49 protein-coding genes, 1 tRNA gene and 1 pseudogene (2 of these 51 only partly in view) are annotated in these 57,671 nt (G+C 55.4%); 35 read left to right on the forward strand and 16 right to left on the reverse strand.

Going from position 1 to position 57,671, the window contains the following annotated elements; genetic code table 11:
- On the reverse strand, positions 1 to 540 hold the 5' portion of the coding sequence (locus tag EYC82_RS11630; protein ID WP_279249701.1) for a carotenoid oxygenase family protein. 921 nt of this gene lie to the left of the window's left edge; 540 of the gene's 1,461 nt are visible here — the first part of the coding sequence; its start codon is at positions 538 to 540; the stop codon falls past the left edge of the window.
- Between the two features lie 179 nt (positions 541 to 719).
- Between EYC82_RS11630 and EYC82_RS11635 the strand changes: the two genes are divergently transcribed.
- Positions 720 to 1,157, forward strand: a complete 438-nt coding sequence (locus tag EYC82_RS11635) for an arsenate reductase ArsC (RefSeq protein WP_279249702.1) — start codon at positions 720 to 722, stop codon at positions 1,155 to 1,157.
- A gap of 132 nt (positions 1,158 to 1,289) precedes the next feature.
- Here the strand turns inward: EYC82_RS11635 and EYC82_RS11640 are convergent, their stop codons facing one another.
- Entirely contained in the window at positions 1,290 to 3,188 is a 1,899-nt protein-coding gene (locus tag EYC82_RS11640) for an N-acyl-D-amino-acid deacylase family protein (RefSeq protein WP_279249703.1), read from the reverse strand.
- Between the two features lie 111 nt (positions 3,189 to 3,299).
- Between EYC82_RS11640 and EYC82_RS11645 the strand changes: the two genes are divergently transcribed.
- The 6 genes from EYC82_RS11645 (at position 3,300) to EYC82_RS11670 (ending at position 10,519) form a co-directional block, all read left to right on the forward strand.
- Positions 3,300 to 4,775: a protein adenylyltransferase SelO gene (locus tag EYC82_RS11645; protein ID WP_279249704.1), complete on the forward strand. Its 1,476-nt coding sequence runs from the start codon at positions 3,300 to 3,302 to the stop codon at positions 4,773 to 4,775.
- Positions 4,776 to 4,940: 165 nt separating this feature from the next.
- A complete protein-coding gene (locus EYC82_RS11650; protein WP_279249705.1) occupies positions 4,941 to 5,300 on the forward strand; it encodes a DUF4345 family protein in 360 nt (119 codons plus the stop codon).
- 83 nt (positions 5,301 to 5,383) lie between these two features.
- On the forward strand, positions 5,384 to 6,829 hold the full coding sequence (locus EYC82_RS11655; RefSeq protein ID WP_279249706.1) for a flavin-containing monooxygenase: 1,446 nt from the start codon (positions 5,384 to 5,386) through the stop codon (positions 6,827 to 6,829).
- A 266-nt stretch (positions 6,830 to 7,095) separates the two neighbouring features.
- A complete protein-coding gene (locus EYC82_RS11660; protein WP_279249707.1) occupies positions 7,096 to 8,709 on the forward strand; it encodes a tRNA-dihydrouridine synthase in 1,614 nt (537 codons plus the stop codon).
- Positions 8,710 to 8,744: 35 nt separating this feature from the next.
- Positions 8,745 to 10,109, forward strand: coding sequence for a Na+/H+ antiporter NhaA (nhaA, locus tag EYC82_RS11665; protein WP_279249708.1), 1,365 nt, complete (start codon positions 8,745 to 8,747; stop codon positions 10,107 to 10,109).
- Between the two features lie 35 nt (positions 10,110 to 10,144).
- A complete protein-coding gene (locus EYC82_RS11670) occupies positions 10,145 to 10,519 on the forward strand; it encodes a cupin domain-containing protein (RefSeq protein WP_279249709.1) in 375 nt (124 codons plus the stop codon).
- Positions 10,520 to 10,527: 8 nt separating this feature from the next.
- Here the strand turns inward: EYC82_RS11670 and EYC82_RS11675 are convergent, their stop codons facing one another.
- From EYC82_RS11675 to EYC82_RS11685, 3 genes are all read right to left on the reverse strand, one after another.
- Positions 10,528 to 12,432, reverse strand: a complete 1,905-nt coding sequence (locus tag EYC82_RS11675; RefSeq protein WP_279249710.1) for a PQQ-dependent sugar dehydrogenase — start codon at positions 12,430 to 12,432, stop codon at positions 10,528 to 10,530.
- Positions 12,433 to 12,439: 7 nt separating this feature from the next.
- Positions 12,440 to 13,372 carry a class I SAM-dependent methyltransferase gene (locus tag EYC82_RS11680; protein ID WP_279249711.1) on the reverse strand — a complete coding sequence of 311 codons (933 nt, stop codon included), beginning with the start codon at positions 13,370 to 13,372 and terminating at the stop codon, positions 12,440 to 12,442.
- A gap of 274 nt (positions 13,373 to 13,646) precedes the next feature.
- Positions 13,647 to 14,084, reverse strand: a complete 438-nt coding sequence (locus EYC82_RS11685) for a styrene oxide isomerase (protein WP_279249712.1) — start codon at positions 14,082 to 14,084, stop codon at positions 13,647 to 13,649.
- Positions 14,085 to 14,372: 288 nt separating this feature from the next.
- On the opposite strand from EYC82_RS11685, the gene EYC82_RS11690 reads away from it, so the two are divergent.
- Positions 14,373 to 15,701 carry a hypothetical protein gene (locus EYC82_RS11690; RefSeq protein WP_279249713.1) on the forward strand — a complete coding sequence of 443 codons (1,329 nt, stop codon included), beginning with the start codon at positions 14,373 to 14,375 and terminating at the stop codon, positions 15,699 to 15,701.
- 72 nt (positions 15,702 to 15,773) lie between these two features.
- Positions 15,774 to 18,212, forward strand: coding sequence for a TonB-dependent receptor (locus EYC82_RS11695; protein WP_279249714.1), 2,439 nt, complete (start codon positions 15,774 to 15,776; stop codon positions 18,210 to 18,212).
- Between the two features lie 142 nt (positions 18,213 to 18,354).
- Here EYC82_RS11695 and EYC82_RS11700 read toward each other — a convergent pair.
- A tRNA-Val gene (locus EYC82_RS11700) sits at positions 18,355 to 18,431 on the reverse strand.
- A gap of 100 nt (positions 18,432 to 18,531) precedes the next feature.
- Between EYC82_RS11700 and EYC82_RS11705 the strand changes: the two genes are divergently transcribed.
- From EYC82_RS11705 to EYC82_RS11720, 4 genes are all read left to right on the forward strand, one after another.
- A complete protein-coding gene (locus EYC82_RS11705; RefSeq protein WP_279249715.1) occupies positions 18,532 to 19,413 on the forward strand; it encodes a fructosamine kinase family protein in 882 nt (293 codons plus the stop codon).
- A 24-nt stretch (positions 19,414 to 19,437) separates the two neighbouring features.
- Complete coding sequence (locus tag EYC82_RS11710; RefSeq protein WP_279249716.1) at positions 19,438 to 20,448, forward strand: TIGR03617 family F420-dependent LLM class oxidoreductase; 1,011 nt, start codon at positions 19,438 to 19,440, stop codon at positions 20,446 to 20,448.
- 75 nt (positions 20,449 to 20,523) lie between these two features.
- Positions 20,524 to 21,705 (forward strand): acyl-CoA dehydrogenase family protein, encoded by a 1,182-nt coding sequence (locus EYC82_RS11715; RefSeq protein ID WP_279249717.1) that lies wholly within the window; start codon positions 20,524 to 20,526, stop codon positions 21,703 to 21,705.
- Positions 21,706 to 21,769: 64 nt separating this feature from the next.
- A complete protein-coding gene (locus EYC82_RS11720) occupies positions 21,770 to 22,903 on the forward strand; it encodes an acyl-CoA dehydrogenase family protein (protein ID WP_279249718.1) in 1,134 nt (377 codons plus the stop codon).
- 83 nt (positions 22,904 to 22,986) lie between these two features.
- On the opposite strand, the gene EYC82_RS11725 is transcribed toward EYC82_RS11720, so the two are convergent.
- Positions 22,987 to 23,982, reverse strand: coding sequence for an NAD-dependent epimerase/dehydratase family protein (locus EYC82_RS11725; protein ID WP_279249719.1), 996 nt, complete (start codon positions 23,980 to 23,982; stop codon positions 22,987 to 22,989).
- Positions 23,983 to 24,207: 225 nt separating this feature from the next.
- Here EYC82_RS11725 and EYC82_RS11730 point away from each other — a divergent pair, with 225 nt between their 5' ends.
- The 7 genes from EYC82_RS11730 (at position 24,208) to EYC82_RS11760 (ending at position 31,786) form a co-directional block, all read left to right on the forward strand.
- Complete coding sequence (locus EYC82_RS11730) at positions 24,208 to 25,068, forward strand: class I SAM-dependent methyltransferase (protein ID WP_279249720.1); 861 nt, start codon at positions 24,208 to 24,210, stop codon at positions 25,066 to 25,068.
- Positions 25,069 to 25,419: 351 nt separating this feature from the next.
- Positions 25,420 to 26,424 carry an NAD(P)H-dependent glycerol-3-phosphate dehydrogenase gene (locus tag EYC82_RS11735; protein WP_279249721.1) on the forward strand — a complete coding sequence of 335 codons (1,005 nt, stop codon included), beginning with the start codon at positions 25,420 to 25,422 and terminating at the stop codon, positions 26,422 to 26,424.
- Positions 26,425 to 26,554: 130 nt separating this feature from the next.
- Positions 26,555 to 27,388 carry a D-alanyl-D-alanine endopeptidase gene (gene pbpG / locus EYC82_RS11740; protein ID WP_279249722.1) on the forward strand — a complete coding sequence of 278 codons (834 nt, stop codon included), beginning with the start codon at positions 26,555 to 26,557 and terminating at the stop codon, positions 27,386 to 27,388.
- Entirely contained in the window at positions 27,385 to 28,113 is a 729-nt protein-coding gene (locus EYC82_RS11745; protein ID WP_279249723.1) for an outer membrane beta-barrel protein, read from the forward strand. Before pbpG ends, EYC82_RS11745 begins: the two co-directional genes overlap by 4 nt.
- Before the next feature lie 203 nt (positions 28,114 to 28,316).
- On the forward strand, positions 28,317 to 29,642 hold the full coding sequence (locus EYC82_RS11750) for an NTP/NDP exchange transporter (protein ID WP_279249724.1): 1,326 nt from the start codon (positions 28,317 to 28,319) through the stop codon (positions 29,640 to 29,642).
- 128 nt (positions 29,643 to 29,770) lie between these two features.
- Positions 29,771 to 30,859: a Rieske 2Fe-2S domain-containing protein gene (locus tag EYC82_RS11755; RefSeq protein WP_279249725.1), complete on the forward strand. Its 1,089-nt coding sequence runs from the start codon at positions 29,771 to 29,773 to the stop codon at positions 30,857 to 30,859.
- Positions 30,860 to 31,051: 192 nt separating this feature from the next.
- Positions 31,052 to 31,786, forward strand: a complete 735-nt coding sequence (locus tag EYC82_RS11760) for a M48 family metallopeptidase (RefSeq protein WP_341475061.1) — start codon at positions 31,052 to 31,054, stop codon at positions 31,784 to 31,786.
- Positions 31,787 to 32,011: 225 nt separating this feature from the next.
- Here the strand turns inward: EYC82_RS11760 and EYC82_RS11765 are convergent, their stop codons facing one another.
- Positions 32,012 to 33,196: an acyl-CoA dehydrogenase gene (locus tag EYC82_RS11765; RefSeq protein ID WP_279249727.1), complete on the reverse strand. Its 1,185-nt coding sequence runs from the start codon at positions 33,194 to 33,196 to the stop codon at positions 32,012 to 32,014.
- A 229-nt stretch (positions 33,197 to 33,425) separates the two neighbouring features.
- Here EYC82_RS11765 and EYC82_RS11770 point away from each other — a divergent pair, with 229 nt between their 5' ends.
- Together EYC82_RS11770 and EYC82_RS11775 are read left to right on the forward strand one after the other, a co-directional pair.
- Positions 33,426 to 34,007, forward strand: a complete 582-nt coding sequence (locus EYC82_RS11770) for a nuclear transport factor 2 family protein (RefSeq protein ID WP_279249728.1) — start codon at positions 33,426 to 33,428, stop codon at positions 34,005 to 34,007.
- Between the two features lie 110 nt (positions 34,008 to 34,117).
- Positions 34,118 to 34,243 (forward strand): annotated as a pseudogene (locus EYC82_RS11775) (arsenical-resistance protein); the annotation flags it as partial.
- Here the strand turns inward: EYC82_RS11775 and EYC82_RS11780 are convergent.
- Both EYC82_RS11780 and EYC82_RS11785 read right to left on the reverse strand, forming a co-directional pair.
- On the reverse strand, positions 34,236 to 35,852 hold the full coding sequence (locus EYC82_RS11780; protein ID WP_279249729.1) for a glycerol-3-phosphate dehydrogenase/oxidase: 1,617 nt from the start codon (positions 35,850 to 35,852) through the stop codon (positions 34,236 to 34,238). The pseudogene EYC82_RS11775 and the gene EYC82_RS11780 sit on opposite strands and share 8 nt — an antisense overlap.
- 35 nt (positions 35,853 to 35,887) lie before the next feature.
- The gene (locus tag EYC82_RS11785; RefSeq protein WP_279249730.1) at positions 35,888 to 36,778 is read right to left on the reverse strand and encodes a LysR family transcriptional regulator; all 891 of its coding nucleotides are present in this window, start codon (positions 36,776 to 36,778) and stop codon (positions 35,888 to 35,890) included.
- Positions 36,779 to 36,873: 95 nt separating this feature from the next.
- Here EYC82_RS11785 and EYC82_RS11790 point away from each other — a divergent pair, with 95 nt between their 5' ends.
- A complete protein-coding gene (locus tag EYC82_RS11790; protein WP_279249731.1) occupies positions 36,874 to 38,010 on the forward strand; it encodes a citrate/2-methylcitrate synthase in 1,137 nt (378 codons plus the stop codon).
- A 107-nt stretch (positions 38,011 to 38,117) separates the two neighbouring features.
- Here EYC82_RS11790 and EYC82_RS11795 read toward each other — a convergent pair whose 3' ends face one another.
- A complete protein-coding gene (locus tag EYC82_RS11795) occupies positions 38,118 to 38,849 on the reverse strand; it encodes a glutathione S-transferase family protein (protein ID WP_279249732.1) in 732 nt (243 codons plus the stop codon).
- Positions 38,850 to 39,082: 233 nt separating this feature from the next.
- Here EYC82_RS11795 and ppnP point away from each other — a divergent pair, with 233 nt between their 5' ends.
- From ppnP to EYC82_RS11820, 5 genes are all read left to right on the forward strand, one after another.
- On the forward strand, positions 39,083 to 39,400 hold the full coding sequence (ppnP, locus tag EYC82_RS11800) for a pyrimidine/purine nucleoside phosphorylase (RefSeq protein WP_279249733.1): 318 nt from the start codon (positions 39,083 to 39,085) through the stop codon (positions 39,398 to 39,400).
- Between the two features lie 64 nt (positions 39,401 to 39,464).
- Positions 39,465 to 41,078 (forward strand): peptide ABC transporter substrate-binding protein, encoded by a 1,614-nt coding sequence (locus EYC82_RS11805; protein WP_279249734.1) that lies wholly within the window; start codon positions 39,465 to 39,467, stop codon positions 41,076 to 41,078.
- Positions 41,078 to 42,013 (forward strand): ABC transporter permease, encoded by a 936-nt coding sequence (locus EYC82_RS11810; protein ID WP_279249735.1) that lies wholly within the window; start codon positions 41,078 to 41,080, stop codon positions 42,011 to 42,013. The genes EYC82_RS11805 and EYC82_RS11810 overlap by 1 nt, the downstream gene beginning before the upstream one ends.
- A complete protein-coding gene (locus EYC82_RS11815) occupies positions 42,010 to 42,897 on the forward strand; it encodes an ABC transporter permease (protein ID WP_279249736.1) in 888 nt (295 codons plus the stop codon). Before EYC82_RS11810 ends, EYC82_RS11815 begins: the two co-directional genes overlap by 4 nt.
- A gap of 4 nt (positions 42,898 to 42,901) precedes the next feature.
- Positions 42,902 to 44,476 carry an ABC transporter ATP-binding protein gene (locus EYC82_RS11820; protein ID WP_279249737.1) on the forward strand — a complete coding sequence of 525 codons (1,575 nt, stop codon included), beginning with the start codon at positions 42,902 to 42,904 and terminating at the stop codon, positions 44,474 to 44,476.
- A gap of 41 nt (positions 44,477 to 44,517) precedes the next feature.
- Here the strand turns inward: EYC82_RS11820 and EYC82_RS11825 are convergent, their stop codons facing one another.
- Both EYC82_RS11825 and EYC82_RS11830 read right to left on the reverse strand, forming a co-directional pair.
- Complete coding sequence (locus tag EYC82_RS11825) at positions 44,518 to 45,390, reverse strand: TAXI family TRAP transporter solute-binding subunit (protein WP_279249738.1); 873 nt, start codon at positions 45,388 to 45,390, stop codon at positions 44,518 to 44,520.
- Positions 45,391 to 45,504: 114 nt separating this feature from the next.
- Entirely contained in the window at positions 45,505 to 45,687 is a 183-nt protein-coding gene (locus tag EYC82_RS11830; RefSeq protein ID WP_279249739.1) for a DUF6316 family protein, read from the reverse strand.
- A gap of 461 nt (positions 45,688 to 46,148) precedes the next feature.
- Between EYC82_RS11830 and EYC82_RS11835 the strand changes: the two genes are divergently transcribed.
- The 7 genes from EYC82_RS11835 (at position 46,149) to EYC82_RS11865 (ending at position 54,857) form a co-directional block, all read left to right on the forward strand.
- Positions 46,149 to 47,108 (forward strand): alpha/beta hydrolase, encoded by a 960-nt coding sequence (locus EYC82_RS11835; RefSeq protein ID WP_279249740.1) that lies wholly within the window; start codon positions 46,149 to 46,151, stop codon positions 47,106 to 47,108.
- 40 nt (positions 47,109 to 47,148) lie between these two features.
- Positions 47,149 to 48,729, forward strand: coding sequence for an AMP-binding protein (locus EYC82_RS11840; protein ID WP_279249741.1), 1,581 nt, complete (start codon positions 47,149 to 47,151; stop codon positions 48,727 to 48,729).
- A gap of 23 nt (positions 48,730 to 48,752) precedes the next feature.
- A complete protein-coding gene (locus EYC82_RS11845) occupies positions 48,753 to 50,612 on the forward strand; it encodes a DUF3604 domain-containing protein (RefSeq protein WP_279249742.1) in 1,860 nt (619 codons plus the stop codon).
- A gap of 102 nt (positions 50,613 to 50,714) precedes the next feature.
- Positions 50,715 to 51,791 carry an MBL fold metallo-hydrolase gene (locus EYC82_RS11850; protein WP_279249743.1) on the forward strand — a complete coding sequence of 359 codons (1,077 nt, stop codon included), beginning with the start codon at positions 50,715 to 50,717 and terminating at the stop codon, positions 51,789 to 51,791.
- Positions 51,792 to 51,895: 104 nt separating this feature from the next.
- On the forward strand, positions 51,896 to 52,402 hold the full coding sequence (locus EYC82_RS11855) for a TRAP transporter small permease subunit (protein ID WP_279249744.1): 507 nt from the start codon (positions 51,896 to 51,898) through the stop codon (positions 52,400 to 52,402).
- Entirely contained in the window at positions 52,402 to 53,724 is a 1,323-nt protein-coding gene (locus tag EYC82_RS11860; RefSeq protein ID WP_279249745.1) for a TRAP transporter large permease, read from the forward strand. The genes EYC82_RS11855 and EYC82_RS11860 overlap by 1 nt, the downstream gene beginning before the upstream one ends.
- Before the next feature lie 80 nt (positions 53,725 to 53,804).
- The gene (locus EYC82_RS11865) at positions 53,805 to 54,857 is read left to right on the forward strand and encodes a TRAP transporter substrate-binding protein (protein ID WP_279249746.1); all 1,053 of its coding nucleotides are present in this window, start codon (positions 53,805 to 53,807) and stop codon (positions 54,855 to 54,857) included.
- Positions 54,858 to 54,897: 40 nt separating this feature from the next.
- Here the strand turns inward: EYC82_RS11865 and EYC82_RS11870 are convergent, their stop codons facing one another.
- From EYC82_RS11870 to EYC82_RS11880, 3 genes are all read right to left on the reverse strand, one after another.
- On the reverse strand, positions 54,898 to 55,308 hold the full coding sequence (locus EYC82_RS11870; protein WP_279249747.1) for a zf-TFIIB domain-containing protein: 411 nt from the start codon (positions 55,306 to 55,308) through the stop codon (positions 54,898 to 54,900).
- 93 nt (positions 55,309 to 55,401) lie between these two features.
- Complete coding sequence (locus EYC82_RS11875) at positions 55,402 to 56,559, reverse strand: iron-containing alcohol dehydrogenase (protein ID WP_279249748.1); 1,158 nt, start codon at positions 56,557 to 56,559, stop codon at positions 55,402 to 55,404.
- A 123-nt stretch (positions 56,560 to 56,682) separates the two neighbouring features.
- Positions 56,683 to 57,671 carry the 3' portion of an MFS transporter gene (locus EYC82_RS11880; protein WP_279249749.1) on the reverse strand. Its footprint extends 205 nt past the window's final position, so the window shows 989 of its 1,194 coding nt (coding positions 206-1,194); the start codon falls outside the window, past its right edge — the gene reads right to left on this strand; the stop codon is at positions 56,683 to 56,685.

A 57,671-nucleotide genomic window follows, 5' to 3' on the forward strand; every position in this document is an offset into this window, starting at 1 on the left:
ACTGAAGGTGTCCATTTTTTTCAGAGCCCCGTCGAAGGTCTCCGGCCCCAGCGTTGCCAAAGTGTCGAGGTCCATCCGCCAAGGTAAACCGCCCTCAAACAGGGTCAGCAGTTTGCCACCATGATGAATAATGCTGGTGTTGGCGGCATTGGCGGGCATGTGCAGATTTTTCAGAAATCCCCCCGGAGCGTTATGACCATAGCTGCGAAACTTGACAGCTTGCGCACGGGTCTCCTCAACATACTTGGGCGTTTTAACAAAGCTGGAACGATACTTTACCCCGCCATTCTCGATGCGAAAGGTATGTACGCAGCCATCGCCATCAAACCAGTGACCGAATGGTTTGCCCGCCAGCTCGTTCCGAGCCGGGCCGTTGCGTAAAAATATGCCGCACAAGTCATCCGGAATTTTCCCACGAATTTCATCGGCAGTAATTTCATAAGCCAGGTTATCTTCCGCCGTTCTAAAGCCAGACACATGGGCCAGTTGAGGATCACTCCAGGGACTCACTGCCTGCTCGTTCACATTATTTATTGTCACGCTGCCTACTCCGTGAGGTGGTTAACTACCACTTTTTTTATGTCTACCGACTATCGGGTTGCTCATACCAGTATATACGGGGTAATGCCGCCTGCCCATCCGGGCTAAAGCCCTAATAAGATGACAGCGCAGGGTCACCGCATTTAATATCGGGGCACACGATGTAAGGAGTTTTGTCGATGGCGCACCCCATCAATGTCTTGTTTGTATGCGTTGAAAATTCTAACCGCAGCCAGATGGCAGAGGCTTTCGCCCGCTTACACGGCGGCGAAGGCGTCACCGCCTTCAGCGCGGGCTCGAGGCCCTCGGGCATCGTTAACCCCAAAGCCATTGCTGCCCTGCGGGGCTTCGACTATGACCTTTCCAAACACCATTCAAAATCACTGGATGCCCTACCCTCTATCGAGTTCGATGCCGTCATTACGATGGGATGTGGCGACGCCTGCCCGCATATTCGGTCGCATTTCCATGATGACTGGCCGCTCCTTGATCCAAGCGACATGTCACCAGCGGCTTACAATGAAATCTGCCACGCTATTAATAGCAAGGTAAAGACATTGCTCAGCGACCTAGGCCTCGTCATAGACGCAGAACTGCAAAAAAGAGAGCGAACGTAAAGTGTCACGGCACGCTGTGGCCCACCACTGGCAATGTCCTCGGGGGAGGCCACAACAGTTTCGGCTGCGCAATCACCGAGAACTCGAGGCCAGAGTTTTACGCCACCCCGCGGCGGAAATGAAAACGTTGGACTAGGCTGCGCGCAGTGCGCGCCCTAACGGTTTGCTCCCCAGCGCACTGGTAAATGTCCCACCACGCCAAACGGGTTCGCCTTTTATCCAAACGGTATCAACAACACCATCGGATCGATTCAGCATCTGTTTATGCATAAACAACTCCCGGTGTTCAAAAATACGGTTGTCGTTACTGTCCCACGTTTTCAACACCGCCGGGTCCAGCATCGTAATATCTGCCTGCGCGCCAATTTCAAGCGTGCCTACATCCAGGCCGAAAAATGCAGCGGGCTCACGTGTCAAACGCTTCACCATGGTTGCCACGGTGTCCATTGACTGCGCCTGCGCGAGCTTCAGTGACATCAGGTTAGCGTCGAAGAATGCCATGTTGGTGATATGCGCGCCGGAATCATTAAAACCCGGCATGGCATGCTTGTACAAAAGCAAATCCAGCGTGGCGTGATTCCCCGCGTTACCGACGTCGACCCAAAACCGGAAGCTCTTGTCGTACTCGCGCATCATGTGCAGCATGAACTCAGCATCATCGCCGACCGGGCGAGGAAATTTCTCGAAGGCATCGCGTTCTGCATCGCTGCGAGCCTCATCCGCGGCCCCGCGCTGGAATCGCTCCAACCGATCAAAAACCACTTGCATGCTCTCACCGTCCCATTCACTGACAGGTGCGCCATCGAAAATCATCAGGTGCAGATCACGCACCACGAGATTATCCGGTAGCCCTAACTTTGTCTTTAAGTGCGCAAAATTTCGACCACGCCGACCGTAGTGCCAGTCTTCTCGAAAGCGGCGAATGAACTCGGGGTCGTTCAGCAGTGCTTTACGACCCTCCACGTCATCATACTCCTTTGAGATCAGCTCACAGGTAGAGTCCAGTTCCTCATACAGAGGGGAAACGATTCCGTCCGACCATACACGAAAGTTCGTACCCAGCGCCTGGAAGTGAATGTTTCCCTTGAATAGGCGACTATTCATCAAAGCGGCAAAACCGAGCAAGCCCTTGTGTGCGTCCGGTGTCAGCACAAATTCGATAGCGGACAGGGCGGAGGTCTTCAAGGTCTTGCCGAAAAGGCGACCACTGGTCAACAGGAAAAAGAGAAGTGCTTTACTGCGTTTTTCAATAATCGGTGTGGTCTGCCAAACCCGATCGTATTTGCGTAAAACCTTCATAAGGCGCTTCATTTCCCCAAATTTGGCGAACTGGGTGGGGATGCGCTTGTCGGTGTTTGGCTCATTCGCGAGGTAGTGGAAAGGCAGTCCATCCGTGCTCATTCCCACGTACCCCTGATTCATACCCTCTTCCAACAGCGCCTCCATCTGGGCCAATTCGCTATCGGTGGGATCGCGACTGATGCTGTCCTTGAGGCCCATCACCTCTATGCGCAGCATGGAGTGCGGTATAAAGGCGCCGACATTGGGTCCCAGAGGAACATCGTCAAAATGGTCAAGATAATCACCTGTGTTATCCCACTTAACCGTTTCCACACATTTTCGCAGCACCGACTTGGGTATATTTTCGACACGGGTAAAGCAATCCACTATAGGGTTCTGGTCGCCTGATTGCTGACGACCGAAACAGGTGCCCAGGCTGCAATTGCCCACCAGCACACTGGTGGTGCCGTGGCGCACCACCTCCGGCAGGCCGGGCTCCAGGTCAACCTCAAGATCCAGATGCGTGTGAATATCGAGCAGGCCGGGCATCACCCAGCGACCCTCACCATCGACAACATCAGTCGCCTCACTAGCGGGCAAACCAGTCCCCCGGGCGGCAATACGCCCGTTCTTGATGGCAATATCCTGGTGCGTTGGCGCTGTGCCACTCCCATCTATAACCAATGCATTTCTAATCAGGGTATCCCAGGTGGACTCGGACATACCGTTTACCTCTCTGTGGCGTTTCATGCGCCTGTCCCGTGACCACAGTTTCCACAGGACGCGCCATGTTCTATGCTGCACCCCCGGGAGCTCCGGGAGCGGACCCGCTACTATAGCCAATACCGGGATATCAGGCGAATGGGACAAATTGTTTTCGACAATCACTACGTGCGGCTGCCAGAGCGCTTTTATTCGCCCCAGGACCCTGTTCCTGTGCGGGAGCCAGGGTCCATACGCCTCAACCTTCCACTGGCAGAAGACCTCGGCATCGATACTCAGTGGCTCGCGTCGGAGGCCGGAACCGCCATGCTCGCTGGTAATTATCTGCCGGAGGGAGCCGAACCCATTGCCACCGCCTATGCCGGTCATCAGTTCGGTGGGTTCAACCCGCAACTGGGCGACGGGCGCGCGGTACTGCTGGGTGAGATTCGGGCCCGCAACGGCAGGCGTTTTGACCTGCAGCTAAAAGGTTCGGGACCCACTCCTTACTCAAGGGGCGGTGACGGTCGTTCACCCCTCGGACCCGTGCTGCGTGAGTATATCCTGTGTGAAGCCATGCATCGACTGGACGTGCCCACGACCCGCGCACTGGCTGCGGTTACCAGCGGCGAACGCGTCATGCGGGAAAGCGTTTTGCCCGGAGCGGTATTAGCACGGGTTGCCAGCAGTCATATCCGTATAGGGACCTTCCAGTACTTCGCAGCGCGCAAGGACACAGAGGCACTGCATCTACTTACCGATCACGTCATTGCGCGTCACTATCCGGAACTGGAGGACAGTGAAAATCGCATCGCCGCTCTGCTCGGCGCAGTCGTCGCCCGGCAGGCGCAACTGATCGCCAAGTGGCAGATGCTTGGCTTTATCCACGGGGTAATGAATACAGATAACGTGCTCATCAGCGGCGAGACCATCGACTACGGTCCCTGCGCGTTCATGGATGAATTCAACCCGGAACAAGTCTACAGCTCCATTGATCACGGTGGCCGCTATGCTTACCGCAACCAGCCGGGTATCGCACACTGGAACCTTTCCTGCCTTGCCAATAGCCTGATTCCAATCCTCCACAACGACCAGGAGCACGCCATCGCCCTGGCCCAGTCGGCTCTGGATCGTTTCCCCGATTTATTCCTGGAGGCCAACTCTCTGGGCGCGGCGCGCAAGCTGGGGCTGCAAGCTATCGAGGCGGGCGATGTGCCGCTGGTGGACGACCTCTGGCGCCTCATGGCAGAGCAACGGCTTGACTTCACACTGACATTTCGACGCCTCGCAGACTTAGCCGATGAGACCAACCGTACAGGCACAGTTGCAGAACTCTTAGAGTTCCCGGATGCCCTGCAGCCGTGGCTTGATCGGTGGCGGGAACGAGCTGCACGGGAACCGACCAGTGCCGCCGACAGGCAGGCCGTAATGTACGCCGCTAACCCGGTATTTATTCCTCGCAATCATCTGGTGGAAGCCGCCATTGCCGCAGCCACTGATAACAATGACTTCGCGATTTTTCACCAACTGGCGGAGCTGCTTGAGAATCCAACGTCCTACGCCCCGGAACTACGACATTTCGCCAGTCCGCCCCGGCCAGAAGAAATTGTCCAACAAACCTTCTGCGGAACATAAAGCCACACACGATGAAGGCATGTCTCACAGCCCGGACCGGACATGCACTTACATTCTGAACCAATCGAGGTTTTTTCTTCTACCCGGCGGCCACACGATGCATGGGACTGTGCGTTTCCGGGGACTGTTGCTAACCTGTAACCTTTCACTCGACAGGTACAACGGATGGACATACTTGCAGAATGGCTGCCGCGCGCAGGGGCGGTGTTGACTATCGTGCTGGGACTGGTTGGCTTCTTCAAACCCCAACTGATTACCCAGGCCCAGCAAATCACGCTGGGCAGCCCGATGGCATACTCGGAAGCGCGTGTCGTATTTGGCGGCCTCCACCTCGGTGGCGGCATCATGGCACTGTTGCTGCATGAACCACTGATTTATATGACACTGGGCGTCGCATGGGTGTTCGGACTGGTGGCACGCCTTTACTCAATGGCTGCCGACAAAACCAGCCTGAAGGATTCGACCCCCGGAATTATCGTGGATGCCACGATGGCCATACTGTTGCTCGGTGGTCTGATATTTTAGAAAACACGTAAACCGATCAGCAAAAAACAACAATTGACTATTCCATGCCTACAGGGCTATTTGATTCACCCGGAAGACACTCTATGAAAATAGCTATCATTGGCGCAGGCCCATCCGGCATCGCCGCCGGACGCGAGCTCTTGCAACAGGGTTTTCAAGACTTCACTATTTTTGACGAACTGGATGGCCCCGGCGGCACCTGGCGTCAACACTCCTACCCCGGCCTGGCCTGCGACGTATGGGCACACTCCTATACCTTTTCCTATGCCCCAAATCCGGATTGGAGTGCCAGTTTCGTTGGCTATGAGGAAATTCAACAGTACCTCGCCAACTGCTGCACCCAGTTCGGTCTCGACTCACATCTCATGCTCAAAACATCCATCAGCCGCGCCAGCTATGCCGGCGAGGGCAAGTGGCTGCTGGAGTCAAAAGACGGTCCGCTGGGCGAATTTGATATCGTCATCAATGCCATGGGCAATCAGCACACACCCCTTTATCCAAACGTAGAGGGAATATCCCACTTCAAGGGAGATAGCTGGCATTCCACCGAGTGGAATCACGATGTGAAACTGGAGGGCAAAAAAGTCGTCATTGTGGGCTCTGCGGCCGCCGCTGTACAAATCGTTCCCGAGGTCGCAAAAAAAGCGGGGCATCTGACCGTATTGCAACGCACCGCCAACTGGATAATGCCCCGTAACCGCAAAATGTACAGTGCGCGACAGCGCTGGCGTTTCAGGCATATCCCGGGGTCGATCGCCCTGACCCGCTGGGTACAACGCATGATGATGGGCCAGGTAGAGTATGCGGTCACCGTGGGTCACAACCGCATGGGGCAGTTCGAAAATGTTGCCCGAAAATATATCGACAAGGCCATTGAGGATCCGGCGCTGCGCGAGGTACTGTTGCCAGACAGTGACTACGGTTGCAAGCGCGGGCTGGTATCCGATGATTTTTACCCCGCACTCAACCGCGACAACGTCGAGCTTGTACCAGAGGGCCTCCGGCGGGTGACGGAGGGGGGCATCGTCACCGAAGGCGGGCGTGATATCGAGGCAGATATCATCATTTACTGTACGGGCTACAAAATTCTCGACTACGATCGCTTCGACGTCGTCGGGAAGGACGGTCGCAACCTCGGGGAGGAACTCGCGGGAGATCCCCGTTCCTTCAAGGGTATCGCCACCCCCGGATTCCCCAATTATTTCTTTGCCATTGGCCCCAACGGGCTGGTGCTGAATGTGTCATTTTTCATTACCGCCGAACGCAATATGAAAACCATCGTCGGCTTGCTTGCGGCTCTGCGTGACAAGGGGGGCCGTTCACTGGAGGTCAGGCAGGACTCCTTCGATCAATACAACGAGTGGATGGACGGGCGCTTTGAGCGTTTCAGCTGGGGCTCGAGCAAATGCGACAGCTACTATACCGCAGGCTCCGGACACCCACCCTTCCTGTTTCCAGGCAACTTTAAGGAATTCTCCGGACTGCACGATGCGTCCGGCTTGCATGAATTCAATACCACTCCTTCCTGAGGACAGGGCCCGACACCCACTCTATGACAATAACGTCCAGCCTACCGGCTGTTCTCGGTTACCATTGCAACACGTGCCTCAATGGGCTCCGCTTGCAGGCAAACGGGGCCCTGCGTTACACCTATTCAGATCCGAAAGAAGGCCTGAGTTTGTCCAGCACCCATACAGCTAGCGGGATGGCACAAGGTCGTTAAAGCCCGGGCAAACCAGTATACTCGCCACTCTTTTCAGATTCTTCAACAAGACAAGAGCCCGCCTGACAGACTATGGACTTTTTCGGTAAAACGCTATCAGCGCCTTTCACGATTCCGTCGGGCATCATCACTACCGCCACGCCGATCATTCAATACTTCTTTGACCAGGTGCCGGAAGTGGGCATAATCACTACCAAAAGTATCGGTCCGGAACCACGAGAAGGCTACAGGGAGCCGGTCTACAGCCAGTACGCCCCCGGGTGTTTTGTCAACGCCGTGGGGCTGACCAATCCCGGCCCGCAGCGCTCGCTGGAGCTGCTCGGCGCACTGAACGTCCCCGCCGATCGCTTCCTGCTGACGTCCATTTTCGGCGGCAGCCTTGAAGAGTATGTCGAGATTGCACGCATACTCGCGCCCGTCTCGGATGGACTGGAATTGAACCTGTCCTGCCCCCACGCAAAAGGGTACGGCATGGCCATGGGCCAGGATCCGGAGCTTGTGCGCGAGATTGTCGCCGCGGTAAAAGCCGCCGTAGACATTCCTGTAATTCCAAAACTGACTCCCAACGTGCCTGACATTGGTGTTATTGCCCAGGCCGCCATAGCAGGTGGTGCAGATGCGCTTTGCGCTATCAATACAGTGGGGCCCGGCTACACAGCGGCACACGGCCACCCCGTTCTCAGTAATGGCGAAGGAGGGCTGTCAGGCAAGGGCGTTCTGCCTATCGCACTGAAATGCATTCGACAGATTGAAGCGGCAGCAGATATTCCCGTTATCGGTTGCGGCGGCGCCAGCAGTGCCGCTGATGCTCGCGCGTTCTTCGACGCCGGGGCACATATTGTCGGCATAGGCTCTGCCCTTACCGGCCTGACTACAGACGAGATCGGCGGCTATTTTCGCGCATTGCACAATGACCTCGATTCAGACGACAACAGTGCAGAACGACATATTCGCTACGATATCGATATGGAATTCAAACCCGTCACGCTCGTCAAAAATATGCGGGTGTGTGAGGATATCGCTCTCCTCACCTTTGACCGCAAAGTGAACATCCAGGCAGGAGAATTTATTTTCCTGTGGGTTCCTGGTCTGGGTGAGAAACCGTTCTCTGTATTGGACGATGACCCCTTCACATTAGTCGCTATCGACGTGGGCATCTTTACCCACGCTCTGATGGACCTGCCCGAAGGCACAGAAGCCTACATCCGGGGTCCACACGGCATAGCCGTTGCACCGGATAACGACGCCAGAATAATGGCTGTCGCCGGCGGTACTGGCCTGGCCGCCGTCTACCAGATTGCCCGTGATTTTGGCAATGCTGAGGTATTCGCGGGCGCACGCAGCGCCGAACGCCTTTACTATCTGGAGGAATGTCGCCAGATCGCAGAGGTCCACGTGGCAACCGACGATGGCAGTGCCGGATACCATGGTGTAGTCACTGAACTGCTGCGGGAACGATTGCAGGCCATGTCGCCCGAAGAGCTCGCCAGACTGGTGTTTTACAACTGCGGTCCAGAACCGATGGTACATGCAGCCATCGCGGTGCAACGGGAATTCTGTCATCCGCACCAAATTTTCAGCGCCATAGACTATTTAACCAAGTGCGGTGTCGGTATCTGTGGCGCCTGTGCTGCTCCGGATGGCCGAAGACTCTGTGTCGACGGGCCGTTTTTGGATGCGAGCTGAAAACGTGAATAACGACTCAAGAAGGAATGCGGCACATGGCTGGTAACAAGGGCGTCAACATTGCTCGCTGGGAGCGCTCATTCGTGCGGATATTGACGCCGCTCGAAGAATTTATTCATCGGCAGACAACCAGCGGCATCCTGTTAATGATCTGTGCGGTAATTGCCTTGGTCATTGCCAACACACCTCTGTATGACGCTTACTCGCACCTGTTGCACACGCATGCCGGTATAAAAATCGGCGGTGCTGAATTCTCTTTATCCATACACCACTGGATAAACGAAGCATTAATGGCGGGCTTTTTCTTCGTCATGGGCCTCGAACTGAAACGCGAATTGCTGGTAGGGGAACTCGCGACTCCGAAGCAGGCCCTGCTACCAATAATGGCAGCCATTGGCGGTGTACTGGTACCCGCAGGGGCCTACGTGGCAGTGAACTACTCCAGTGGCAGCCTCAGTGGTTGGGGTATTCCCATGGCGACGGATATTGCCTTCGCCATCGGCGCTCTGAGCCTGCTGGGAGCGCGGATTCCAAAAAATCTGGTGACCTTCTTGATCGCGCTCGCCATTGTTGACGATCTGGTTGCCGTGGCCGTGATAGCATTGTTTTACACCGAGCAAATCGATGTCCTGACACTGTTCTACGCAGCCGGCTGCACCGCTCTGTTGATGGCGATGAATCTCTGGGGAATCCGCCGGCCCCTGCCCTATGCCTTCGTCGGCACTATTTTGTGGGGCGCCATGCTCGCAAGCGGTATTCACGCGACCATCGCAGGTATCGTGGTGGCCTTCGTCATCCCTATTCGCCCGAAATTCGAACCGCAAGCGTTTATTAACCGCATCAAGGAAAGCGCGGTCAAAATGCAAAAGGCTATTGCGGACAATGCGGATATTATCCACAACAATCGTTTGCGGGCGCTGGTAACTGCACTCGACGACGGGGCTACGCTGGCACAAGCTCCGGCACAAAGGCTTGAACATGCTCTGCATCTGCCGGTAGCCTACATTGTCATTCCCGTTTTCGCACTCGCCAATGCGGGTATCCCGGTGGATTTCGCCGGTCTGGGTGAATACCTGAATCACCCCATTACACTGGGCGTGGTGGTCGGCCTGCTAATTGGAAAGCCCATCGGTATTGTTGGCTTTACCTGGCTCACCGTGAAACTTGGCTGGGCGGACTTACCGGCGGGGCTGACCATGAAGCATATTCTTGGTGTGGGCATGCTCGGAGGAATCGGCTTTACGATGTCGATCTTTATCGCCGACCTCGGCTTTGCAAACTCGTCCAACGACCTGCTCATGGCAAAAACCGGCATCCTGCTGGCGTCCGCTATTGCCGGCGTCAGCGGCTTTATCTGGCTCATGCTGCAAACACGCGACGAAGGCGATAAGCTACACTGAGAGCTTTGCAAGATAACACTTCGGGAGACTCTCTGATGCCACTCGATCCAGGCCCCATGCGCGTGATGCACAACTTTTTTAAGAATAAGTCGGAGGTGCTGGCAGATATCGATAGGCTCGACCTGTGGCCCACGGTATACGTCTCTGACCGCATGGAAGAACTTCCTCTGCACTGGCACGATGTAGACAACTGCGGTTACGTCATGGAAGGTAAGAGTTACGTTCTGAACGAAAACGGCGCACGCGTTGAACTCTCGGCCGGCGACAAACTGGTAATCCCCGCGGGGGCCATCCACGCCGAGGGCGAGGTCACTGAGCGCATGGTGTACATCGTAGGATTAGGCGTGGACGAAAATCTGTTCGACAAGCTGACGCTGCTGGATCCGGCCGAGAGTCCGCTGGTCAGGTGACTGCGCGCCTAGGGCTTCTTGCCATAGGTTTTAAGAAACTGCACCAGCGCCGCGCGTTCAGCCGCGTCCGAAACACCGTTAGCGCCCATTGAAGTGCCTGGAGCAAACTGCTGCGGGTTCTGCAGAAACTCCAGTAAGCGCGCCTCGGTCCAGCGGCCTTTAACCGCCCTCAGTGCCGGCGAATAGTTGAAATTACGCTTGGCCGCTATTTTGCGCCCAACGATACCGGAGAGGTTTGGCGCCGGCGCCTCGTCCCGACCCATACGTTCGTGACACACTCGACACTGATCGAAAATATCTTCCCCGGTGTTCGCGTCTGGACGCCGCGATAATACGGTTACCGTCTCGTCATCAGACCAGAGCAAAACCCGGCCGTCTTCGGCTTCCACAAGATCACGAATACGCTTGCCAACCGTGAGCGGCTCGACATAGATAACCCGTTCCTCGCGGACATGCGCCCGGTAAAGGCTCTCCTTGCGGAGCGAACCAATGAGGAAATCGCCCTTCCAGCGCGGAAACTGTTTAGCTCCCACCTGAATAAGGTTCGAGATGGCCACAGACGGCACAAAGGCATAGACAGGCTCCGTAAAGCCGCCGTGGTCCAGGCTATCCGGATTCAACGGCCAGGTTCGCTTGTTGTAGTCCGCGCCATACGTCGCCAGTGGCCAACCGTAATTGCCCCCCTCTCGCAGCAGGTTGAGTTCATCCCCCCCTGCAGGCCCGTGCTCAGTAACCCAGATGCGGTCAGCACTATCCACCAGCAGGCCCTGAGGGTTTCGATGCCCCAGAGTGAAAACCTCTGCGCCACCCTGCATATCCAGCAACAGGACCTTGCCGTAATCTGACGATGGAATCTGGGGATACGCGGGGCCCCCGCGTCCATCCTTGCCATGGTCACCCAGTGTGAACATCAGACCGCCGTCCACCCACGCCAGGCGGCCACCTGTTTCAACGGTGTCGAAGGGCTGTTCGATACAGGGCTGGGTAGTGTAAAGACGCTCCCAGTCTGCAGCGCTTCCTGGTTCTTGCGGATCAAGGCGCGCCCTCGAGACTGCCATGCGGAAGCAGTCGTCCTCGCGATCCCAGACCTGGTGCGATACCAGCAACGCATCACTACCGTCCCCATCCCCATACTCTACGAGGATATCGGTGATCCGGAATTGCAAGCCAGCAGGCTTCTTCTCGTAAAAAGTGTCGCGTCCTGCCAGCGGAGAGGACAGCTTCAGTGCGTCAGCGTGTAATTCATTGCCCTGCCCAGTCCAGTCCAATCGATAGAAAAGACCGTTGGCAGTCGCCGCGATGAATCCTTCACCGTAGGGGGTAAGGGCGCCGCCCTCTGCTTCTGGCTGCTGGGGTACGACTTGCTGTGTCTCCTTGTTGATCACATAGCGCGCAGAAATAATGCGCTCTGGTTCTGCCGGCGACTCTATCACCGGCCGTTGTAAAAACCAGCCATTCACTGCCACTACCAGCAGGAGTAATAAAGGCAACGAAAACATAAATATAAAGCGCGGCAACACAAGCGGGTATAACCCGAGCAGGATAGCGAGGCCAACAGAGCTGCCAAGAATCCCGCGTGAAAAGGCCAGCTCCGGCAGGAGCAGCAGTACACATGCGCCCATTCCATAGCAAAGGATGCCACTCGCTACCGCCATGTAGAGGTTCACGCCCCGATCACCAGCGCAGGCAAGAAACAGAAGAAGTGCGTAGGAAATAGAGGTCGCACCCACCACATAGAAGGGAATCACCTCCTCCGCTGGCAATTGCCAGACAGCAACACCAGGGTGCACAAGAGGTAAAAAAGTAAGCAACAGAGACGCGACGGTTAGTGACCAAAGGGCATAAGGAAGAAATAGCAGCGGGCGCTTACCGACGCGTACCCTTGACACACGAACCAGAAGACCTGATGCCATAAGCCCGCTACCTCGACCCGGCGGTGCGACGCGCCACAACCTGAAAGAATGGCCCAACCGCAAGCAGAACACCACGGGCGAGTCGAAAGGCTGCCAGCCAGTTGTAAAGTCGCGCGAGTGAGGCGCGACGCGGGGTAAAGTGCTCGATTTCCTCGGCAGGGATCTGCGGAACACTCAGCTCGAAAACCAGATCCTCATGACGGCGCAATTCCCGTGCCATTTCTCGGGTGCTCAGTAACACGGTGCCGTGATAGTCCTGCTGACTGCGCCATCGCACGTAAGCATTCTGCCAGGAACGGGGCAACCAGCCCACGCCCCAGACGAATACGTGGGGCTCCGCAGCCAGACTAAAGCGGTTAGGGGTCGATAGCGCCATGTGGCCCCCGGGCTTGAGAACCCGCCGCGCCTCATCAAGGGTCTCTCGTACATTGCTTACGTGTTCGATGGAATCAAACATCACCACAGTGCCAAGGCAATCGCTCTCCATGGGTAACGCCTCTGCGTAGGCACAGGCCAGTCGCGCCACTCCACCATGAGACTCAATCATGTGTTTTGCCGCCACCAGCATCGTCATGGAGGCATCGATGCCTGCTGCGATCAACCCGCGATTAACCGCTTCCGCCAGTAGGCCGCCACTTCCGCAACCGATATCCAGAAAAACATCGCTATCTTGCGCGCAGAAGTCCAACCAGCCGTCAAACTGGCTGCTCAGGCGGCGCGGAGATTCCAGAATTTGCCGAACACGGAGAGCGCGCGTTGCGTCATCGTGCTCCGGCCGGTCGCAGAGTTTATCCATAACGCCTTCAAGCGATATGCCGCGACACGCCGCGGACAGCTTTCTGGCATCGCGCAGGTCATCATCTGCGTAGGTCAATACGCCGTCTCGAGACCGCAAGTCGGGTATGCCATCGCACGCCGGATAGATGACACCGCAGGACACGCAGCGTACCTGTTCATCTGACAGAAGCTCTATTCCACCTGCACAGGATGGACAGCACCACAGAGCCAGCGGCGACGACTCAACCCGCACGTCGCTGCCACCTTGTCATTTGAACACCACACTCAGAATTTTCAATGAACCTTCCAGCGTTCCGCAAATTCACAGCCGGGGCAGAACCCGACACCCGCCACATAATACGTGGTGTTTATCGTTATTACATCTCCGTCGGGGCCTACGCTATGTTCAATCTCAGCTGACACCGATGTTAGCCGATCTAGGATTGATTCACTCGACGAGCACGCATTGCGCCCACAAGTATCAGCGCAAAGGCAATTATCGCCAGTGGCACGCCGAGCATGCCCGCGGAAGTGGCAATATTGTTGGCCAGCGAATCATCAAACTCGTAGCCTAGTGCTCCAGTGAGTGCGCGCATATAACCAAACACCGTGTTGCTGTAAGCCATACCTACCAGACAGTAAACGGTGATGTTGAGCTGAGTCCGCGTAAGGACTAACTTCGAGAGACACCCGGCAATAGCGAACAGCACTATGGCATTGATGAGAGGCTCCATGTGGGCAAGCTTCCAGCCGTCAATACTACCCTCAACCTGCCCCACTGCGACCATGCCAATCATGCCACCAGAAAAAAAAGCAGTAAACATGACGATGGCGCCATGCAGGCACAGTGTCGCCTCAGACGATTTTTTTTGCATCAGACTACCCTCTTTGGGTGCTACAAACACGAAAACATCAACCCGAGTTTCGCCTCATTTGGCATTCCGAGGTGCTGCGACTATATTATAGTGGTGGCTATGAAATGACACGCCCGGGGGTAAGACATGGATATCACTTGTTCCTTGTTAGCAGCCGTGGCCCAGCGCAATGGCGCTGTCGCTGCACGGCATGAACACTGTTGATAAAGCAAAACACTACGACTTGATCCAAATATTAGGCAACCCTGCCTGATAACACCGCCCGGGATGGGCCTGAAGAGCGCGCCAATGAAACATTACCAAGGTGATTTTAACCCAAATCTTGCACTGCAGGATTTCGACCACCACCTGCTCGCTGAATACGGGCGGGATATTATGCTAGCCAACCATATTCACGACCGCAGCGCACTGCTGCCTGTCACGCTGAAATTCGGCATGGAGGTTCAGACGCAAATCGCCTGCGACGAGTGGATGAGTACCAGTCCTATCTACAATCACCGCAATCGCCAGTTTCTCGGAATAGAGGGCGATGACGTCAGTGTGGCTCTGAAGGGCTTGCAGGTCGATATTGGAGCGCCGCACAACTACCTGAATTTTCATTACGAACTGGTGTCTCCAGTAGAGGGGTTTTTTTGGACCAGCACCTGCGGCCCGTTCAATCATGTCTATCGAATGTCAGGGGGCGATGAGTCAATGCAGACGCAAATTTGCCACCATATGGAAGATCCAACCTTCGATGCCACCGTGATGGCGGTTAATCCGCAAATGCGCTGTCGACCCATTTTTCGCCCGCCAGTCGCGACCATACCGGAAACGGGTCCCTGCAAGTGGCGGGTAGCCATACAAGAAGACATCGGGTTGGTAGAGAACTGTCCGTTTCTCGATCAGACATCGAGCACCTTCGCAGCAAACTTCACCTTTGAATCGTTACCCCCCGAAGGTACTGGCCTTAGCGACTATAGCGGCGTTTTCAAGCGAGACTTCTGTCTTGAAGACCTCAGTCAGGGAACGCTGGCTACCCTGTGCAAGGAATTCATGTTGGATGTGTTTCTGCTGAACTATGCGTGCTACAACGCAATCGCGGAACGCCAGGGTGCTGAGCATATCGTGGCCATGGCGCAAGAGCAGTACCACCACCTGGCTCCAGTGACGGTGCATCGACTGCGCAACGCCTTCGGCATTAAGGGAGATGACATGGGTGCCGTGTTAAAAATACTACAGCTCAATCCGTTCACGCCCCATGACTACTTCGATGTGGGCTATGCACAAATCTCACCCGTTGAGGGCTTTGTATGGCTGAAAGATTGCGCCGGATACCGCGAGCCAATAAAACGGGGCATAGCCAGCCTCATGGTGGTAGATTCAGGTCAGCCGGGCTTCCACCGCCTGGCACAGGAAATCAACCCACGGGCGATCGTACGCCCGGTGGAGGTCAGCGCTCTGAAGGATATTGCCGACACTCATGACATAAAGCTCGCGTGGCAAATTCGTATCGATACAGAGACGGCACCGGCAAGCCGCAGCGAATGGGCCGATATCACCGGCCAGGATATGTGGGATCATGATAATAGCCGCCATATTTACCTCTACGAGACATACGACAAAGAGACAACCTAGTGCCTTGTGCAAGAAACAACCCATCGCCTCGCGCACACTACAAGCCGGCCCGCAAAAATGAGAACCTGCGCTATGACTGACTTCATGCACTACCATCGACCACACGCCCTGCTGCAAACTCTGACGGCTGCGGCAGTGCTTACTTTACTTCCACCCCCTCATCCGGTGTTCGCAAGTACGGCATTGGAGGAAGTCGTCGTCACCGCCCGTAAACGGCAAGAGAGTTTGCAGGAAACGCCTATCGCCATTACTGCATTCAGCGCTGATGCATTGCGCGAGGGCCAAATCAACAACATCTCTGACCTGACCAACAATGTTCCGGGCCTCACTCGCCAAGAGGGAGACAAGCGCGCCAATCTCAGTATTCGCGGCATCGGTACACGTCTCAGCCAGATCACTGCTGATCCGGGTGTTGGTGTGTATGTCGACTCCATCTATATGCCGCGCAACGATTCACAGCTGGTGGACGTGTTGAATATGGAGTCGGTGCAGGTGTTGCGCGGCCCGCAGGGCACCTTGTTCGGGAAGAATACCGCTGGAGGGGCGATCCTCCTCACAACCAGGAAACCCTCGGAAACATTTGAGGGTTTCGCCAGTGTCAATTTAGGCGACCGAAGCCGACAGTTTTTTCGTTTCGGCGTGAGCGGTCCTATCTGGCAAGATACCCTCTCTGGCGGTATCCAACTGGATCGCCGCAAGGAAGACGGCTATCGCGACGATGCTTTCACGGGCCAGGACTATGGTGATGTCGACCGCAAATCTGCACTCGGTCAGCTGCGTTACCAGAGTGACGTCCTTACCGCCGACTTGATGTATTTTTACGGTAAGGTAGAAGAACACACCTCGCCGGTGAACTGCTTCTTCGTGCAACGCTCACAACTGCAAGCGTTCACTGCGCCTGGCCAATCCGCAGGCTACGATGAACTGTGCGAGCGCAGCGAAAGCCTGCTGGACGATGAGAAAGTCATTATGGACCGCTCACCTTTGGTCTATGAAATTACCAGCCAGCTAGGTGGCGCTACACTCGCCTGGGATCTGAACGACTTTACGGTGAAAAGCATCACTGGCTATTTGTACCAGGATGATATCGATCTTGCATCACAGGATATTGACGGCACAGATCTTTACACTCTCAACAATGCCTATGAGTATCGACGGCAACTGGCGGGTAATGGCATCGCGTCGGATGACGAGACCCGAAAGTTTTTCTCCCAGGAGTTCCAGTTACTCGGCGGCGCTTTCGATGAGTTTCTGGAGTATACCGTGGGTCTTTATTACTCAAACGAAAACATTGACAACAATCCGGGAGGTAACATGATTGGCCCGGGAGGGTGGCTCGGCGCGACGCTGCCAGACGGGAACGTAGCACTATCACCCCCCGCCATTTCTTTCCGCGAAGCGGTAATTCGCGATTTTGAGAACACCTCTGCCGCAGCTTTCGGGCAGGCAATACTCAATCTTTCTGATACCTGGCAACTGACCCTCGGGGGCAGGTTCCATTGGGAAGAAAAGAAAGCAGCACAGGTTAATTATAGCTCGGACAGCGATCTCGCATCGGGGCCGCCGTTAACTCGGGCAGATTTCGATGCTCTGCAGAACTATCTGCACCCCATCATCATCGATCCTGAAATCCCTGGCGACGAGGGCAAGGAGGACTGGACCGAATTCAATCCGGCCGCCACCCTGACCATGTTCGCGCCGGACGCCTGGTACGGGGAGACGTTTAACGGAGGCATTTTTTATGCCAGCGCCAAGAACGGTTTCAAGGCTGGCGGCTTCTCGCCATTTGGAGATCAGTTTCTACCCTTCGATCCGGAAGAGGTGTGGACCTACGAACTTGGCTACAAGCTCGATTTTCTCAGTAGTAAATTACGATTGAACGGTGCTCTCTATTACTCAGACTATGATGATATACAGATCAACGTCACCCGGAATTTTCCCGACCCTAATGGAATCGACCGCACCGAAAACGGTATCGCAAACGCCGGCAAGGCAACACTCAAGGGAGGGGAGTTGGAAATAAGTGCCATGCCCGTTGAAGGACTGCTCCTGAATGCCAGTGCCAGCTATACCGACGCGGAATACGACGAATTCAAAGACCTCGCCCCGCAACTCGACGGCTCCCAGCTTGTCATTGATCGTAGTGATGAGGATTTCGCCTATATTCCAAAGTGGACGTGGTCTCTCATCGCACAGTACGAGTGGCAGACCGAATTAGGGGCAATCACACCCCGGGTTCATGGCTATTATATGGGTTCAGTATTCATCGGGCTGGACCCGGCATCTGCGCAGACGCCTGAGGCCTATGTTGACTCTTACAAGGTGTGGAACTTTCGTCTGGCATTCCAGCCGCTCGCTCTGGAGAACGTAGAACTGGCAGCCTATGTAAATAATTTTACAGATGAGAACTACTTCGGTTCCGGCGTGGCCTCAATAGAAGGCGTTGGATCGGTCACTCTGCGTCCGGGACAACAGCGCTCTTATGGCGTCGAACTCTACTATACCTGGTAGGCTTTCCCTCAAAAGAAAGTCAGGTCATCTCACTCGTTTTCATCGCTTGTTGTGACATGTTCGCCGCTGTGACGCATCACGCAACCACTGCCTACCGACGAATTTTAAACCTGTCTTGTACTGCCAAGTGGGGCTGGGAGATTGGTAGGACTACCCAGATTCGAACTGGGGACCTCTACCATGTCAAGGTAGCGCTCTAACCAACTGAGCTATAGTCCTATGATGTGCTTTCTGACGACGGGGCGCATTATAAGTCCCGACGCTGTTTTGCTCAACTTCTCATTAATGCCATGATTGAGGGCTGACGCCTAGGGGCAGCATGGACTGGCAGACACTGCAACATTCTCTTTCTGCGGCGCTGAACTGCCGGTTCACCGTCCGTGCTGCTCACGCCGTGAGCGGTGGCTGCATCAACGAGACATTCTGTCTGCAAGACGGTCGTCAGCGTGTGTTTGCAAAAATAAACCATACCAACAAGGAAGATCTGTTCGTGGCCGAGGCTGCCAGCCTGATCGCTATACGGGCAGCGGGCGCAATCACGGCCCCAAGACCCCTGTGCACCGGCAGTGACGGGGCACATAGCTGGCTGGTGATGGAATTCCTGGCCCTCGAGTCGCAATCATGCGGGGACGAGGCCCAGCTCGGAGAACGCCTGGCCGAGCTGCACCGCCACTGCGGCGATACCTTCGGGTTTCACCGCGATAACTATATTGGCGAAACCCGCCAATCCAACGAAAGAAACACTGATTGGTGCGATTTTTTCCGCGAGCAGCGGCTGGGCGTCCAGCTTGATCTCGCGCGACGAAATGGCGCGTCCGGCAGGCTTATCGACTGCGGCAGGCGCCTGCAGTCCGAGGTTCACGCCTTCTTTATCGACTACCGGCCAGAGCCATCACTGCTTCACGGTGACCTTTGGAACGGCAATACAGGCACTATCGCAAAAGGAGAGCCCGTCATCTTTGACCCTGCGGCCTATTTCGGCGACCGGGAGGCTGACCTGGCCATGACCGAGCTGTTTGGCGGTTTTAGTGAGCGGTTTTACCAGTCCTATAGGCAGTCCTGGTCACTTGATCCCGGCTACGAGACGCGTAAAGTGCTGTACAACTTGTATCACATCCTGAACCACTACAACCTGTTCGGTGGCGGTTATGCAGAACAGGCACAGGGCATGATAGACCGCCTGCTAGCAGCGCTATCCTGATGGGATTCTTTGGGAGAATAACTGGTGAAAGTCAGCGGAATGCTGGGTGCCGACCTGGATAGTGCGCCAGTGGCGATTGCCGAGCTGGAGGAGCGCGGCTACGATGCTGCTTTCTCCGCGGAAATCAACAACGACCCGTTCTTCCCACTGGTACTCGCAGCAGAACACAGCAGCCGCATAAAGCTGACCACTTCCATCAGTGTTGCCTTCGCCCGCAACCCGATGACCATGGCCAATCTGGGCTGGGATCTCAATCACTACTGTCGCGGCCGCTTCACTGTCGGGCTGGGCTCACAGATCAAACCTCACATCACCCGGCGCTTCTCCATGCCGTGGTCAAAACCGGCCGCGCGCATGCGCGAATTTATTCTCGCCATGCAGGAGATCTGGCGCTGCTGGGAGACTGGGGAAACGCTTGGTTTCAACGGCGAATTTTATCGCCACGACCTGATGACGCCAATGTTTACGCCGCGAAAAAGTGATTTCGGCGGGCCGGGCATCAACCTTGCCGCAGTGGGCCCCCTGATGACAGAAGTTGCTGGAGAAGTCGCCAATGGGGTGATCTCGCATGGCTTCACCACCGTAGAGTATTTGCAGCGCGTAACAATCCCCGCTGTCGAACGGGGGCTGGTGAAGTCCGGGCGCGATCGCGCTGATTTCGATATTAGCGTGCCGGCCATGGTCGTCGCGGGGGCGACGGAAGAAGCTTTTGAAGAGTCTCGCCGGTCAATCCGGGCACAACTCGGCTTTTATGCCTCAACACCCGCCTACCGGCCGGTGCTTGAGCTACACGGCTGGGGCGATTTGCAGGGCGAGGCCAATCAGTTAACCCGTGAGGACCGCTGGGATGATCTGGGCGCTCTTATCACAGACGAGATTCTCAATACCTTCGCACTGGTGTCAGAGGATATCGATCAGGTGCCCTCGCTACTGAAGCAGCGCTTTGGCGGTCTGGTAGACACCTGGATGTGCACGGTAGATACGGGCGAACCAGCGCGACAAAAAAAATTCATCAAAGCGATACAAAGTCATTAGACACGCTAGAGGGTCAAGCGAAAGCAGATCACGTCTCCACCCGGTGGGCGAGTCATCATAACGAGGAACAGCTGTATGAACATCGAGTTAACATCCGAGCAGAAAGCCCTGCAACAAAAAGTCCGCGATTACATGACAACTATCATGACGCCGGAATTGGCGGAGGAAATGAAAATCGCCGAGTACAAAGAGGGGGGCGGCCCTGAGTTTCGTAAACAGTACGCACGCATGGGAGAAGACGGGTGGATAGGATTGAGCTGGTCCAAGGAATTGGGCGGCAAGGAGATGTCTCATATCGAGCAATATATTTTTACCGATGAAGTGGTACGTTCAGGCTTCCCCTACCCTTTCCTTACCACCGAATCGACAACACCGGTGGTCGCTGCAAACGCCAGCGAGGCAGTCAAGGAAGAGGTGGTCGGCGGCGTTCGCAATGGCAAGGTGGTCATTGCTATTGGTTATTCCGAGCCCTCCGCCGGCACCGATCTTGCCAGTTTGAAAACACGGGCGGTGAAAGATGGGGACGACTGGATCATCAACGGTCAAAAAATGTGGACCAGTCTGGCCAACTTTGCCGACTATGTGTGGCTGGCTGCGCGCACCGATCCAGATGAAAGCAAAAAGCACAAAGGGCTCACCATGTTCCTGGTGCCTACAAACTCCGAGGGCTTCTCCGTTACACCGGTGCATACGCTGGGCGTAAGAACCAACGCCACCTATTACAACGACATTCGTCTGCCGGACAAATACCGCGTGGGAGAGGTGAATGCTGGCTGGAAGCTTGTTACCGGCCAGCTCAATATTGAACGGTTGTCCTTGTTTACTCATGGCCAGGTCGATTCCCTCTACCAGGGCGTCTGCGAATGGGCCGCGGAGACAGACGCACAGGGAGGCGGCAAAATCATTGAACAACCATGGGTGCAGCACAATCTCGCGAAAGTAAAAAGCGGACTGGAAGTGGTCAAGCTCATTTGCTGGAAGCAGGCCTGGGCGATGGATCAAGGACCACTGGATATGGCAGATGCGTCAACGGCCAAAGTCTACAGCAGCGAATTTTTCGTACAGCTATACCGTCTATTGCTGGAGGTGATGGGACAGGCGGGCACTATCGCCACTCACTCACCGGGAGCCGTGCTCAAGGGCAAACTCGAATTCCGCTGGCGGGTCGGTTCTATCCTCACGTTTGGAGGCGGTACGAACGAGATTCAAAGAGACATTATCTCGATGGCCGGACTGTGGATGCCGCGCACCCGATGAAGACTAGATCGGCGCTTTAAACGATATTCCGCTAACGTAAATAAACAGAATCAGGGCACAGAACATGGATTTCACTATTTCAGACGAAGTAAAAAGTGTGCAGCAACTGGCGGCACAAATTATGGGCGACTTCACCGAGGTCGACAAATTGAAAGCGATCGAGCAGCAGGATGACGTCTTCGATGAGAAGCTTTGGGCCGCTCTGGCAGAGGCCGGCCTGCTCGGGCTGGATATTGCCGAGAATCAGGGCGGCATGGGCCTGGGCTTTTTCGCCCTCACCGTTCTCTGTGAAGAAGTTGGCCGTACCGTCGCTCAGATCCCCGTGGTCCCAGTGTTAGTGGGCGCTGCTGCAACACTGCGGCGCTATGGAAGCGATAGTCAGAAAGACCAATGGCTGCCAGGCATTGCCAGCGGCAGCACCATCGTCACCTCGGCACTTGAGGAATACAACAACGACGACCCGGCAAAACCCGGCTGCACCGCGCAGCCGGTCGAAGGAGGTTACGCCCTGAGCGGCAGCAAGATCTGCGTCAACCAGGCACAAACCGCTGCGCGCGTTCTGGTGTCCGCACACAACGGCGAGGAGCTCATTGTCGCGCTCTTGGACCCTAAAGCTGCCGGCGTCACACTCAACCGTCAGGAGGTCACCGCGGGGGATACCCGCCACGAACTGGTGATGGACAAGGCGCAGGTTCCTGCCGAGGATATCGTGGCCACCGGCGGAGATGCGCTGATTGCTATGCAATGGGCGCTGCAGGCCACACGGGTCGCGCTTGCGGCCATGGCCCTGGGCGTATGCGACAAAATGATGCGCATCACCGGTCAATACACCTCGGAGCGAGAGCAATTCGGTCGGGCGGTCGCCACATTCCAGGCTGTCAGCCACCGTGTTGCCGATTGCTATATCGATGTGGAATGCTTGCGCCTCGTCACTCAGCAAGCCGCCTCCCTGATCGACCAGGGGCGCCCCGCCGCAGATGCCGTACTCATGGCGAAAATCTGGTGCGGTGATGTCACCCACCGGGTCAGTCAGGCGTCACAGCATTGCCATGGGGGCACAGGAGTGGATAAGGATTACCCGCTGTACCGCTATTGCCAGTGGGCGCGACAGATCGAGCTCACCACAGGCAGCAGCGCGCGTTTGACCGGGGAGCTGGGTGAAAGCATCTGCGAGCAGTACATGGGCGCGGCCGGCTGAGTGTTCTCGCACTGACGCTTAAGTAAAGGCGCATCCATTGATGCGCCAGCCAAGCCGTCATCTCGATAGGATTGGCCCGGTCGTCAGGCGTAGCCGTTCTCACGGAACCACTTCACAGAATCCGCAACCGCCGTTTCGATCGGTGTTTGCGGCAGGCCCAATTCTTCAATGGCCTTTGATGAATCCACGTACCCATGCTGCAGTGCGTAGACGGTATTTTTATACGTGGTCATCGGCTCACGACCAGTGATTTTGGAAATACCTTCAACGACCTTTGCCACGGCCAGCATAATCTTGGGCGACACCTCGGTCTTGGCCGCGCCTGACACATCCGCAACCCGGGCGATCAAATCGATCATTGCCTTGTTTGTCATGTTGCCATCCCTGTTGGTCAGGGCATAGGACTGGCCGATACGCCCCTTTTCCATCGCCAGCACGTGCCCCTTGGCCACGTCGCGCACGTCGACGGCGCATACGCCGGCATCCCAGTAATTTTTCATTTTCCCTTCCAGCGTACGCAGAATCATGGTGCCGGTTGGTGTGGGCGCGCGATCCCCTGGACCGAACGGGAGGCCCGGCATGACAATGACCGCGGGCAGGCCATCGCTTACCATACCCTTCACCATCTGGTGACTGATGAACTTCGACAGAATGTATTCACTACCCCAGTCCCAGCCGTTAAAAGACGTTTCCTCGTTGGCCCAGCTCCCATCGCTGGCGACACCAATTGCGGCCACGCTGCTGGTGAAGACAATTTTCTCTACTTCGGCCATTTTTGCCGCAGTCAACATCGCGCGGGCGCCGTCGACGTTAATTTTGTAGTGCAGGTTCGGATCCTTGGTCCATATCTTGAACAGGGCCGCCAGATGGTAAAGCTGCTCACAGCCCTCGACCGCCCTGGACAGAGACGGGTGATCCATCAGGTTCCCCTCCACGAATTCCACTTCCATACCGTTTAGCGGAGAACGATCCTCGCCCGGCATCACCATCACACGGACATCATCGCCCTTTTCGAGGCACAGTCGGGTGACATGGTTTCCAATGAAGCCCGTAGCTCCCGTGATAAGCACCTTGGCCATAGCAGTCTCTCCTGTCGATTTTACTTTGTCAGTGCGCCGCATAGTAACGAGGCCGAGGGGCACACGGCATGTCGCATGCGGCCATTCTACTGACTTGAGAAGGCCAGTACAGGTTAATTGATTGCGACCGCCAGCATTCGCCAGCGCTGCCCAAAACTTCACTAGGGCGCTTGCCAGAGCTAAGGTAAGCCCTCAGGATTACGCATATTTTCGGAGACAGACACTATGCCCTTACCAATTGCTTGCATCCTCACCCTCGGACTACTAGTGACCACCCACAGCGTGGCGGCGGACCATTCGCCCATCGACCCGGCGCTGAGTGTTGCCCTGGCGGCTCGCAGTGCGGAGGACAAGCGCCGGGACGCCTACCGCCATCCCGCTGACACACTCACTTTCTTTCGAATCAAACCGGCTATGACAGTGGCCGAAGGTCTCCCCGGCGGCGGCTGGTACACGCAGATACTGGCCAATTATCTCGGTGCAAAGGGCACGCTCTACGGGGTGACCTATGCCAGCCGCATGTGGCGCATGTTCGATTTCGCCACGCCAGATTGGATTGATAAGCGTGTCGAGGCAACCAGCCAGTTTCCCGAACGGGTGGCGTCATATACCGACAATGGCATAACCGCCCGCGGCTTCACCTTCGAAGAGGTACCCGAGAATATTCGCGGTACGGTAGACCGCGTATTGCTGATACGGGCGCTCCACAACCTCAACCGCTTTGAGCGCCTTGCCAAAACGCGCACCGAGGCTCTAGCCTCGGTGCACAGCATGCTCAAGGACGACGGACTGGTAGGTGTGGTGCAACACCGGGCACCGGAAACGGCCGACAATCACTGGGCGCTCGGCAACGCAGGTTACCTGAAGCAGTCTCACGTCATCGCCATGTTTGAAAAAGCGGGTTTCGAGCTGGTGGCTGCTAGCGAGATCAACGCTAATGGCCTGGATAACCCCTCTGCGGACGACGTAGTCTGGCGCTTACCGCCGTCACTCAGAGGCAGTGACAGCGACCCCGACGAACGCGCCGCAAATCTGGCTACCGGGGAATCGGACCGTATGACGCTCTTGTTCAGGAAAGCAGAATGATATAATTTTTAATTATTGCCTGCTATAAATACATATCATATAGTTATTTCTTGTTTTTTCACAAACGATCATCAATACTCAATGTGCTGCGGCTGGTTGGCTTAGTGCCCGTTAAGGGCAATCGCCGCTGCTTTTGGGAGAAGCTCGCAAGCATTTGTCAGACATGTTTGCCGCCAGGGAACGGTATCCGGTTATTGCGGGTCGGATAGCAAAAGCCCAGGCATACAAAACGCTAGCCTTACCCTTAACGCCGTCGCTCACTGCCTTGCGATGGCGTTTTTTTATACGCAAAAATAGATGCCCGCCCGTTTCCCCCTTATCATGTCGACGCCCATCTCAAGGAGAGAAAGCATGTCTGATTTGAAAGTCGCCGTTCTGGGCGGAGGGTCCTGGGGGACAGCGGTGGCATCACTGGCGACCCGCAACAGCGCAGTCAGTTTATGGGCGCGAAATCCCGACACTGTCGAGGAGATCAACGCAGAGCACCGCAACCACACCTACCTGCCGGGGGTAATGCTTCCGGAGAAGCTGGTCGCAACACACAGTATAAAAGACGCCGTCAGCCTCGCTGATGTTGTCGTGATGGGTATCCCTTCACAGCATTTCCGCGAGGTCCTGAACGACGTGAAGGCACATGTGCGGCAAGGGGTCCCGGTGATCAGCCTGAGCAAAGGCCTCGAACTGGACACCCACCTGCGCATGAGCGAGATCATCAAAGAAGTGCTGCCGGGCCACCCGGCAGGCGTGCTGACAGGGCCCAATCTTGCTCGGGAGATCATGGAGGGGAAAGCGGCCGCAAGCGTGCTCGCCATGGAGGACAGCGTCATTGTGCAGCAACTGCAGCCCGTCTTTAATTCTGGCCTGTTCCGCACCTATACCAATACCGACGTAATCGGTTGCGAGCTAGGGGGCGTGTTGAAGAATATTGTTGCTATCGCAGTAGGTATAGGTGACGGCCTTGGGGCAGGTGACAATACTCGCGCCGGTCTGATCACCCGCGGACTGGCCGAAATCACCCGGTTAGGCGTTGCCATGGGCGGCCAGCCCGAGACATTCGCCGGACTAGCCGGCATGGGCGATATGATCGCCACATGCACCAGCCCTCAAAGCCGCAACCACCACGTGGGAATCGAACTGGGCAAAGGTCGCGATATGCAGGACATAACCAATGAAATGTTCATGGTCGCCGAGGGCGTAAAAAGTGCCCCGGCGGTATTAGCCCTCGCCGCGCAATACAAGGTAGAAATACCCATGGTGGAGGATGTTTACCGCGTACTGTCAGGCGAGTCCAGCGCCAGTCGCGCCTTCCGCAGCCTGCTGCGCGTCGAGGCAGGCGCCGAATCGGAACCTGGCTAAGGCAGATTTGCCCCACTGCAGCGGTGGTGCTCACGACTCATCTGGGGCATACTTTTACCCGATGTCGATAGCACGATAGAGGCTATCGACACGGGGTAAAGCACACACAATATCCAGGGGCGGCGCAACGATGTTTATTGCCAGAACAATCGGTTTTGTTCTGACGCTTTCTCTAAGCGGAACAATCGCCGCCAGCGATTCCTCATTCAACGGTCTTGAAGGCAACCCGGGCCTCCGCTCAGCATCCGCCCTCGTACTGGATGCCCAAGGCAACGTGATTTATGGCAAGGATATAGATACGATCAGGCCCATTGCATCCATTACCAAACTCATGACCGCGATGGTAATCCTTGATGCGGCGCTAGACCTCGACAAGACAATCACCATTACCCACGCCGACCGTGACACTATCAAACTGACCGGTTCCCGCCTCGCCTTCGGTGCTGCACTACCCCGACGCGAACTATTATTGCTGGCTCTCATGTCGTCTGAAAATCGCGCCGCATCCGCGCTGGGCAGGACTTTTCCCGGAGGGGTGAGCGCATTCGTCACTGCCATGAATCAAAAGGCCGAAAGTCTCGGCATGTCCAGCACCCGTTTTGCCGACCCGGCGGGCTTGAATGCCAACAACCAATCCACTGCCAGTGACCTTGCAAAAATGCTCGCCGCAGCGGAGGACTACCCTCTCATCACTCGCGCCACTACCACCACAAAGGCAGACGTCAGGCCCTATAGCAATCGCGGGCCACTCACCTATGCCAATACCAATCGTCTGCTAAAAAACGATCAGTGGGCAATCGAGCTCAGTAAGACAGGTTTTATCCGGGAAGCAGGCCGCTGCCTGGTAATGCAGGTGAATATCGGTGGCGAGGAGATATCTATTGTATTACTTAATTCCTTCGGCAAACTCACGCCGTATGGCGACTCCAATCGTTTGCGTAAATGGATGCTGGCCCAAAGTTGAATACAATTCTCCCCTACGGTAGGACATCGGCACTGTCAGCAGCGTTAGCGCTCCTGTTCACGCTACCCCCCTCGGCAATGGCAGAAGAGGCGACTACGCCTTTCTTGCAGATTTACCTCGGGGTCGCCGAGTTGGATGACCAGACAACCAGTTGGACCGACGCTGATAATGAGTCTGTCGAAGTTGATTTTTCGTCGTTGCCCACCGCTGGTTTCGAGCTGGAATACTTGTTTGGACGAGGTTTCGTGCACTGGGGTATAAATCCGGGCGGCAGTGTCAGCTGGAAAAACGAAGACATTACCTTTTCCGGCAGCCTCACGGAGAATAATGGTGGCACGATCACCTACGAGGCGGACAACTCGCTGCTCCTGGTTGAGCTTCACCTGGGTGGCTATCTGCGCGGCCGCATCAGTGAGCGCATTACCACTTACTTGTCCGTGGGCCCCATGATCATGTACGGCTACCATGAGGTCGAGGACGAAAATTATACCGAGACACCGCCCTCCGGGCGTCCCGCACGCAGCCCCACCAGTGACAACTCGGACAGCTCAGACGTGGCTGTAGGGTTCTACAGCCGTGCCGGGGTCGATTTCGAAATCGGTGATAATCGCTACCTCGGCCTCGGCCTGCGCTATATTTCCACGGAGCTGGATTTTGACCGCACTATCGGAAAAATCGACGTGACGGGGCCTCAGTACGTCCTGACCTACAGCGCCCGCCTTTAGTACTGCAGTGACCTCCAGCCTCTTTTGTGGCGATTTTTGTTCAGATTCTCAACCCTGTCTTGTGGCACTGCGTCCCTCAAAAACCTAACCCTCGGATAACATAGCCAGGGAAATGAAACACTGTCTGTAGATGCGGTCAGTCGCACCTTGACCCCGCCACCGGGGGCTGGAACACTGCTCAGCCCGTAGTGAGGAAGCATGGCATGAATTACCGTCGTCGATTGCAAGAGGTCGGCTGGGGCCTGCTTGGCCGGGCCAGCGATATACGCCCCCACGAGGCGCGGGCAACGCTTGCTTCGTTCAGCCTTGTTATGATGCTCATGGCTTCCTATTACATTTTACGCCCGGTGCGGGATGCCATGGCATCGGATTGGAGTGATGCCGAGGTCAGCTGGCTGTGGACCTTTACATTTTTTATCAGCTTTATCGCTGTTTCCCTTTATGGGGCGGCTGTCGCAAGGCTGCGTTTCTCGCGTTTAGTCCCCTCTGTTTATAGCTTTTTCGCTGTTAGCTTTGTACTGTTTTACCTTGGCGCAGCATCAGTCACTGACCGCACGCTGCTAGACAAAAGTTTTTACATCTGGATAAGCCTTTTCAGCCTGTTTCATATCTCCGTGTTTTGGAGCTTCATGGCAGATACATTTTCCAAACCCCAGTCCATTCGCCTGTTCGGCTTTATCGGCGCAGGGGCAAGCATTGGAGGTCTGGCTGGGCCCGCACTCACGACGTTGCTTGTAAAAGATATAGGCACCGAAAACCTGATGCTGATAGCGGCCTTACTGGTAGTGTTGGCTCTACCGTTGGTCGCGTGGGTGCAGCGACTCAAGCAGACTGATCTGCACAATGGCAACGTTTCTGTCGGTAACGAAGATGTCGAGTTTATCGGTGGCAATCCTCTGGCCGGTTTCGCGGAATTCATGCGCAGTCCCTATCTGCTTGGTATCGGTTTATTCATATTTCTCTACACCACTATCAGCTCTTTTGTGTACTTTGAGCTGAAAAACCTGCTGGCTGACTTCGACCCCGATATGCGCACCCAGATATGGGGAGGCATGGATCTTGCCGTAAACAGTCTCACCCTGTTGGTAGCCCTGTTTGCTACCGGGCGCATTGCGCAACGCTTCGGGCTGCCTTTCACGTTGGCCCTCATTCCGGTCCTCGTGGGTGGCGGCATGCTGATGCTAGCGGCTGAGCCAATGGTTTATGTCGTGGTTGGCGTGCAGGTTGCGCGACGCGCGGGGAACTATGCGATCTCCCGACCCGCCCGCGAAATGCTGTTCACGGCGGTGGATCGCGAAACCCGATTTAAGGCCAAGCAAGTGATTGATATTGTAATTTATCGCGGCGGCGACATGCTCAATGCCTGGCTTTTTACAGCACTCACTCAGGGGCTCGGCCTGGGGTTGGCGGCTGTCGCGGGCATCGGCGCGGTTGTCGCCGGGCTGTGGGCGCTAACAGGCATCTTCCTGGGACGACGGTTTAACGCAATGAACCCTGCCAGTGATATACCCGATGAGACAACTGCGTAAACTTGAGCAGTAAGTTGAATAGTTGAGCCGCCGGCTAATCCTTTGCATCGCAACACTGTCCGGGTGGTACCTTTGGCGCCGGCTCAGTCTATACTTTAGTCAATTACAACATGGACGGTAGGCATACCATGGCAACATCTGTTGATTACAACCTGGGACCCAACACGTATCCTCGCGGCTGGTTCGTTGTCGCCGAGAGCAAAAAACTGGATGACGGCCCAATGGCCGTACGTTACTTCGGACAAGATCTGGCACTGTACCGCGGCGAAAGCGGCAACCCCGTGCTGCTCGACGCATACTGTGCCCACATGGGTACACACTTGACCGCCAGCACCAGCGCCATGATCGTCAAGAATGGCGATCAGATTGAAGGTGACTCTATACGCTGCCCTTATCATGGCTGGCGCTACAACCCACAAGGCGATGTCGATGACATCCCCTACCACGACGGGCCCTGCCCAAAGTCCGCCTCTATTCGCTCGTATCCCGTGGTAGATAATATGGGGTGCATCATGGCCTGGTTCGATCCGGATGGTCGCGCACCGGACTACGATGCGCCGTCACTGGCCGAGTGGGATGATTCTCAGTGGGTACGCTGGGAATTGGACCACCTCGGTGAACTGCAAATTCATCCGCAGGAAATTTTGGACAACATGGCAGACGTCCGCCACCTGGGCCCAACCCATGGCGCGCCCAGCGAATACTTCGAGAACGAGTATAAAGATCATATCTGTATTCAGCGTCAGGGTGGGCCGATGCAGCTTTATCAAACCTATCTCTACACCACGACCTGGTACACAGGTCCCGGTATACTACTATCCAAACAGGTATTCGCCGACAACGTCATCTATGAGCTGATTGCCAACACCCCTGTGGAAGACGGTGTTTCCAAGTGCTTTCACGGCTGCCTCTACAAGGGCACGGAAGGCGGCGCAACAGACGAAGATCGGGAGGCTGCCAGGCAAGCCCAAGCAGGTGCATTGGAAGCTTTCGGTGCAGACTTCAACGTATGGCAGAACAAGCGGCCGGCAATCAAAATCATGCAATTGAAGACCGACGGTCCCTTCAAACATGGACGCAAATGGTACTCGCAGTTTTACGCCAGCGCGGACGATGTCGCCTCCATTCGCGACGAAGTTAATGGCTTTGTGGCGACCACTGGCATGCAGACCCCCGCAGAAGCCAACCACAACATCGACGAGGGGCTTCCGATATAGGCAAACCGCTGAGCCCCGGGTCACCGCACCCGGGTATTCGCCTTTCATGACATCTTCTGGCAACCTTGCTCACTCTGCCACTAGCGTACTTGACCGATATTGCACACCGCCATGAAGATGCTCATCGTTACACTGTTTTTTCTGCCTTTGCTAACCGCATGCGCCACCAGCCCAACAGGACGGTCGCAGCTCATGCTGGTTTCCCCTGAATCCGCTATCGTTGAATCGAGAAAAGCCTACCTCACAACGGTCGATGAACTGAATGCTGATGACAAGCTCGTCAATGATCCGGCCCTGTCGAGGCGGGTAGCGACCATCACGGGCCGACTGGTTACCGTCGCTACCGAGATGTATCCGAGCACCCGGAATTGGCAATGGAGTGTCGCTATTGTGGATGCCCCGGACATTGTTAACGCCTGGTGCATGGCGGGGGGTCGCATGGCGGTGTACACCGGGCTGTTTGAGAAGCTGAAACTGACCGACGCCGAATTTGCGCAGATCATGGGCCACGAAATTTCCCATGCTCTGGCCAATCACACCGCAGAACGTATGTCCCGCGCTATGGCCACCTCTGTGGGGGTAGTCGCCATCGCAATCTTGTCGGACAAGCCCGTGGTCGCTGCTGGGGGCGCCGCTGTTGCGGCGAGGCTGGCGCTGGGCCTTCCCAATAGCCGCACTGCGGAATCGGAGGCAGATCAGATCGGTATGGAACTCGCTGTTCGTGCCGGTTATGACCCGGACGCCGCCGTAAGCCTGTGGGAAAAAATGGGCTCCCGGGAGGGCGGTAAGCGCCCGCCAGAATTTCTCAGCACACACCCGGCACCCGGTAATCGGGAACTTACCTTGGCAGCCATGATCCCAGATATGCGACCGCTCAATCCGACCGGACAGCTCGCACCTGTGCATGCTGTTGAAATCATGAACTAGCGGTTTCCTTAAATGAAAAGAACCGTCACCGTTAGCCAACTTGAGTCAGCGCAGCTCGCCAAGCAGTAGTGGCGTCCATTGAGACCCTGGCAAACTTGCGCTACACAACGTCAGATAAGCTTGGCGTGAACGTCGATTCGCAAGTAGGACCTCGCAGCCCTGCTTCCCAGGGCCACAATTTACGCTGCTGCGTGTATATCGAACACGACTGCTCAGTAAAAACGATCAAAAGGCAGGTATGCCCGTTTGGGTACGCCCCAGGATCAGAGCGTGGATGTCGTGCGTACCCTCATAGGTATTCACCACCTCGAGGTTACACATGTGTCGCATAACGGGGTACTCATCGGATATGCCGTTACCACCCAACATATCCCGCGCATTGCGCGCGATGGCCAAAGCTTTACCACAGGAATTGCGCTTGAGAAGCGAGATCAGCGCCGGCGCCAGGGCATCCTCATTCAGCAAGTGGCCCGCCCGCAGACAACCCTGCAGAGCCAAAGCAATTTCCGTCTGCATATCGGCGAGCTTCAGCTGCACCAGCTGGTTGGCGGCCAGCGGGCGGCCAAACTGTTGCCGCGCCAGGGTGTAATCCCGCGCGGTATGCCAACAGGTTTCAGCAGCACCCAGAGCGCCCCAGCTAATCCCATACCGCGCCTTGTTGAGACAGCCGAAAGGGCCCTTGATGCCCTCGACGCCGGGCAGTAGCTGCGCCTCCGGAACGAATACGTCCTGCATCACGATTTCTCCGGTGACAGAGGCGCGCAGGGCCAGCTTGCCTTCAATTTTTGGTGCACTGAGCCCATCCATATCGCGCTCCAGAATGAAGCCGCGAATTTTTTCATCATCGGTTTTCGCCCACACCACGAATACATGCGCCAGTGGGCTGTTACTGATCCACATCTTTGCACCATTAAGCAAATAGCCCCCTTCGATACTCTTCGCGCGGGTGACCATACCTGCCGGGTCTGAACCGTGGTCCGGCTCTGTCAGTCCGAAGCAACCTATCCACTCACCGCTGGCAAGTTTTGGCAGGTAGGTCTGTCTCTGTACTTCACTGCCATAGGCATAGATCGGGTACATTACCAGGGAGGACTGCACGCTCATCATGGAGCGAAATCCGGAGTCCACACGCTCTATCTCGCGGGCAATCAAGCCATAGGAAATAGAGTCAACCCCCGGGCAACCGTAGCCATGGAGCGTAGAGCCCAATAATCCCAACTCACCCATCTCAGTGAATATCGCAGGGTCGGTTTCTTCATTACGAAAAGCATCGCGCACACGGGGCAACAATTTTTGCTGTGCATACTGGCGGGCCGAGTCGCGCACCTGCCGCTGATCCGAGGTAAGTTGTTGCTCCAGCCCGAATGGGTCCTGCCAGTCCATGCTGGCTACTTCGTGTTTTACTGCCATCGTTATATGCCTCCCAAGCCACTAATATGCCACAGTATGCTCTAACTAGAGTACACCGATAGGGTGCGTCGGCGAGCCACCTGGCATTCCACCGCGGCGGCATTGGTTTGAATGTCCATGCCGCCGCTGACTAAACTCGCTCTTACACAGGCTATCGGCCACTGATAACAGGCGAAATCGTCTACCCTGTTTACCGTTAAGATACCTGAACCCTAAAAGAGGCAACGGCATGACCGAACGACAAAAGTTGACTAAGGAAAACATGGGCATCACCGATGGACTCGCACTGCAAGCCAGCGACGGCGGTATAGAAGAGCTGCGAAAGGACATTCAGCGCCTGATGGACATCGAGGCAATCAAGCAGGTCAAGCATGCTTATTTTCGCTGTATCGATACTGCTAATCTCACAGAACTAGGAACGCTGTTCCACGAGGAGGTCAAGGTACGCTTCAAGGGAGGCGGTTACGAATGGAACCTCGATAGCAAACAGGAATACGTCGACAACATCGGCATGGCGTTCAGCAGGGAAGCAATCGGGCAGCACAATGCTCATCACCCGGAAATCCAGATCTTGTCAGACACTGAGGCTACGGGCTTGTGGTACCTGGCAGACAATATGTGGTTACTCAATCACAATGCCTTGACCACCGGGACTGCGCTCTACTGGGATCGTTACGAGAAAATTGATGGCAAGTGGCTGATAAAGGAAACCAGTTACGAGCGCATCTATGAGATCAATCAGACCTTGCAGGAGAAGCCTAAGCTGAACTCGCATTACCTTGGCGTACATGGAGGCGAGCCCCAGTTCTAATAGTAGCCCGGCGACACGAGCTTAGCCCGGCCGATAGACGCGGCGCTAGCCTACTGCCCGGCTAGCAGCCCTCCACGACGCCTCGTTTGCTGTAACCATCAGCCTGCACGCTGCACTGCGGTGCTGCGCTGGCAACCGTGGTCGGGGTGTTCGTGGAGGTACCTGTCATGTTGTCACTGGTGGCGTTTGTCAATCGAACCGAACACTGGTTTGAGCCCGATGATTCGACTATTTAGCGGTAGCGGTAGCGGTAAGGTATTCCTCAAGCCGTTCGTCTGCATCTTCACCAAAGAGAATCTGACAGGCTTCCCGCAATCCTGGCGCGCTAACAATTGCCTCTCGCTTCACCACCTGCTCAATCTTTGAGCGCCGCCGCATGAAGTCTTCCAGCTTTACAATCATCTCAAGGCGAGCAGCCAACTCTATTTCACAGCGGGTATACTCCGCGTTTTCAATAAGCAGTGCAGCAACACTTTCATCCTCCCGGATGCGCTCCAGCAAGCCAAAAGCGCTCTCAGCGTAACGCCGCCAGAATCGTTCTGACAGTGGTTCGGAAGAGGAGGGATCGGTCAGTGCATCCAGATTCATCAACTGTGCCTGCAGCATGAATTCCGCGCGCAGGTCATTGCCCGGTTCACCGTACCAAAGGTTGTCCGCCTGTGGCACGGAAATACCAAGCTGTTGAACATGGTCGGCTATTTCATCCCCTACGTTGAGACAGTCTGTTAACTTGCCGCCAAAAATGCTCAGGTGTCGACGCGCCTGGTCCACCTCGACAACATGTTTGCGCGACAACTGCACCCAGTCTGCCTCTCCGCCTTCTCCCTCAACCACCAGAGGACGCACACCCACTCGCTCGGCGACGACATTGGCCCGTGTCAGCGGAGGGTTAATATCAAGAAGTGCGTTGGCGTTCTCAAGGATGAAATTCCTGTCCTCTTCACTGACCCCAACCTCCGGCGAGTTCACCTGCGCATCCGTGGTACCAATACAGGTTTTGGGTCCCATTGGAATCAGGAAAAACATACGGCCATCACTGGCGAAGAAAGTGAGTACGCGTTTGTTGTCGGTTATTTGATCAACAATAAGGTGCACACCCTTGGAAAAGAGATGGTGGTGCGCCGTCGCTTGTCCAGTCAACGTATTCTCAGCGTCTGCCCAAGGGCCACAGGCATTGATCAGAGCGTGTGATCGAATTTCGGATATTTCACCGCTGACCTCATCGCGGATCTGCGTTAACCATTCGTCTCCTTGCCGGGTTGAGTTGAGGGCTTTTACATAATTAGCCGCAATACATCCAAAGTTGAGGCTTTTTCGGACAAAATTGAAAACAAAGCGAGCATCGTTGTCATACAGGTAACAGTCGGAGTATTCGAGCCCACCGGCAGCCTTGCTGGTATTGATCACAGGCTCGGCGGATTCGATCGCGCGCGCCGAGATAAACCGCGGGGCACGGGTAGCAAAGCGACCCATCACCCAATAGAGCAGGCTACCCAGGTAAATAAAGAAAGGCGGAAAGCGAAACCCGCGCTGCACCGTGGTTAAAAAGCGAATCTCCTTGACCGTTGACGGGTAGGCTTGCATCAACCGGTTTCTGGATTTACACAGCTTGTTCACGAGCAGAAATTCAAGGCTCTCCAGATACTTGATGCCACCCCAGGCCAGGTTAGATGAATTCGAGCTGACCCCTCCAGCAAAGTCACCGCTGTCGATCAACGCCACTCGCACGCCGCGGCCAGCCAGTGACGCAGCGGCAACCGCACCATTGATACCAGCGCCGAGCACCAGCACATCAAATGGCTTCTGGGCCAGTTTCCTCACATTGCTGTCGCGCAGGGTGGACATTCGATTTACTCCGTAAAGGCCGTGTATTACGCGTGTTAAAGCAGCCGCCAGTGTGCCACACACTGGGCAATAAAATCCCGGGAACTGTCGCTCAGGTTTTTACCCGCACGGTAGTAGACACCGACCTCCTTATCGATTCGGCCGAACGAGACGTCACTCATGATCCGAAACCCGGCGCAATCCGGATGCTCCGCGAGCAGCTTGTCGCCGAGGAACGCCACACCCATGCCCTCTTTGACCATGTGAATCCGAAGTGACAGGCTGCTCACTTCCCAGACGGTACTGAAATGATCTCGCAACCGCTGTAGCGATGGCCGCATGTCTGGGCTATCCAGCGCCGACGTAATCAGAGCAGTTTCTTTCAGAGCCCGCTCATTGCCGTTGATCATGTCACCACAACGGGGATGATGCTGGCTGACCACAAGGTGCCGGGACTCGGTATAAAATGGCACGCTCTCGAAAGCGGCCATGTCTTTTTGGAAGGGCCCCAGGCCCAGTTCCGCGTTACCCGACAAAACCGCAGATATAATACTTCGCGCCGGCATCTCGGCGATCTTCATGCGGGTATGGGGATGATCCCGGAAATACGCGCTGATCAGGCCGGGGGCATGCGAGCGGTTCAGGGCGGCGCTGATCGCGAGACTCAGAGTCTCGGTTTTGCCCTGCTTTAACTGCTCTATGTCCTCTAACGTACGCTGCTCATCCCGAAGCACGTCGACTGCATGCTCAAACAGCCGCTTGCCAACATCCGTCAGCCGGAGATCCTTACCGCGCTGCACCAGTGGCGCCTCCAGTTTATATTCCAGTCCGGCGACTGCCTGGCTCACCGCAGACTGACTGATATGCAACGCATCTGCAGCACGTTTAAAACCGCCTTCCTCTATTACTGCACGAAACGCCCGCAACTCACTGTTTTCCAAACGCATATTAGCTTACCTAATAGACTGATAAGTAAAATTAACTCTACTAATTATCAACCCCGGTCTATACTGTGAATATTACCAATTTAAGGGCATAACCCATGTCATCGAACGACACCGTTTTTTCACCAGACCTCGCAGGCATTGTCGTGGGCGAAACCGCTATATCTGACGTTCAGGGCGATAGTGGTGTGCTGAACTACCGCGGTATCGATATCAATGACATGGTCGGTACCCCTTTTCTGCATGCCGCCTGGATGGTGCTGTTTGGGGAGTGGCCAAACGCACAGGAAAAAAGTCAACTGAAGGCCTTCATGTGCCGGCACGCCTCCCTGACCCATGACGAGATCGACCTGTTGGAAAAGCTTCCAAAGGGGCTCCACCCCATGCTGATGCTGCAGGGAATGGTTCCGCTGCTGTGCCTGCCAGAAGAATCCTCACTGGAGATAGATCTCGACGCGGCGCAAGGGCTTTTTCTGGCCGCCAAAATTTCGGGGCTGATCGCCGCGCACTACCGGCTTGCCCAGAACAAGTCGATCCTGCAACCGGTACCGGGAAAACTGTTTCACGAAAACTTTCTGACCATGTTTCACGGATCTTCCCCCTCGGAGGAGCAGCGGCGCATGCTCGATGCAGCGCAGATTTTGCAAATGGAACACAGTTACAACGCAGGAACCTTCGCGGGTCGCGTCTGTGCCAGCACCCTCGCGCCTATTCAATCATCGGTCTCAGCCTCCATCGGAACGCTTTACGGCAGGTTGCACGGCGGCGCAGACCAAGCCGCACTGGAAATGGCCATCGCCATTGGTTCACCTGAAAATGCCGCGGCCTATGTCACAGAATGCCTCGCCAACAAGGTGAAGATCATGGGCATGGGTCACCGTGAATACCGCACCGTTGACCCCCGCGCAAAAATCCTGAAACCGATGGCTGTCGAGTTGTGCCGGGACGACGAGAGTAAGCGCTTACTAGCAACGCTCGTCGCAGTGGAAGAGGCCTGCCAGAAAGAGTTTTCTGCCAAGGGCAAGGAAATCTGGGCCAATGTGGAATTTTACAAAGGTGCTGTTTTCCACAGCCTTGGCATTCCAACACACTATTTCACCGCCATGTTTGCAATGGCCCGTGTCTATGGCTATGTCGCTCACTTCCTCGAATTCAAGAACGATAGCCGCCTGATCAGACCAAGGGCCCGCTATGTTGGTCCGGCGGTGGGCAGCCGCAAACAGTCCGCTGCCTGAGCACGGCATTTGGTAGCGAACCCTGTGACGGTGTCCAACGTGCTCGTCAGCAAAAACTGGCTTCGAGGGGACTCCTCGCGCTGCAACGGCGACGACCAGGGACACATTCAGACCAACGCGCGCTGAGCCGCTGGCGTGCCCTGCGGCAACGTTAAAGTATCTACTCGTTCTCGCCAATCCAGCAAGGCGGGCGCCTCAGCCATCAATGCCTGTGCTTCCTCCGCCCGGTCAAGCACAGTACACATGCTCGCGACGGCAATATCCGCAAAAGACAAGTGGTCACCCACCAGCCAACCTGTGTCCTTGACAAGAGTATCGATGGACCGAAAATGCTCTTCTATTTCCTTGCAGACTGACTCACGATCCTTACGTCCGATACCCTGACCATGCGCCTGGCGAGCAATGATGCGCGGGATAAGGGGCTGGAACACCCTGCGCATGACGCCCTTGTCCTCCAGCAAAAGATCTTCGGCAAGTAGTGCGCTGTTATTGGGCCAACTGCGCATCGTCAGATCGAAGAAATAGAGGCTTTCATCGGCCCAGTCCTCGATGATGCTGGCCTGGGCTGACAGGCGCGCGTCGGCAGGAATAAGTCGTTTTTCGGGATAGGTTTTCTCAAGGTAACCAATAATGTCGGTACTGTCCGCGATCATGAGTCCATTGTGCACCATGAAGGGCGCCTTACCTCGCGGGTTCAGTTTCTTGATTTTCCCGACGCCCGATAGACCGTAATTAACCGTATCAAAGGGTATGCCCTTGTAATATAGGCAGCGCCTTACTTTTGCTGCGAATGGAGACACTTGGTATTGATGCAGTATCGGCTTGTGCAAACTACTCATGCTATCGAACGATCCTTTTATGAAATTGTCGAAAGGGTATCACCTTTTAATGCGTATCGTTCCTGCCGATAAAGGCGGGAGTAGATGCGAGATACCGAGCAAGGGGTAATGCTGGATTGTCGCTCTATCCCTATGGTGAAAGCCACTCCCGCGCAGTAGACTCTATGGCCTTGTGAGCAATGAAAAAGCCAGGCATCACGTGCCGGTGGCGACAAACAGCGGAGACTCCTGAAATGTCGGAATTTAACGACGTCACAATTGTTAAAGCAGCAAATATTTATTTTGATGGCAAAGTCACCAGCCGCGCGGTCAAGTTCGCCGATGGTTCCCGCAAAACCCTGGGAATCATGATGCCGGGAGAGTACAACTTTGACACTGCCGAAGCCGAAATTATGGAAATCCTGGCAGGGAAAATGGACGTTAAGCTGCCGGGCTCTGACGAATGGCAAACCTTCACTGCAGGACACAGCTTTGACGTACCCGCCAACGCCAACTTTGGGCTGGTAGTCCACGAGGTCACCGACTACTGCTGTTCTTATATTGCCGGCTAGGCTGAGTTAAACAGACAACAACCGCGAGCCATCAACTATTACTTACAAGCTCCTGACAATCGGCGTGATTGCCCTACTGCTCGGAGCCTGCGGTAGCGGCGAATCGCGCATCGCACAGGGCAACCGGGAAGGCATACTGCACTTCGGCAACGGCACCGAACCCCAGGGTCTGGACCCCCACGTGGTTACGGGCATCCCGGAAATGCATGTCATCGTTACCTTGTTCGAAGGTCTGGTCACAAAAAACCCCTATACACTCGAACCCGAGCCCGGCGTTGCAAAACGCTGGAATATCAGCGAAGACGGCCTCACCGTAACCTTTTATCTGAATGACAGCGCGAAGTGGTCCAATGGTGACCCGGTCACTGCCTATGACTTTGTCTGGTCATGGCAGCGTGCGTTAAGTCCAAAAATGGGTAACCAGTATGCCTATATGCTTTATCCCGTGAAGAATGCCGAGGCCTTTGCCACGGGCGAGATAACGGATTTTGCTGAAGTCGGCGTCACGGCAAAGGATGCGCAAACGCTGGTAGTGGCATTAAACGCTCCGACCCCTTACTTCATTCAGCTCATGGATCACCAAAGTACCTATCCGGTGCATCGCCAAACTATCGAACAATTTGGCAATGCCTTCGACCGTTTTACGCCTTGGACCCGCGTGGAAAACATCGTTAGCAACGGAGCCTTTCGCCTGACTGATTGGAAGTTAAACCGGCGCATTGAGGTGACAAAAAGCGATACCTACTGGGACCGCGACAAGGTCGAGTTAAACGGCGTTGTGTTCTATCCCACGGAAAATATTTCTACGGAAGAGCGTATGTTTCGCGTAGGCCAGCTGCACCGAACAGAGTCAATACCGCTAGACAAAATTCCTGTGTACCGGGCAATGCAGGATAGCCCTTACGTTAATTCGCCCTATCTCGGCACATACTACTACCTGTTGAATACAAACGAACCACCGCTTGATAACCTCAATGTGCGGAAGGCGCTGTCGCTTGCGATTGACCGACGGCGACTGACCGAAACTGTACTGCACGGAAGCACTTTACCCGCCTATAGTATTACACCGCCTGGAACACTGGGCTACCAACCACCCAAAGTGTTTGAGCACGACATACAGCGGGCGCAAGAACTACTGGCACAGGCGGGCTATCCGGATGGTAAGGGCTGGCCTGGCCTCGAATTGGTTTACAACACTAGCGAGAGTCACCTTAAAGTTGCCGTGGCCCTACAACAAATGTGGAAGGATGCACTGAATATCGACATCACGCTGGCCAACGAGGAGTGGAAGGTCTATCTCGATACGGTAGATCAGATGGACTTCCAGATGGCACGGCGTGGCTGGATCGGTGACTACGTAGACCCCAATAACTTTCTTGATCTATTCCTGTGCGAGGGCGGTAACAACAGTACGGGGTTCTGTGATCCGGTATACGATGACATGATTCTGCAGCAGGCGCCGCGGGCAACCACACGGGAGGCACGGTACGCCATTTTCCAGGCGGCAGAGACACGCCTGATGGAACAAATGCCCATCGTGCCCATCTACACCTATACCAGCAACCACCTGGTACAACCGAATGTAAAAGGCCTGTTCTCAAATGTTATGGACTGGATAAATTTCAAATACATTTCCCTGGATCAGGATCAGGGTCAGGGTCAGAGGGTGGTTGATTGATGTGGCGCTTTGTCGGGTCACGCCTGCTGCAAGCTATCCCGGTATTGCTGGTCGTCATTACCGTCACCTTTTTCCTCATACGCGTTGCACCTGGCGGACCATTTTCCAGTGAGAAAGCTGTAATACCCGAGGTTAAGGCGGCTCTGGAAGCCCAGTACCGTCTCGATCGCCCCGTGCTGGAACAGTACACCGCGTACCTTGGTGACCTCATACGAGGCGACCTCGGACCATCGTTTAAATACCCTGGCCGCAGTGTGAACGAATTGATCGCTGCGGGCTTCCCGGTCACTGCAGAACTGGCGCTTTATGCACTACTGGTCGCACTGCTTATCGGTGTTGGCGCAGGCGTTATTGCATCCCTGCGCCCCAATACAGCCCAGGATTATATTCCCATGTCTGCCGCGATGATCGGCATTTGCATCCCCTCACTGTTACTGGGCCCCCTGTTAATTCTGGTATTTGGTATCTACCTGGACTGGCTGCCCGTGTCGGGCTGGGGTGATATGCCTGGTGACAAAATACTCCCGGCGGTAACGCTGGGCGCTGTTTATGCCGCCTATATAGCCCGGCTAAGTCGAGCCGGCATGCTGGAGATCATGACCCAGGACTACATTCGCACCGCAAGGGCCAAGGGCATACCCGAATGGCGCGTTGTAGTAGTTCACGGATTCCGCGGCGGACTTACCCCTGTTGTAGCCTTCCTCGGACCCGCCTTTGCGGGCTTGCTGTCCGGGTCCTTCGTCGTGGAAACTATTTTTCAGGTCCCTGGGCTAGGGCGGTTTTATGTGCAGGCAGCCTTCAACCGGGATTACACTATGATTCTGGGCGCCACGGTTTTCCTGTCCTCCCTCATCGTGGTATTCAACCTGTTGTCGGATGTCCTGAATGCTTGGATGAATCCTAGACTGCGCAGCCGGCCCGAGCAAAATACATGAGCACAACGTCGATGAATACGCTCGTTGATGCAGAGCAGGGAAGCTCCCTGTGGCGAGATGCCTGGTTGCGGCTAAGCCGCAATCGCCCTGCCCTGGCCGGCTTCGCCGTGCTCACATTGTTTGTGTTGGTAGCAGTGCTGACGCCATGGATGGCGCCTTACGACTACGCCCAGCAGAATCTTGAGTTGGGGGCGACGCCGCCCTCGGCAGACCATTGGCTGGGTACCGATATTTTTGGTCGCGACCTATTGACCCAAATCATGTACGGCGGCCGCATATCGTTGGCAGTAGGCTTTATCGCCACAGCAGTCGCACTGCTCATCGGTGTCAGCTGGGGCGCTATCGCAGGTTACGTGGGAGGACGGGTCGATGCGGTAATGATGCGCCTTGTCGATATTCTTTATGCATTGCCTTTCATGATTTTCATCGTGCTCTTAATGGTGGTATTCGGGCGCAATATGTTGCTTTTGTTCCTCGCCATCGGTGCGGTAGAGTGGTTGACGATGGCACGCATCATGCGCGCACAGGTCCAATCGCTGCGACAACAAGAGTTCGTGGAAGCCGCCGTGAGCCTGGGTCTCTCGCCGCTGGCCATTATCTGGCGACACGTGATACCCAATGCGCTGGGGCCAATCATCGTCTACACCACGCTTACAATTCCCAGTGTCATGCTGTTAGAGGCATTCCTGAGCTTTTTAGGGTTGGGAGTACAGCCCCCCGAAACATCCTGGGGCCTTCTGATTTCTTTCGGCACAGAGACTATGGAAGAGTACCCCTGGCTGCTGTTTTTCCCGGGGCTGGTGTTGGCAATCACACTGTTTGCGCTGAACTTTCTCGGTGATGGTCTGCGCGATGCGCTGGACGTGCGCGGTGCGAAGGACTGACCATATGTTAAATGTGAATAACCTCACTATCAGCTTCACCAGCCGCGAAGGCACCACCCGAGCAGTCGACAATGTCAGCTTCAGTGTGACGGCAGGCAGCACCACAGCGATCATTGGTGAGTCGGGCTCCGGGAAATCAGTCTCCTGCTACGGGCTGCTGGGCTTGATACCACAACCCCCCGGTCGCATAGAGAGTGGCAGCGCGTTATTCCTCGACAATGATTTACTGCAACTGAACAAGCACGCCCTGCGGAATATTCGTGGCCGCGATATTGCGATGGTATTTCAGGACCCAATGACCTGTCTCAATCCCTACATGCGAGTGGGGGCTCAACTTATGGAACCCTTACGCTACCATCGTGGAGTCCCCCGGGCAGAGGCGAAAAAGCAGGCTCTCGAGCTGATGGCCGAAGTGGGAATTCGCGATCCCGCAATCACTATCGACTATTACCCTTATCAGTTTTCCGGCGGCATGAGGCAACGGGTCATGATTGCTATGGCGCTGATTAATGAGCCCAGATTACTGATCGCAGATGAGCCCACCACTGCACTTGATGTCACCGTCCAGGCGCAGATACTGAAACTGCTCTCCGACATACAGGCCAAGCGCGACATAGGCATATTGATAATAAGCCACGATCTCGCCGTAGTTGCCGACATCGCAGACCAGATAATCGTTATGCAAAAGGGCAAGGTAGTGGAGCGCGGTACTGGTGCGACGATTTTTAAGCGTCCTCAACATCCCTACACCCGAAAATTATTAGCGTCGATACCCCAGGGACAAAAAACACCGTCGTCGATATCACCAAACCCACTGGTTTCCGTAAGAAAGCTGTGCACCTGGTTTAAGCAAGACAATGAAACGGTTAAGGCAGTAAATGATGTGAGCTTTGATGTCTACCGCGGCGAGGTACTCGGTCTAGTAGGCGAATCGGGTAGTGGAAAATCAACATTAGGCCGCTCACTGCTAAACCTTGTGCCGGCAACGTCGGGGCAGATACTGTTCGACGGACAGGAGGTTATAACTCTTGCAGCAGGTGAACTGAAATCACTGCGACGTCGCATGCAGATTATTTTTCAGGATCCTTTCGCGTCGTTGAATCCTCGCATGACCGTGTATGACACCCTCGCTGAACCTCTCTTGTTACACAAACTTGAAACACGCTCATCCGTCGCCGAGCGCGTACTGGAGATCATGGACGAAGTTGGGCTGGCACGACCCTATGTACGCAAGTACCCCCACGAATTTTCGGGCGGTCAGCGCCAGCGTATAGCCATTGGCCGCGCCCTGGCGACCCGGCCTGAGTTTATCGTTGCCGATGAAGCCGTTTCGGCTCTGGATGTTACTATTCAGGCGCAAATACTGGAATTAATGAAGACACTGGCGCAAGAGCATGGGCTCACTATGCTCTTCATATCACATGACCTCGCCGTCATAAGGCAACTGGCAGACAGAGTCATAGTGTTACAAAACGGCGAGGTTGTGGAGCAGGCCGAAACCACCGCACTGTTTGATCATCCGCAGCAGGATTACACCCGTCGATTGCTTGAGGCTATTCCTGGAAAATCGCTTCTTTAAGATCATCTGTGGAGCGTACGTTCCCGACATAACGTGTCTGTCTAGCGGGTAACATACACTTTCATCCAGTGATAGTCCGCCAACTCACTGAGGCGGTTACGCTGCGCCAAGCTCAACTTATACTTATTAGCCAGCAGCAAGCCCAATACACAAATGGTATTCACCGGTTGTTCGGCACCGGGCATCGCAAGTTGCATGGGGCGGTATACCTTGCGCCCATACCAGAGTTCCTCTGGCAAGCGGCCACCACCCAGGTCAACAAAACGGTAATCCGATGGATTAGACAGAGCATATTCGACTTCCGGAGAGAGCTCGCGGGGCCGATGCACTGTCATCACTGCGTCTACCGGCGCGCCCGGGTCATTGAGCTGCTTCATCAGCGGCAGGGTGTCGCCGTACCTCACCGTTATATTCGGTAATCCGGCCAACCGGCTGGACAGATAATCGAAGGTAAGCGCTATGCCGCTGTCGGCACTGGCAATGCCCAAACGTAAATTCTCCGCTTGCTCAAGATCTGCATCATCTCTTATCTCGCTTTCCTTGCCAGTGATGATGAAAACACATTCTTCACCGACGTTCTCGATCAGCTCAAGATGATTAACAACCTCGTTTGCCTCGGTGTTGAGGTAGTACTGAACCACATCTGCTTGAACAAACGCCAGGCTCACCGGGCTATCCATATCCATCAGTTTTTGGAGATTGTCACGCGAACCCCGGCTGGCCATATTTTCGACGGCCAGGCCCAGCTCAGACATCGCCACCTCTTTGATGCGAGCACCGGCATTCCAGTACCCGCCGCCCGGTATTCCCGAGCTGAGTATGATAGCCGGAGGGGCCAGTGACTCCGCGGGCACTGTTGCGCTGCCGCAGAAAACGGCGAACGCCAGAAAAACTTTGCCTGTGAATCCGTGCATGGCGCATTCTACCATGACACTGTGTGGGCCAGCCAAACAGGCGCCGTGGCGCAGTCAAAAGTGCCTTAACTCGAGGGCGGGGCTCAATCCCGATGGCGGATTGTATCCCGGGGGCTAGAGCCCGGTTTTTATGATGCGCAAATACACTTCCAACCGCGTGGAGGCTTCGAGTTCATCTTCAAAAGGTCCCGCCAACTCACCCTCACGGGTTCTGAAGAACCAGTCACCGTCTTTTGTGAAGGTTCGGCTTGTCCGCGTTACGCTTTGCTGATCGCTGTCATTCTCTCTGTTTTGCACGGCTTTACCCTATCTCTACGGTCTGCTTTACCGAAAAGCTTAACGCTACGACCGCAATAGCGGAAATGTAAACTGTGTGACGGTTCGCAATTTGGAAGGAATTCTACAGACCGACTTGACGGGTTGTGACACAGGCACGCTTCATACGGTGCACAGCTCTGCAGGCAGCCGAACACTAAAATCTGCTCGCAAGGCTTGCGGCGACGCGCAAGAAGAGTACTCTTTTGGAGCTGCTGTGCGTCTCGCCTACCTCTTCCCGGGTCACGTATTTGACAGCCGCTCCACGACAATTCTGCACGCTAAGGTATCTATTCTTAAACCCTTGCCATACACATTTGGCGAGGACAGTATACGCTGTGTACCTGCCGCGTAATAAGCGCATTCCCTCGGTTTTATGGCCAGTCTCGCCATCGCCCCGGCACAGGGATACGGCAAACCGGAATAATGGAGAAATCAAACTGATGGCCTATAACTACGATCCCGAGCTGGCCTCGTTGTTGGAATTCCTGCCGGACACATCACTGGGTTTGAGCGATCCGGTCACGGCCAGGGAGGGCTTTCTGTCGCTGATTGCACAGATGAATGCCGACGTTAGTCACGAGGGCGTCACGGTTGAAAACCGCGGCATTCCGGGACCGGTCGATGCCCCTGATGTGTCGGTGAGAATCTATACACCGGCGGGCCTATCGGGACTTGTGCCTGCCATACTGCATATCCACGGCGGTGGATTTGTCATCGGCAATTTGGACAGCGAACTCGGTTCCTGCATCGCGCTGTGTCGCAATCTCAATGTTGTGGTGGTTTCGGTAGACTATCGCCTCGCGCCAGAGACACCGTATCCGGGACCGCTGGAAGACTGCTACGCCGCCCTCACGTGGGCCAGTGAAAACGCTTCTCGATTGCATATCGATCCCACACGCTTGGCGGTGTTTGGCCAGAGCGCGGGAGGGGGGCTCTCTGCCGCGACGGCCCTGCTCGCCCGAGACCGTAAGGGACCGGACATCTGCTTCCAGTATCTGGGCATCCCGGAGCTGGACGATCGACTGCAGACCCAAAGCATGCAACAGTTCGTCGACACCCCGATGTGGAACCGACCCAATGCTGAGCTTAGCTGGGATTACTACCTGGGTGATCAATACCAGCGCGGCGCAGAGAATGTGCCCTGTCATGCGGCGCCAGCCCGGACGGAAGATCTAGCCGGCCTACCCCCCGCTTACATCAGCACCATGGAGTTCGATCCATTGAGAGACGAGGGCGTGGAATACGCACTGAAACTGATGCAAGCCGGTGTGAAGACGGAATTGCACAGCTTTCCCGGGACATTCCATGGTTCCAGTCTGTTTTCTCATACACAGGTTTCAAAGCGTGAGTCAGCGGAAATGTTTACCGTTCTGCGCCGCGCGCTGACTATCACAGAGTAATGTCGAGTTTTTCACTATCCCCTTGAATACCGGAGACAACATGAGCAGCGAAGCACTGTACGAGCCACCATTAATGGCCCATCTACTGATAGAGGGCCTCAATCGCTACAACGACGAGCCCTGCCTGTTCCTTGGTGACAAAGTCGCCAGTTACCGGGAGGTGCGGGAAAATACCAGCCAGATGGTGCAAGCCCTCAAGAGCAAAGGCCTGAGCGTTGGAAGCCGGATAGCAGTGATCTCGGCCAACCGGCCGGAAGTCCTGTCCAATATCGCGGCCATGCAACTTACTGGCGCCATCGGCACGCCGCTGCACCCTCTTGGTTCGCTGGATGACCACGCTTACGTTCTCGAAGCTGCGGAAATCGAAGCACTGATTTTCGACTCGTCACTGTTTTCAGAAGTAGCTGCCGCGCTCAAGGAGCGTGTGCCAGGCATTAAGCACTTTCTGGGGTTTGGCCCCAACGAGGTGGGCGACGACTATATGGCACTCGCTGCAGGCTTTGATCCACAACCATTGGTTGCACCGGACATCTCGCTCGACGACATCGCCTCGGTCAACTTTACGGGTGGCACTACCGGCAAGCCCAAGGGCGTAATGAGCCCCAACCGGGTCAGCGCTTATATGACACAAGTGCAGATGACCGAGTGGGAATTCCCCGAGGAAGTCCGCATGCTAATGGCGACGCCCCTGTCCCATGCCGCGGCTGCCTTTTTTATCCCTGTGCTACAAAAAGGGGGCGCTTTTTATGTGATGCAGGGTTTCGATCTCGATGATTTTTTCAACATGGTGCGTGATCACAAGATCACCTGCACCATGCTGGTACCCGTGATGTTGTATTTTCTGCTGGATCATCCCAGAGCGACTGACGGCAGCATGGACAGCATGGAAACTATTTTTTACGGCGCCTCACCCATGAGTCCCGCGCGGTTGCAAGAGGGTATAGAAAAGTGGGGCCAGATCTTCTACCAGTTCTTCGGCCAATCCGAGTGCCCCATGGTCATTGCGAATATGAGGAAGAAGGAACATGATCTTTCCAAGCCCGAGCGACTCGCATCGTGTGGCCGACCAACCCCATGGATTCACCTGGCGCTACTAGACAGCGACAATAACCCCGTGCCCGATGGAGAACCCGGTGAGATCTGTGTGCGTGGCCCGCTGGTAATGGGCGGCTACAAGGACATGCCAGAGCAGACGGCAGAGGCCTTCGCCGGCGGTTGGCTGCATACGGGTGACGTGGGCAGACTGGATAATGAGGGGTTTCTTTACATCGTCGACCGCACCAAGGATATGATCGTGACCGGTGGCTTCAACGTGTTCCCTCGTGAAGTCGAAGACGTCATGGCCACCCACAAGTCGGTGGCTCAGGTTGTTGTCATAGGCGTACCTGATGAACAATGGGGCGAGGCCGTGAAGGCTGTGGTTGTTCTAAAGCCGGGTTCGGACCCATCGGAGGCGCTCGCCTCAGAGATGCAGTCACTGGTCAAGGAAGCCAAGGGATCCGTGCAGTCACCGAAGTCGATTGACTTCGTGGATGCGATTCCGCTGACTGCCGTGGGCAAGCCCGACAAGAAAGCGGTACGAGCACAATACTGGGAGGGTTCTGAGCGAGGGGTAGGTTAGCGCAAGAGTAGGCAAAACAAGCTATGGCTTTATCGCACAAGGACATTGTCTTCACCTTGCCGCTGTTAATGCTGGCTTGTTCGCCCGTGGAAGACCCCTCACTATACCCGCAGTTCAATGCTGAAACCGCCGTCAAACCGCAGGCAAAAGCGCCAACCGCATATAACCCGCAGCGCAACCTTTACTGGGGAGATCTGCATATCCATACCAGTTACTCCACGGACGCCTACACTAATGGGGTGCGGGCCACGCCCGACGATGCCTATACTTTTGTAAAAGGCGGCGAGATCGAACACGCAGCGGGCTACGGTATTCGCATGGCAAGACCGCTGGATTTTGCAGCAGTTACCGATCACTCGGAATATCTCGGCGTACTGCAGGCGACCGCACCGGACCTACCCCTCAACGAGAGGGGGCTCAGGGATCGCCTACTCAACGATGGCCGCCTGGGTGTGACCTGGCTGCTGACCGACACCATGATCGGCTTTGATCTCGAAGACGCCATCACCGACGGCTGGCAGGGCATCAGCAAAATGGCATGGCGCGCCACCGTGGAGTCAGCCGAGCAACACAATGACCCGGGACACTTCACCGCTTTTGTAGGCTACGAATGGACCTCTATGCCGGGTGGGCAAAACCTGCATCGCAACGTCATATACCGCGGGGCGAAAGTGCCTGAGCTGCCCTACAGCTCTGTGAATTCTGAGGACCCACGCGATCTGTGGACGGCACTAGAGACACAGCGCTCGCAAGGCATGGACGTCTTCGCGATCCCCCACAATGGCAATGTCAGCAATGGACTCATGTACAACAATGTCATGTTCGACGGCAAACCTATCACGGCAGCATACGCCACGATGCGCAATGAATACGAACCCATTTCAGAAATCTTTCAGGTAAAGGGTTCCTCAGAGACAAACCCATTGCTGTCCAATGAAGATGAGTTCGCCGGCTTCGAGATTTACGACACCCAACTGTCCCAGACACAGGAAAATTCAAAAGCCAAGGGTAGCTATGCCCGTGACGCTCTGCGCACCGGCATCGAAATTTCTCACAGTGAGGGGTTTAATCCCTACCGCTTTGGCGTGATCGGCGCCTCCGACGGTCACAATGCCAGCTCCCCCGTTGAAGAAAATAACTACCATGGCAAGCTGCCTATACTCGACGGAAGCGCCGCGCTGCGAATGGGCAAAGCTAATTATTTCCCGGCAGACCGTATGGCGGGGGGCACACGCTGGAGTGCCGCCGGCCTCGCCGCTGTCTGGGCCGAAGAAAACACACGGGGCTCACTGTTTGATGCGATGAAGCGCAAGGAAACCTATGCCACCTCGGGCCCGCGTATCGCACTGCGGTTTTTCGGGGGCTGGAACTATCCAGACGACCTTCTGGCGAAGGAAGAGTGGATTGTATTGGCTGAACAAAACGGTGTACCCATGGGTCGGGATCTGCCAGCCGCAGAAGGTGGTGCGCCTGACTTTGCGATCTGGGCCATGCGCGATCCGCGCAGCGGTAACCTCGATCGTATTCAGATAATAAAAGGCTGGGTGGATAGTGAGGGGGCCTCCCATGAAAAAATATTCAACGTGGCCTGGTCGGGTCAGCGGCAACTCGATGACTCAGGCAACCTGCGACCTGTCGGCAACACCGTGGACCCCAGCACTGCAACCTACACCAACAACATCGGTGAAGCACAGCTGTCAGCCCTGTGGACTGACCCTGAGTTTGATCCCGAACAGGAAGCCTTCTACTACACCCGTGTTATAGAAATACCAACGCCTCGCTGGACCACCTTCGATGCGCTAACGCTCGGAATGGAGCCACCGGAGCCGGTCAGCCTGCAAGAGCGCGCAGTGAGCTCCGCGATCCGTTATAAACCACGGTGATATTGCCGCGTAACTGATACACTCGTAACCGTCAGTTTCTGAGCCGACTGAGCCGACGATGTAACCTCACCGCTCCTCTACCTCAACAGGAGGTAATACCCCTTGTCTGAAGAGACCAACGAAATCTACCGAGGTCTGACCTTCCCGTGGGGCCGCGGCGTGAATCCACTGCCAGGGGAGCCGATGCAAATTGCGGAGGGCGTTTACTGGGCTCGCTTCGCTATGCCTATTTCATTGGATCATATCAACCTTTGGTTGCTCGAAGACGGGGAAGGCTGGACCGTAGTGGATACCTGTCTCGACCTGACCAGCGCGCGGGAAACCTGGGAAACGCTATTCGGCGGAGTGATGAAGGGCAAGCCCATTACGCGGGTCATATGCACCCACCTACATCCGGATCACGTTGGATTAGCAGGCTGGCTCACTGAGCGCTTTGACTGCGAGCTGTGGATGTCACGTGAAGAATTTCTGATGTGTCGAGCGATGGCCGGGGATACCGGGCGTTCCGCGCCAGAAGTAGCCATTAGCTTCTATCGAGGGGCGGGTTATGACGACGAGCAACTGGAACAGTACAAAAAAAAATTCGGTAATTTCGGGCGCGCAATCTATCCGTTGCCCGACAGCTTTCGCCGGCTAATGGACCGCGAAACATTGACTATTGGCGGACGTTACTGGCAAATCATTATCGGTAGCGGCCACTCTCCGGAGCATGCAACACTCTATTGCCCTGCGCTGAAGCTGCTGATTTCAGGGGACCAGGTGCTGCCTCGCATCACCCCAAATGTCAGTGTATTTCCCACCGAACCCGAGGGCGACCCACTTACCGAGTGGCTTCAATCCAGCAATCGCCTGCGAGAAATACTACCGGATGATTTGCTGGTGCTGCCCGCCCACGAAGCGCCGTTTTACGGATTGCATGTGCGCTTGAACCAGATCATTGAAAACCACAAGCACGATCTGGACAGCCTGTGGGAGTACCTCTCGGAGCCGCGGCGAGCTGTGGACTGCTATCCCGCCCTGTTCAAACGCACGATTGATGGTGGCTCCATGGGGCTCGCCACAGGGGAAACGCTGGCTCACCTGAATTGCCTGCTAGGCAGACGCAGTATTACTCGGCAAACAGACAGCGGTGGCGTCAACTGGTATACGCAAAATCCGGCTTCATCTACTTATGATTAAAGGTTTGCTACTCTCAGACCAATAAATAGCGGCGGGAGTGAGGCAGAAACACGTGACTCGACTGCCGCATGCCCCGGACAGCAGATACCCGCAAGGAGCTTTGGTTGACATGGTTTATTAGCCACTATGTCTCTGTTGTCGACGCGATAAACTATCGCGTCGGTCGATTAGTCATGTATGGCATATTTGTGATGATCGCGATACTGGCGTGGGCATCTATTTCCAAGACGTTTTTTCTGCCCTCGCTGTGGACGCTCGAGATGGCACAGTTTGCAATGGTCGCCTACTACATGTTGGGCGGCCCCTATGCAATACAGATGGGATCCCATGTGCGCATGGACCTGTTCTATCATGCCTGGTCTGACCACAGAAAAGCCTATTTTGATGCTTTTACTGTGTTCTTCCTGATTTTCTTTCTCGGTGTGCTGCTTTACGGCGCCATTGACAGCGCGCAGTACGCCGTCGAATACAACGAGCGCAGCTACTCCTCGTGGCGCCCCTACATGTGGCCGATCAAGATCATCACCGTGATTGGCATTGTGCTGATGCTGCTCCAGGCGATCTCGGAGTTCTTCAAAGACATCGCCCGGATTCATGGGATCACGCTTTGATGTCCTACGAAATGATCGCCCTGCTGATGTTTTCGTCGTTGATGCTCATGCTCATGACAGGGCAGAGAGTATTCGGGGCTGTCGGTGCAGTAGCGTCACTTGCCGCAATACTTCTATGGGGCACCGGAGGCTCGGACATCCCGTATGCATCCGTCATGAAACTGATGAAGTGGTACCCGCTGCTGACCCTGCCTATGTTTATTTTTATGGGCTACGTTTTATCAGAGTCAAAGATTGCGGACGATCTTTATCGCATGTTCCATGTATGGATGGGCTCAATCAATGGTGGACTTGCCATCGGCACCATCGGTCTCATGGTCCTCGTCTCCGCCATGAACGGCTTGTCCGTCGCGGGGATGGCTATAGGAGCCACTATCGCGCTACCAGAATTACTACGCCGAGGTTACGATAAACGCATGGTCACCGGCGTGGTTCAGGCAGGCTCCTCCTTGGGCATACTGGTACCGCCTTCGGTCGTGTTAGTGCTATACGCCATGATCGCACGACAACCTGTAGGGCAACTGTGGCTCGCAGGGATTATGCCAGGGCTGCTAATGGCGGCTATGTTTATTGCTTACATCGCCATACGGTGTGCCCTACAGCCCGATTTGGGGCCCGCCCTCAAGAAGGAGGAACGACAGGTACCACTGACTGAAAAATTGAGGCTGTTGCGAGCAGGACTTCTCCCCATCGTGATTTTCGCAGTGATGATGGTGCCCTTCGTAAGCGGTTGGACAAGCCTCGTCGAAAGCTCTGCCATCGGTGCCATGGCTGCTTTTTTTGCAGCGGTATTGAAACGGCGTATGACGCGAACGGTGTTCGAGAACTCGGTACGGCAGACGCTGGCAATTTCCTGCATGTTCATGTGGATCATACTGGCAGCGCTTGGGTTTGGCGCGGTATTTGACGGTCTGGGCGCGGTCAAGGCGATAGACAGCCTCTTCACCGAACAACTTGGCCTTAATCCATGGATAGTTCTGATATTGATGCAGCTATCTTTTCTGATTATGGGCACGTTCCTGGACGATACTGCTATGCTGGTCATTGTTGCGCCGTTGTACGTGCCGCTGGTGACAGTCCTCGGCTTCGATCTGGTGTGGTATGGCGTGCTCTACACCATTACTACACAAATTGCGTATATGACGCCGCCGTTCGGGTACAACCTGTTCCTCATGAGGGCGATGGCGCCGCCGGAGATAGAGCTAAAGGATATCTATGCATCAATACTGCCTTTTGTTTGCATCATGGCGCTCGCGCTTGCACTCGTGATGGCGTTTCCACAACTGTCGCTCTGGCTGCCGGAAACGGTCTACGGCCAGTAATATATATCCCCCAGTGATGGGGAACAGCCGGAGAGCCTGCTTAGAGACTTTCCACCGACGGATAGGTGACGGAGATAGCTATGAAAAACAGACGCAGCTTTTTGACCAAGGCCGGGGTTGGCTTGACCGGCGCGGCAGGGCTCGCGCTCGGAGCACCGGCGATACACGCGCAGAAAAAAACCACCATAAAATGGCGCATGCAGACCTATGCGGGACCGGCACTGGCCAAGCACGTAATCAAGCCAGCCATCGACTCATTCAACAAAGTCGCTGGTGGGGACATGCAGATCGAGCTTTTTTTCGCGGACCAGTTGGTTCCGACAGGCGAGTTGTTCCGGGCGATGCAGAAAGGCACGATCGACGCGGTGCAATCCGATGACGATTCGATGGCTTCTCCTACGGAAGTCGCAGTATTCGGCGGATACTTCCCGTTTGCCAGCCGCTACTCGCTGGATATACCGGTGCTCTTCAACCAGTACGGTCTCAATGAAATATGGGATACCGAATATTCCAAAGTCGGGGTGAAGCACTTGTCCGCAGGCGCCTGGGACCCCTGTCACTTCGCGACCAAGGATCCCATCAGAAGCCTCGAGGACATGAAGGGCAAGCGTGTCTTCACCTTTCCCACAGCGGGGCGATTTCTTAGCCAATTTGGCGTAGTGCCAGTCACCCTGCCATGGGAGGATATCGAGGTAGCACTGCAGACTGGCGAACTGGACGGCGTAGCCTGGTCGGGCATTACCGAGGACTACACCGTGGGATGGGCCGACGTGACGAACTACTTCCTGACCAACAATATTTCCGGCGCCTGGGCAGGCTCTTTCTTCGCCAATATGGATCAATATAACAAGCTTCCGGGTCGGCTCAAGGAACTGCTGAATCTGGCTATGGACAGCTCTCACTACTATCGGCAGTGGTGGTACTGGGGCGGCGAGGCATCGCTAAGAGTCTCGGGCACCAAAATGGCGCTCACCACGATACCCGACGAGGAATGGGAGACAGTGGAAGCGGCTGCGGTCAAATTCTGGGACAAAATCGCGTCTGAATCGCCCACCAAGAAGAAAGTGGTCGATATCTTCAAGCAATACAATGCTGACATGCAGAAGGCGGGTCGCCCCTACCGTTACGGATAGCAGCCGCGCGCCTTGTGCAACGGCGCGGGTGGCGCTGTGGTCAGGGTGCTACCGTGTTTCGATCGCCCTTGACGAGTGTACGAAAGCGATCGAAAAGCGATTCAAACTTGAAGTCAGTAAATTCACCGGCATCCATGAAGATGCCATGATCGTGGCAGATCTCATACCAGATATGTTTCTGCTTCGAATCCGAGGTTTTTTCCATTTCCTTGCCACAACGAGGGCATTTAATGTCCGCATGACTGTCCCATATCCAGCCCTCCTTAGGACTACCTGTATCGAGTAGGTGCCCCTCCTTGAGCTCCTTCAGATGGCTTGCCTCATCTTCGTCGAACCATAACCCACCGCAGTGGGTGCAACGGTCAATCACGACATCCCCGTGCCTCACCTCCTCCATGCCGTGGTCACATTTGGGACATTGCATACTGTGAACCGCATTATCGTATTCCATAACCACTCATCCTGTTGATTGCAGCGGACGTCCACGCCTAGTAGGTAAAGGCGTGGGGTTCCACCCATCACTTTCATGTCTGGTGAAACTATTTCAAGCGGCAATCCGGTCCAGAATCCTGTCAACACTTTCCCGGTCAAGCAGACGCGGCACCGGATAGGTGGCACCCTCTTTTATCGCGGCCAGTGCAATATCAGCGAAATCTTTCTTTTTCAGCTTGTCACTGGTTCCTGCAATGCCGACTTCCTCTCTTAGTGCCAGCACCGCCTCGATAAATTGCCGGGACAAGGCATCACTGGAGTCTCCGGGGGAACCAATACCAATCAATTGGGCCAATTCTGCCAGGCGGGTTGCCGTCTCTTCCCGACTGAACTCCAGCACGTGGGGCAACACCAGCGAATTGGCCAAACCATGAGGGATGCCGTACTTGCCGCCTAGCTGATGCGCAATAGCGTGCACGTTGCCGACGTTGACTTGATTGATCGCCATACCCGCGTAGTAAGCTGCCATTGCCATCGCGTTGCGGGCGTCCCTGTTATCACCATCACGACAGGCTGTGGCCAGATTATCGAAAATTAGTTTGATGGCGAGTCTCGAATCCTCGCTGCGGCTGCCCCGCTCCCAGCTCCCTATATAGGCCTCAATTCCATGTGTGAGAGCATCCATACCGGTAGCGGCAGTGATATGTGGTGGCAAGCCCGTAATAAGGTCCGGATCAAGGGCCGCCGCAAGCGGCAGCAGAGTGCCTCCGCTGATAATCCCCTTCTGGTGGGTTGTTGCATCCGAAATCACAGCACCAATGGTGGCTTCTGAACCCGTTCCGGATGTCGTCGGTACGGCGTAAATAGGTAGCACCTCGTGGCGGACTTTCCCGAAACCCACCCAGTCGGCGGGCGCCATATCGCTGGTCGCGGAAGCAGCTATAATTTTCGCCGCATCCATCGAGGAACCACCCCCGATTGCAAGTACGGCCTCGCTGCCATGACTGCGGGCTAGCGCCGCACCCTCCGCCACCTGATCGAACGTCGGATCAGGCAGCACGCCATCATAGTAAGCGACATCCACAGCGGTTCCGGCGAGGGCGGCAGTAGCCTGGTCGACAACGCCCAGTTCTCGCAGGGGTTTGTCTGTGACCACTAATACTTTAGTTACGCCGGTACGCGCGATGTGCTCGCATAGCTGCGCAGAACTACCGCTGCCGGCAAATACCCGGTGGCGCGAATCCGGAGAAAAGAAAACCACTAACTTCATAATAACCATATACAGATTATGAAGTGCCTTTCGCACTGACATCGGCATAAGCTTGCTCCCGCTACGTTACCTTCAACAATCTCGCATAATAACAAATATTAGCCGAGCCGAGGATAAAGCAGATCAACGACTTGGGGCAGGTAATCTCATCACCAGCAACGCCGCAATAACGAGGGTCACCGCCAACCCCGTCAATGCACCGTTGTAATTGCCTGTCTGGTCGAAGGCATAGCCCGCAAGAGGCGCTCCCACGAGACCGAAAGGCAGAAAGAGGGGCATCTGGGCTCCGTTTATCTGGCTGATAATGGTCGCGTCGAAGTAACGACTGTTGAGGTAGGGGTGCATGGGAATAAAGGCGCCACCGCCAAAACCCATGAAACATAAAGATGCCCCGATTCCCACGACACCCTCAGCGTGCAGTAATCCAGACAATCCTACTACCTGCATCAATAACAGGACTACGGCTATCGCCTTGACAGACACCTGCGAACCATCACCCAGCCAGGCGAGGCAAGACTTGCCAGTCAGTCCGGCCACACCCGCAAGCGCGAGGAACCAGCCCGCCTCAGCCGCGCTATACCCCAAGCCGATAAAATGGGGGGGATAGCAGACCGCCAGTACCACAGAAACATTGAGGCCCAGAGCAACGCACAAGCCGATCAACCAGAAAGCCGGCTGGCGATAAAAATCCCGGCTAATTGGCGGTCCCGCGTCGGCCACGCTACCCACTGTACTTCTTGGCACCCCGTTGAGGATGATTAGCCAAAGACACACCAATATCCCGACAGACAAGCCGATGAGCGTCGTACGCCAGTCCAGCTGCGCCATGAGGTTGCCTACCAGAGGAGGTAATATCGCCGCGGCGACACTGATCCCAATCGCGGCAATGGCAAGCGCGCGGGCCTCTCGCCCCGGGTACGTCTTGACCATGAGGCCGTTGACCACTACCGGGCCATAGAACGTCAGTCCAATCGAAAAACACAGAAAACCCACACCAACCAGCAGCAGGGATGGCGCCATACCTACAGCTATCAGTGACAGGGTCGCCAGGGTCGCACCTACCAGCAACAGACGCCGAATAGGCAGACGATCCGCAAGCCGGCCCACCAATG

The sequence above is a fragment of the Candidatus Marimicrobium litorale genome, assembly GCF_026262645.1.
Classification (GTDB): Bacteria; Pseudomonadota; Gammaproteobacteria; order Pseudomonadales; family Halieaceae; genus Marimicrobium; species Marimicrobium litorale.

What these genes read in the sequence shown, in the direction of transcription:
- EYC82_RS11765 (WP_279249727.1), bottom strand. Translation starts at nt 33,196, where the DNA reads ATGGCAGTAAAACACGAAGTAGCCAGCATGGACTGGCAGGACCCATTC.
- EYC82_RS11695 (WP_279249714.1), top strand. Translation starts at nt 15,774, where the DNA reads ATGACTGACTTCATGCACTACCATCGACCACACGCCCTGCTGCAAACT.
- EYC82_RS11730 (WP_279249720.1), top strand. Translation starts at nt 24,208, where the DNA reads ATGCCCTTACCAATTGCTTGCATCCTCACCCTCGGACTACTAGTGACC.
- EYC82_RS11770 (WP_279249728.1), top strand. Translation starts at nt 33,426, where the DNA reads ATGACCGAACGACAAAAGTTGACTAAGGAAAACATGGGCATCACCGAT.
- EYC82_RS11835 (WP_279249740.1), top strand. Translation starts at nt 46,149, where the DNA reads ATGGCCTATAACTACGATCCCGAGCTGGCCTCGTTGTTGGAATTCCTG.
- pbpG (WP_279249722.1), top strand. Translation starts at nt 26,555, where the DNA reads ATGTTTATTGCCAGAACAATCGGTTTTGTTCTGACGCTTTCTCTAAGC.
- EYC82_RS11675 (WP_279249710.1), bottom strand. Translation starts at nt 12,432, where the DNA reads ATGGCATCAGGTCTTCTGGTTCGTGTGTCAAGGGTACGCGTCGGTAAG.
- ppnP (WP_279249733.1), top strand. Translation starts at nt 39,083, where the DNA reads ATGTCGGAATTTAACGACGTCACAATTGTTAAAGCAGCAAATATTTAT.
- EYC82_RS11690 (WP_279249713.1), top strand. Translation starts at nt 14,373, where the DNA reads ATGAAACATTACCAAGGTGATTTTAACCCAAATCTTGCACTGCAGGAT.
- EYC82_RS11670 (WP_279249709.1), top strand. Translation starts at nt 10,145, where the DNA reads ATGCCACTCGATCCAGGCCCCATGCGCGTGATGCACAACTTTTTTAAG.
- EYC82_RS11875 (WP_279249748.1), bottom strand. Translation starts at nt 56,559, where the DNA reads ATGAAGTTAGTGGTTTTCTTTTCTCCGGATTCGCGCCACCGGGTATTT.
- EYC82_RS11815 (WP_279249736.1), top strand. Translation starts at nt 42,010, where the DNA reads ATGAGCACAACGTCGATGAATACGCTCGTTGATGCAGAGCAGGGAAGC.
- EYC82_RS11810 (WP_279249735.1), top strand. Translation starts at nt 41,078, where the DNA reads ATGTGGCGCTTTGTCGGGTCACGCCTGCTGCAAGCTATCCCGGTATTG.
- EYC82_RS11820 (WP_279249737.1), top strand. Translation starts at nt 42,902, where the DNA reads ATGTTAAATGTGAATAACCTCACTATCAGCTTCACCAGCCGCGAAGGC.
- EYC82_RS11755 (WP_279249725.1), top strand. Translation starts at nt 29,771, where the DNA reads ATGGCAACATCTGTTGATTACAACCTGGGACCCAACACGTATCCTCGC.
- EYC82_RS11760 (WP_341475061.1), top strand. Translation starts at nt 31,052, where the DNA reads ATGCTGGTTTCCCCTGAATCCGCTATCGTTGAATCGAGAAAAGCCTAC.
- EYC82_RS11750 (WP_279249724.1), top strand. Translation starts at nt 28,317, where the DNA reads ATGAATTACCGTCGTCGATTGCAAGAGGTCGGCTGGGGCCTGCTTGGC.
- nhaA (WP_279249708.1), top strand. Translation starts at nt 8,745, where the DNA reads ATGGCTGGTAACAAGGGCGTCAACATTGCTCGCTGGGAGCGCTCATTC.
- EYC82_RS11640 (WP_279249703.1), bottom strand. Translation starts at nt 3,188, where the DNA reads ATGAAACGCCACAGAGAGGTAAACGGTATGTCCGAGTCCACCTGGGAT.
- EYC82_RS11705 (WP_279249715.1), top strand. Translation starts at nt 18,532, where the DNA reads ATGGACTGGCAGACACTGCAACATTCTCTTTCTGCGGCGCTGAACTGC.
- EYC82_RS11870 (WP_279249747.1), bottom strand. Translation starts at nt 55,308, where the DNA reads ATGGAATACGATAATGCGGTTCACAGTATGCAATGTCCCAAATGTGAC.
- EYC82_RS11650 (WP_279249705.1), top strand. Translation starts at nt 4,941, where the DNA reads ATGGACATACTTGCAGAATGGCTGCCGCGCGCAGGGGCGGTGTTGACT.
- EYC82_RS11685 (WP_279249712.1), bottom strand. Translation starts at nt 14,084, where the DNA reads ATGCAAAAAAAATCGTCTGAGGCGACACTGTGCCTGCATGGCGCCATC.
- EYC82_RS11795 (WP_279249732.1), bottom strand. Translation starts at nt 38,849, where the DNA reads ATGAGTAGTTTGCACAAGCCGATACTGCATCAATACCAAGTGTCTCCA.
- EYC82_RS11780 (WP_279249729.1), bottom strand. Translation starts at nt 35,852, where the DNA reads ATGTCCACCCTGCGCGACAGCAATGTGAGGAAACTGGCCCAGAAGCCA.
- EYC82_RS11715 (WP_279249717.1), top strand. Translation starts at nt 20,524, where the DNA reads ATGAACATCGAGTTAACATCCGAGCAGAAAGCCCTGCAACAAAAAGTC.
- EYC82_RS11785 (WP_279249730.1), bottom strand. Translation starts at nt 36,778, where the DNA reads ATGCGTTTGGAAAACAGTGAGTTGCGGGCGTTTCGTGCAGTAATAGAG.
- EYC82_RS11735 (WP_279249721.1), top strand. Translation starts at nt 25,420, where the DNA reads ATGTCTGATTTGAAAGTCGCCGTTCTGGGCGGAGGGTCCTGGGGGACA.
- EYC82_RS11865 (WP_279249746.1), top strand. Translation starts at nt 53,805, where the DNA reads ATGAAAAACAGACGCAGCTTTTTGACCAAGGCCGGGGTTGGCTTGACC.
- EYC82_RS11660 (WP_279249707.1), top strand. Translation starts at nt 7,096, where the DNA reads ATGGACTTTTTCGGTAAAACGCTATCAGCGCCTTTCACGATTCCGTCG.
- EYC82_RS11840 (WP_279249741.1), top strand. Translation starts at nt 47,149, where the DNA reads ATGAGCAGCGAAGCACTGTACGAGCCACCATTAATGGCCCATCTACTG.
- EYC82_RS11860 (WP_279249745.1), top strand. Translation starts at nt 52,402, where the DNA reads ATGTCCTACGAAATGATCGCCCTGCTGATGTTTTCGTCGTTGATGCTC.
- EYC82_RS11725 (WP_279249719.1), bottom strand. Translation starts at nt 23,982, where the DNA reads ATGGCCAAGGTGCTTATCACGGGAGCTACGGGCTTCATTGGAAACCAT.
- EYC82_RS11790 (WP_279249731.1), top strand. Translation starts at nt 36,874, where the DNA reads ATGTCATCGAACGACACCGTTTTTTCACCAGACCTCGCAGGCATTGTC.
- EYC82_RS11825 (WP_279249738.1), bottom strand. Translation starts at nt 45,390, where the DNA reads ATGCACGGATTCACAGGCAAAGTTTTTCTGGCGTTCGCCGTTTTCTGC.
- EYC82_RS11635 (WP_279249702.1), top strand. Translation starts at nt 720, where the DNA reads ATGGCGCACCCCATCAATGTCTTGTTTGTATGCGTTGAAAATTCTAAC.
- EYC82_RS11645 (WP_279249704.1), top strand. Translation starts at nt 3,300, where the DNA reads ATGGGACAAATTGTTTTCGACAATCACTACGTGCGGCTGCCAGAGCGC.
- EYC82_RS11655 (WP_279249706.1), top strand. Translation starts at nt 5,384, where the DNA reads ATGAAAATAGCTATCATTGGCGCAGGCCCATCCGGCATCGCCGCCGGA.
- EYC82_RS11845 (WP_279249742.1), top strand. Translation starts at nt 48,753, where the DNA reads ATGGCTTTATCGCACAAGGACATTGTCTTCACCTTGCCGCTGTTAATG.
- EYC82_RS11720 (WP_279249718.1), top strand. Translation starts at nt 21,770, where the DNA reads ATGGATTTCACTATTTCAGACGAAGTAAAAAGTGTGCAGCAACTGGCG.